45 protein-coding genes (2 of these 45 running past the window's edge) are annotated in these 57,671 nt (G+C 64.1%); 11 read left to right on the plus strand and 34 right to left on the minus strand.

Annotated elements, in window-relative coordinates; all coding sequences use genetic code 11:
• From gltB to OUZ30_RS17400, 4 genes are all read left to right on the plus strand, one after another.
• On the plus strand, window positions 1–148 hold the final stretch of the coding sequence (gltB, locus tag OUZ30_RS17385; protein WP_266183902.1) for a glutamate synthase large subunit. Its footprint begins 4,298 nt before the window's first position; 148 of the gene's 4,446 nt are visible here — the last part of the coding sequence; its start codon lies beyond the left edge, outside the window; it ends in the stop codon at window positions 146–148.
• The gene (locus OUZ30_RS17390; protein ID WP_266183702.1) at window positions 145–1,584 is read left to right on the plus strand and encodes an FAD-dependent oxidoreductase; all 1,440 of its coding nucleotides are present in this window, start codon (window positions 145–147) and stop codon (window positions 1,582–1,584) included. Before gltB ends, OUZ30_RS17390 begins: the two co-directional genes overlap by 4 nt.
• A 337-nt stretch (window positions 1,585–1,921) precedes the next feature.
• Window positions 1,922–2,791, plus strand: coding sequence for a methylglyoxal synthase (locus tag OUZ30_RS17395; RefSeq protein ID WP_266183703.1), 870 nt, complete (start codon window positions 1,922–1,924; stop codon window positions 2,789–2,791).
• A 201-nt stretch (window positions 2,792–2,992) separates the two neighbouring features.
• A complete protein-coding gene (locus OUZ30_RS17400) occupies window positions 2,993–3,760 on the plus strand; it encodes an NRDE family protein (protein WP_266183704.1) in 768 nt (255 codons plus the stop codon).
• 62 nt (window positions 3,761–3,822) lie between these two features.
• Here OUZ30_RS17400 and OUZ30_RS17405 read toward each other — a convergent pair whose 3' ends face one another.
• The 21 genes from OUZ30_RS17405 to OUZ30_RS17505 form a co-directional block, all read right to left on the minus strand.
• The gene (locus OUZ30_RS17405) at window positions 3,823–4,251 is read right to left on the minus strand and encodes a YchJ family protein (protein ID WP_266183903.1); all 429 of its coding nucleotides are present in this window, start codon (window positions 4,249–4,251) and stop codon (window positions 3,823–3,825) included.
• A gap of 145 nt (window positions 4,252–4,396) precedes the next feature.
• Complete coding sequence (locus OUZ30_RS17410) at window positions 4,397–5,011, minus strand: DUF938 domain-containing protein (RefSeq protein WP_266183705.1); 615 nt, start codon at window positions 5,009–5,011, stop codon at window positions 4,397–4,399.
• Window positions 5,011–5,211, minus strand: coding sequence for a hypothetical protein (locus tag OUZ30_RS17415; RefSeq protein WP_266183706.1), 201 nt, complete (start codon window positions 5,209–5,211; stop codon window positions 5,011–5,013). Before OUZ30_RS17415 ends, OUZ30_RS17410 begins: the two co-directional genes overlap by 1 nt.
• A 70-nt stretch (window positions 5,212–5,281) precedes the next feature.
• Window positions 5,282–5,860 carry an NnrU family protein gene (locus tag OUZ30_RS17420; protein ID WP_266183707.1) on the minus strand — a complete coding sequence of 193 codons (579 nt, stop codon included), beginning with the start codon at window positions 5,858–5,860 and terminating at the stop codon, window positions 5,282–5,284.
• A 71-nt stretch (window positions 5,861–5,931) separates the two neighbouring features.
• Window positions 5,932–6,492, minus strand: a complete 561-nt coding sequence (locus tag OUZ30_RS17425; protein WP_266183708.1) for a HutD/Ves family protein — start codon at window positions 6,490–6,492, stop codon at window positions 5,932–5,934.
• Window positions 6,489–8,591, minus strand: a complete 2,103-nt coding sequence (gene dinG / locus OUZ30_RS17430) for an ATP-dependent DNA helicase DinG (RefSeq protein WP_266183709.1) — start codon at window positions 8,589–8,591, stop codon at window positions 6,489–6,491. Before dinG ends, OUZ30_RS17425 begins: the two co-directional genes overlap by 4 nt.
• An 82-nt stretch (window positions 8,592–8,673) precedes the next feature.
• Complete coding sequence (locus OUZ30_RS17435; protein ID WP_266183710.1) at window positions 8,674–10,323, minus strand: NAD(P)/FAD-dependent oxidoreductase; 1,650 nt, start codon at window positions 10,321–10,323, stop codon at window positions 8,674–8,676.
• 111 nt (window positions 10,324–10,434) lie between these two features.
• Complete coding sequence (locus OUZ30_RS17440) at window positions 10,435–11,082, minus strand: DsbA family oxidoreductase (RefSeq protein WP_266183711.1); 648 nt, start codon at window positions 11,080–11,082, stop codon at window positions 10,435–10,437.
• A gap of 117 nt (window positions 11,083–11,199) precedes the next feature.
• Window positions 11,200–11,706: a DUF1993 domain-containing protein gene (locus tag OUZ30_RS17445; RefSeq protein WP_266183712.1), complete on the minus strand. Its 507-nt coding sequence runs from the start codon at window positions 11,704–11,706 to the stop codon at window positions 11,200–11,202.
• Window positions 11,703–13,043, minus strand: a complete 1,341-nt coding sequence (locus OUZ30_RS17450) for a TCR/Tet family MFS transporter (protein ID WP_266183713.1) — start codon at window positions 13,041–13,043, stop codon at window positions 11,703–11,705. Before OUZ30_RS17450 ends, OUZ30_RS17445 begins: the two co-directional genes overlap by 4 nt.
• Window positions 13,044–13,273: 230 nt before the next feature.
• A complete protein-coding gene (locus OUZ30_RS17455) occupies window positions 13,274–13,612 on the minus strand; it encodes an EF-hand domain-containing protein (RefSeq protein ID WP_266183714.1) in 339 nt (112 codons plus the stop codon).
• Entirely contained in the window at window positions 13,612–16,404 is a 2,793-nt protein-coding gene (locus OUZ30_RS17460; RefSeq protein ID WP_266183715.1) for an AAA family ATPase, read from the minus strand. The genes OUZ30_RS17455 and OUZ30_RS17460 overlap by 1 nt, the downstream gene beginning before the upstream one ends.
• Window positions 16,397–17,113, minus strand: coding sequence for a hypothetical protein (locus OUZ30_RS17465; protein WP_266183716.1), 717 nt, complete (start codon window positions 17,111–17,113; stop codon window positions 16,397–16,399). Before OUZ30_RS17465 ends, OUZ30_RS17460 begins: the two co-directional genes overlap by 8 nt.
• A complete protein-coding gene (locus tag OUZ30_RS17470; protein WP_266183717.1) occupies window positions 17,106–18,419 on the minus strand; it encodes a hypothetical protein in 1,314 nt (437 codons plus the stop codon). Before OUZ30_RS17470 ends, OUZ30_RS17465 begins: the two co-directional genes overlap by 8 nt.
• Window positions 18,420–18,438: 19 nt before the next feature.
• Complete coding sequence (folE, locus tag OUZ30_RS17475; RefSeq protein ID WP_266183718.1) at window positions 18,439–19,038, minus strand: GTP cyclohydrolase I FolE; 600 nt, start codon at window positions 19,036–19,038, stop codon at window positions 18,439–18,441.
• Between the two features lie 78 nt (window positions 19,039–19,116).
• Window positions 19,117–19,926: a hypothetical protein gene (locus OUZ30_RS17480; protein ID WP_266183719.1), complete on the minus strand. Its 810-nt coding sequence runs from the start codon at window positions 19,924–19,926 to the stop codon at window positions 19,117–19,119.
• Window positions 19,927–20,071: 145 nt separating this feature from the next.
• The gene (locus tag OUZ30_RS17485) at window positions 20,072–20,320 is read right to left on the minus strand and encodes a hypothetical protein (RefSeq protein ID WP_266183720.1); all 249 of its coding nucleotides are present in this window, start codon (window positions 20,318–20,320) and stop codon (window positions 20,072–20,074) included.
• Window positions 20,321–20,599: 279 nt separating this feature from the next.
• Window positions 20,600–21,451: an aldose 1-epimerase gene (locus OUZ30_RS17490; protein WP_266183721.1), complete on the minus strand. Its 852-nt coding sequence runs from the start codon at window positions 21,449–21,451 to the stop codon at window positions 20,600–20,602.
• Window positions 21,441–22,457: a glycoside hydrolase family 43 protein gene (locus tag OUZ30_RS17495; RefSeq protein ID WP_266183722.1), complete on the minus strand. Its 1,017-nt coding sequence runs from the start codon at window positions 22,455–22,457 to the stop codon at window positions 21,441–21,443. Before OUZ30_RS17495 ends, OUZ30_RS17490 begins: the two co-directional genes overlap by 11 nt.
• 30 nt (window positions 22,458–22,487) lie before the next feature.
• Entirely contained in the window at window positions 22,488–23,972 is a 1,485-nt protein-coding gene (locus tag OUZ30_RS17500; RefSeq protein ID WP_266183723.1) for an MFS transporter, read from the minus strand.
• A 132-nt stretch (window positions 23,973–24,104) separates the two neighbouring features.
• On the minus strand, window positions 24,105–27,023 hold the full coding sequence (locus OUZ30_RS17505; protein WP_266183724.1) for a TonB-dependent receptor: 2,919 nt from the start codon (window positions 27,021–27,023) through the stop codon (window positions 24,105–24,107).
• 157 nt (window positions 27,024–27,180) lie between these two features.
• Here OUZ30_RS17505 and OUZ30_RS17510 point away from each other — a divergent pair, with 157 nt between their 5' ends.
• The 4 genes from OUZ30_RS17510 to uxaC all read left to right on the plus strand — a co-directional run bounded on the left by OUZ30_RS17510 (window position 27,181) and on the right by uxaC (window position 31,329).
• Entirely contained in the window at window positions 27,181–27,309 is a 129-nt protein-coding gene (locus OUZ30_RS17510) for a hypothetical protein (protein WP_266183725.1), read from the plus strand.
• A gap of 152 nt (window positions 27,310–27,461) precedes the next feature.
• Window positions 27,462–28,799 (plus strand): MFS transporter, encoded by a 1,338-nt coding sequence (locus OUZ30_RS17515; protein WP_266183726.1) that lies wholly within the window; start codon window positions 27,462–27,464, stop codon window positions 28,797–28,799.
• 7 nt (window positions 28,800–28,806) lie between these two features.
• Window positions 28,807–29,820: an endo-1,4-beta-xylanase gene (locus tag OUZ30_RS17520; protein ID WP_266183727.1), complete on the plus strand. Its 1,014-nt coding sequence runs from the start codon at window positions 28,807–28,809 to the stop codon at window positions 29,818–29,820.
• Between the two features lie 84 nt (window positions 29,821–29,904).
• Entirely contained in the window at window positions 29,905–31,329 is a 1,425-nt protein-coding gene (gene uxaC, locus OUZ30_RS17525) for a glucuronate isomerase (RefSeq protein WP_266183728.1), read from the plus strand.
• 249 nt (window positions 31,330–31,578) lie between these two features.
• Here the strand turns inward: uxaC and OUZ30_RS17530 are convergent, their stop codons facing one another.
• From OUZ30_RS17530 to OUZ30_RS17565, 8 genes are all read right to left on the minus strand, one after another.
• Window positions 31,579–33,270, minus strand: a complete 1,692-nt coding sequence (locus tag OUZ30_RS17530; RefSeq protein ID WP_266183729.1) for a GH35 family beta-galactosidase — start codon at window positions 33,268–33,270, stop codon at window positions 31,579–31,581.
• A gap of 32 nt (window positions 33,271–33,302) precedes the next feature.
• Window positions 33,303–34,796: a mannitol dehydrogenase family protein gene (locus OUZ30_RS17535; RefSeq protein ID WP_266183730.1), complete on the minus strand. Its 1,494-nt coding sequence runs from the start codon at window positions 34,794–34,796 to the stop codon at window positions 33,303–33,305.
• On the minus strand, window positions 34,796–35,839 hold the full coding sequence (locus tag OUZ30_RS17540; RefSeq protein ID WP_266183731.1) for a sugar kinase: 1,044 nt from the start codon (window positions 35,837–35,839) through the stop codon (window positions 34,796–34,798). Before OUZ30_RS17540 ends, OUZ30_RS17535 begins: the two co-directional genes overlap by 1 nt.
• An 11-nt stretch (window positions 35,840–35,850) precedes the next feature.
• Window positions 35,851–38,547, minus strand: a complete 2,697-nt coding sequence (locus tag OUZ30_RS17545) for a beta-glucosidase (protein ID WP_425601535.1) — start codon at window positions 38,545–38,547, stop codon at window positions 35,851–35,853.
• Window positions 38,548–38,586: 39 nt separating this feature from the next.
• Window positions 38,587–40,233, minus strand: coding sequence for a glycoside hydrolase family 43 protein (locus OUZ30_RS17550; RefSeq protein ID WP_266183904.1), 1,647 nt, complete (start codon window positions 40,231–40,233; stop codon window positions 38,587–38,589).
• An 86-nt stretch (window positions 40,234–40,319) separates the two neighbouring features.
• On the minus strand, window positions 40,320–41,579 hold the full coding sequence (gene manD / locus OUZ30_RS17555; RefSeq protein WP_266183733.1) for a D-mannonate dehydratase ManD: 1,260 nt from the start codon (window positions 41,577–41,579) through the stop codon (window positions 40,320–40,322).
• Window positions 41,576–43,591 (minus strand): sialate O-acetylesterase, encoded by a 2,016-nt coding sequence (locus OUZ30_RS17560; protein ID WP_266183734.1) that lies wholly within the window; start codon window positions 43,589–43,591, stop codon window positions 41,576–41,578. Before OUZ30_RS17560 ends, manD begins: the two co-directional genes overlap by 4 nt.
• Before the next feature lie 17 nt (window positions 43,592–43,608).
• Window positions 43,609–45,738, minus strand: a complete 2,130-nt coding sequence (locus OUZ30_RS17565) for an alpha-glucuronidase family glycosyl hydrolase (RefSeq protein WP_425601536.1) — start codon at window positions 45,736–45,738, stop codon at window positions 43,609–43,611.
• A gap of 301 nt (window positions 45,739–46,039) precedes the next feature.
• Here OUZ30_RS17565 and OUZ30_RS17570 point away from each other — a divergent pair, with 301 nt between their 5' ends.
• The gene (locus OUZ30_RS17570) at window positions 46,040–47,032 is read left to right on the plus strand and encodes a LacI family DNA-binding transcriptional regulator (protein WP_425601537.1); all 993 of its coding nucleotides are present in this window, start codon (window positions 46,040–46,042) and stop codon (window positions 47,030–47,032) included.
• A 110-nt stretch (window positions 47,033–47,142) separates the two neighbouring features.
• On the opposite strand, the gene OUZ30_RS17575 is transcribed toward OUZ30_RS17570, so the two are convergent.
• The 5 genes from OUZ30_RS17575 to OUZ30_RS17595 form a co-directional block, all read right to left on the minus strand.
• Window positions 47,143–48,576: a sugar porter family MFS transporter gene (locus OUZ30_RS17575; RefSeq protein WP_266183737.1), complete on the minus strand. Its 1,434-nt coding sequence runs from the start codon at window positions 48,574–48,576 to the stop codon at window positions 47,143–47,145.
• Between the two features lie 110 nt (window positions 48,577–48,686).
• Window positions 48,687–50,024 (minus strand): xylose isomerase, encoded by a 1,338-nt coding sequence (xylA, locus tag OUZ30_RS17580; RefSeq protein WP_266183738.1) that lies wholly within the window; start codon window positions 50,022–50,024, stop codon window positions 48,687–48,689.
• Window positions 50,025–50,091: 67 nt separating this feature from the next.
• Window positions 50,092–51,588: a xylulokinase gene (gene xylB, locus OUZ30_RS17585; RefSeq protein WP_266183739.1), complete on the minus strand. Its 1,497-nt coding sequence runs from the start codon at window positions 51,586–51,588 to the stop codon at window positions 50,092–50,094.
• Window positions 51,589–52,263: 675 nt separating this feature from the next.
• Window positions 52,264–53,148: a DoxX family protein gene (locus OUZ30_RS17590; RefSeq protein ID WP_266183740.1), complete on the minus strand. Its 885-nt coding sequence runs from the start codon at window positions 53,146–53,148 to the stop codon at window positions 52,264–52,266.
• Window positions 53,149–53,251: 103 nt separating this feature from the next.
• On the minus strand, window positions 53,252–54,292 hold the full coding sequence (locus OUZ30_RS17595; RefSeq protein WP_266183741.1) for an alpha/beta hydrolase family protein: 1,041 nt from the start codon (window positions 54,290–54,292) through the stop codon (window positions 53,252–53,254).
• Window positions 54,293–55,729: 1,437 nt separating this feature from the next.
• Here OUZ30_RS17595 and OUZ30_RS17600 point away from each other — a divergent pair.
• Entirely contained in the window at window positions 55,730–56,797 is a 1,068-nt protein-coding gene (locus tag OUZ30_RS17600; RefSeq protein ID WP_266183905.1) for a glycerophosphodiester phosphodiesterase, read from the plus strand.
• A gap of 62 nt (window positions 56,798–56,859) precedes the next feature.
• Window positions 56,860–57,671: the 5' portion of an alkaline phosphatase family protein gene (locus OUZ30_RS17605; RefSeq protein ID WP_266183742.1), read on the plus strand. The gene runs 505 nt beyond the window's last position; only the first 812 of its 1,317 coding nucleotides appear in the window; the start codon lies at window positions 56,860–56,862; the stop codon falls past the right edge of the window.

Consider the following 57,671-nt stretch of genomic DNA (forward strand, 5'->3'; position numbering starts at 1 on the left):
GGTGGCGCGTCACGTCGAGCTCACCGGCAGCGATTGGGGCCGCCACATCCTGCAGGATTTCCGTGGCCTCCAATACAAGTTCTGGCTGGTGAAGCCGAAGGCCGCGAGCCTGTCGGCCCTGGCTGAAGAGCTGAGGAGCGCGGCATGAGCGACAAGGACTTCCAGTTCCTCAATGTGCCACGACAGACGCCGCGTACGGTGCCTGTATCGATTCGCGTGCTCGGCTATGGCGAGATCTCGGGTGATTTTGGCGCGTCGCAGGCGGGTACCCAGGCCGAGCGCTGCATCGACTGCGGCAATCCGTATTGCGAGCACGCCTGCCCGGTACACAACTACATTCCGAACTGGCTCAAGCTGGTGGAAGAAGGCCGCCTGATGGAGGCGGCGACGCTGATGCACGAGACCAATCCGCTGCCGGAAATCTGTGGGCGCGTCTGCCCGCAGGATCGCCTGTGCGAGGGTGCCTGTACGCTGGAACAAACGGCGTTTGGTGCGGTGACCATTGGCAGCATCGAACGTTGGGTTACGGACGAAGCGTTACGCCAGGGATGGCGCCCTGATCTTTCCGCCGTGCGCGAGACCGGCAAGCGGGTCGCCATGGTCGGTGCGGGCCCGGCCGGGTTGGCTTGCGCCGATCGCCTGCGTCGTGCCGGCATCGCCGCCGATGTCTACGACAGCCAGCGGGAAATCGGCGGCCTGCTCACCTTCGGCATTCCGCCGTTCAAGCTGGACAAGGCCGTGGTGCGCACGCGCCGCGAGTTGCTCGAAGGCATGGGCGTGAACTTCCTGCTTGGCCGCGAAGTGGGGCGTGATATCGAATTCGGCCAGTTGTTGGACGAATACGATGCGGTGTTCGTCGGCACCGGTGCCTATACCTATGTCGATGCCCAGCTGCCGGGACGTGAGCTGCACGGCGTGCACGACGCGCTGCCGTTCCTCATTGCCAATACCGAGCGACTGCTGCGCGACGAATCGCCTCCGCCGGCGTTCGACTTCCGCGGCAAACACGTTGTCGTGCTTGGCGGCGGCGACACCGGTATGGACTGCAATCGCACGGCGATCCGCCTGGGCGCGGCGAGCGTCACCTGCGTGTATCGCCGCGACGAGGCGAACATGCCGGGCTCCGCACGCGAGGTGAATTACAGCCGCGAGGAAGGCGTCACCTTCCTGTTCCAGCGCCAGCCGCTGGAGATACTCGGTGGCGCGCGCGGCAACGTGCGCGGCGTGCGGGTGATCGAAACGGCCCTGGTCGATGACGGTTCCGGCCGCATGCGTCCGCAGAACGTGGCGGGCACCGAATACGTCATCGACGCCGACGTGGTGATCCAGTCGTTCGGCTTCCTGCCCAGTCCGCCTGATTGGCTGCGCACGCATGGCGTATCGCTGGACCGCACGGGACGCATCGTCACCGGCGCCAACGGCAACCTGCCGCACCAGACCAGCCACCCGCGCATTTTCGCCGGCGGCGACAACGTGCGCGGCGCCGACCTGGTGGTGCGCGCGGTCTACGACGGTCGCGAGGCGGCTGGATCGATCGTGCAGATGCTGCAGGAAGTCGATGCACCCGCGCTCGCGCATGCCTGAGGCCAGTCAGGCACCGTGAGTGACCAGGGTGACGGTGTCGTGCACGAAGCGGCCATCGTCCGCGATGGCGAAGTGCTCGCGCACCGTGCTGGGCGCAACCAATGGCAGGCTGCGTATGGCTGCGATGTGCTCGGCACAGGTTCGGGTGCGCGCCGCCCACTCGTCGAATCGCGTTGCCTGCAGGCGCGCGAGGGTGTCGCCGGCGTTTTTATCACCCGCATGGAGGGCGCGTCGAGCTCACTCAGGTTACGCTGCGGCCCTCCGGTCTTCCGGGTTACAAGCTGGTGTTGCTGTTGCCGGAAGCCGGTGGCCGCTGACGCTTTAAGGAGCAAATGATATGCGTCTTGGCCTCGCCGCCAATCAACTTCATCACACCCATGCGGATGCGGCGCTGTTCCGCTGGCTGCGTGCCAGCGAAGCCGGCATCCGCGAACTGGGGCTCGGCCTGCACACGGTGGGGCGAACCTATGATGCGATCTTGCGTGCAGGGCATCTGGAGAGTTATGCGGCCCTGCGTCGCTATCCTTATGGACGCGAGGGCGGCTTGATGAAGCTGGTTGCCGAGGTGGTCGGCCTCGGTGACGACCGCGTGTTGGATGGTGCGATCTACCTGATCGATCCGGTCGATCCCTCGTCAGTCTTTCCGGAAGCGGTGGCGTTGAAGCGGCAGTGCGTGATCCACGGCAAGCCGTTTATCTCGACGGTGGCATCGGCACGCGATTGGATCGAGTTCGAGCGTATCCATGCCGGCTGCGCGGCCGATCCGGGCGCCGACAGGTTCTATGCGCTGGAAACGCAGACGGCGGCCTTGATTGCGCACGATGCGATGAAGCCGCAGATGCTTGCCTATGCCGACGAGCATTTCGACGTGCTCTCGCGTTTTGCCCGCCGCGTCGGCACTGGAACGACCGGCCAGCGGCTGAATGAACTGGCCTGGAGCCGCGGCTGGCCCAAGGACTCGCCGTGGGTGGAACGTTACGAGAGTGGTCCCATGGGCGGTGATGCGCAGATCGCCGACTTGGTGCTGGAAGGCCACTGCCAGCGCGCGATCTTCTTCGAGGACCCGCATGTGGCGCGCCAGCACGAGGCCGACATCCAGCTGCTCGAACGCGCTGTGACCACCCGTACCGACGAGGCGGTGTGCATGACTTCGCCCAAGGTGGCTGCGCGCTGGGCGGCGGCCGTGCGGCGGCGCGCGGCTGCGTGAACCGGCACAGGCGCACGGGCTTTCGCCAGTTCTATACTCCCGGCAGTGCCCAGTACGTCGCTAGGCCAGGGGCCAGTGTCGACGGGGGAAACCGGGACGGCGCGCCGAGCGATCGGCGCGCCGTTTTTTTTAAGGTTCGGCGCTGGTGCGGGCGCAACTGCTCACCCACAATGCCTGAATGAAGCCGGGAGCCCTTTCGATATGTGCCTGATCGCGTTGGCATGGGAAGCCCATCCGCGCTGGCGCCTTCTGCTGGCAGGAAATCGCGACGAGTTCCATGCGCGCCCCAGCCTGCCGCTGGCGCGCTGGGGGCAAGCGCCGATCATTGCCGGCAAGGATCTGGAGGCCGGCGGCACCTGGCTAGGCGTGACCGACGCCGGTTGCTGCAGCGTCGTCACCAACGTGCGTGATCCGCGCGATCCGCAACACGGGCGTTCACGTGGCCTGCTGGCGCTGGACTATCTCAACGGCAGCGCCGATGCCGTGACGCACGCCAACGGTCTGCTGGCAACGGCAGCGGATTACCGTCCGTTCAACCTGCTGACCTTCGATACGCGGCAGGCGTTCTATCTGGGCAACCGGCCCGACGCACGTGCCCAGGCCATCACGCCTGGCGTACACGGGCTGTCCAATGCCGACTTCAATACTCCGTGGCCGAAGACTCGCACGCTGATGCAACGTCTGCAGGCGTGGCTTGATGCTCGCGAGGATGATGAGTTCGCGCCGCTATTCAGTGCCCTCGCCGATCCGCATGGGTATCCGGATGACGAGCTGCCGGACACAGGCGTGGGACTGGAGCGCGAGCGCCGGCTGTCTTCCGCCTTCATTAGCGGGGAGCATTACGGTACCCGTGCCAGCACGGTGGTGGCGATCGGCTATGACGGTCGCGGTGTGGTGGTCGAACGCCGTTTCGGGCCTTTCGGTCGCCCTGAGGGTGAGACGGCGATACCGCTGGTGGCGGCGGGCTGAAGCATCGGCGATCGGCTCGCTCGGGGCACCCTTGGCCCTCGTCCCGCCGGCAGCGGGCGCACTCAATCTTCGCCGGAGCGGGCTTCGGGGAATTCGCCGTCGACGTAGAACCACTGGCCGTGTTCGCGCACGAAGCGACTGACCTCATGCATGCGCTGTGCCTTGCCGCCGCCATAGCGCAGACGTGCGATGAACTCCACCGTGGCTTCATCGTTGGCGCTTTCGTGGCGCCTCACCGTAAGCCCAAGCCAGGTCGGCGCAGGCTGTTGCGCGCCGAGTTTCAACGTGGCGGGGCGAGTGCTGGCGTGCCAGGTGGCCAGCAGGTAGTCCTCGCGCTTGAGCACATAGGCACTGTAACGCGAACGCATCAGTTGCTCGGCGGTGGTTGCGTGGCCGCCCTCATGCAGCGGCCCACAGCAATGGGCGTAGCCGGCAGCGTTGCCACAAGGGCAGGGGGTGAGCGTGTCGATCGCTTGCACGTAAGGTCGCATGGTCGCTGGAGGTGTGGCGGGCAACGCGCCATTGGGCGCATCGTGGCGCGAACGCCGTCCGAAATCCATTGATTCGCGCGGGCACCTTCCGCCGGGCGGCGCGGATCGCCCCGGCCCTGCTGCCGGGGGTAAAGGTCTGGTCGGGCTATCCCTCCCCGACAGATGCCTGCCGCTGCCAAACACGGCAGCGGTTGTTGGCTGGCATGGTGATGTCGTCCACCAGCTTGAAACCGGCCGCGTCGGCGAGCGCGTCCACTGCTTCGGCATCGCGGATGCGCATGTGCGCGCCACGCGCCTGCAGCCACTGGTCGAACGCGGCATTGCTGTCGCTGGTGTAGTGCCCGTCGTAGTTGAACGGTCCGTAGACGATCAGCTTCGCATCATCCGTGGTCGCATCGGCCAGATGATCGAATAGCTGCTCCACTTCATCCCAGCCCATGATGTGCAGCGTGTTGGCGCTGAATACCGCGTCATGACGCTGTGTCGGCCACCTGCCACTGACATCCAGTTCGATGGGCGCGGGTGTGTTTGGCAGCCTGGCTTCGTTTAGCCAAAGCTGGATGCCGGGCAAGTTCTCTACCCGATCCGTACATTGCCAAACCAGCTGCGGCAACGCTGCGGCGAAATGCACGGCGTGCTGGCCGGTGCCGCTGCCGATCTCCAGCACGTTCTGGCGATCGGCGAAATGAACACGCAACACGTCGAGTATCGGATCCCGGTTGCGCTCGCAGGATGGCGCGTTCGGTTTATCTGCACCCATCAGGCGACGCGTCGACCACTCAGCACGCGCGCGGGCAGCATCAGCAGCGCGCCGAGAAAGGCGAATACCGCACTCACCGTGATACCCACCAGACGCAACGGCAAGCTCAGCAGCCACACGATCGGGTACAGCACGATGGCCAGCAGCGCCAGCGGCCAGCAGAACACCAGCAGCAACAGCCACAGCAGGAAACCAACCATGGGACGATCCTCGTGTCAGAACCGGCGCCACTCTAGCGCAGCGGATGGGCTCGCGAGTAGATGACTCCCGTCACCCCATCGGCTTGACGCCGATCAGCCACGCATGCAGCGCGAAGGCGAACACCGCCCAGCCCACGATGCCTGCCACCACCGTGATGACGTCACTCTTCGCCGTGCCGGCGGGATAGACCACCCCGGCCAGTCGATCGCGGCGGCGGGCGCTGACGAAATCGACGACGGCCCATAGCAGAAAGGCACCGAACAACACGACATCGTGCAACATGCCGGTGGCCAGCAGATGGCCGAAAGCCCAGGTCTTTACGCCAGCCAGCATCGGGTGGCCGAGCCTGGCCTTGAAATGATTGTTCGGCACATAGGCGGCCGCGACGAGGATGAAGGCGAGCAGGGTGAACAGTGCGTTGAGATGCCGCAGCCATATCGGCGGCACATAGAGGAGTACCGGTTGATGTCTCGCCAGTCCAAAGCCCCAGCAGATCATCACGAAGCCGACGATGGATGCCAGCGCGTAAAGCCCTTTCCAGCGCTTCTCGCCGATACGGGCGATCTGTCGACTGCGCCAATCGTTGGCCAAGATGCGAATCGAGTGCGCACCGAGGAAGATCACCAAACCGAGGATCAGCAGCGCCATGAGCTCACCTTGGGTGTGTTGGGCTGCGGCGATTATAGGCACGGGACCACCCATGCCGTGACGGCTCGAAGCTAGTCGGCGCGAGGGATAACCCGGACGACGAAAGCCAGTGAGTCCTTGTACAGCACGAAGGCACCACCGTTTGGCCGCCAGGCGTCACCCGCCTGCAACAGCCCCGCGGCTGTCCCGGCGGTGCCTCGCAGTACGTAGAGCAGCGCGCAGGTGGTGTCGGTCGCGTGACTGCCGGGCTCCTGGCAAACGGCCACCGAACCCTGCGCTTGTGCGCGTCGCACCATCAGGTTGAAGTCGCGTGTCGGGCCGCCGACAAGGGCCGCATCGACGTGCGCTTCGCCCGCGAACGCGAACGGTTCGTAAGGTGTGTGCAAAGGGTGCTCGAGCGTGCCATCAAGCGTCATGGTGAAGCCGGCGCCGTCGAGCAGGGCGATATGACGGTCGATGCCAGGAAACGCAGAGAACGGCGCTGCGCTGTTCACTTCGGCCACGCTCACGCGCCACAGGAAATGCTCGTTGTCGGCATCGACCGGAAAGCGTGCGATCTCGCGCGTCACGCCCATGCCATTCTTCCAAGGCTGGGGCAGGCAATCCGCGGCGCGAATGATGCCGGATGTCATGCCACTTTCTCGATCACGCGGGTGAACGGAGGCAGCGATTTCAGCATGCGTTCGCCGTAACGCTTGAGCACCACGCGACGATCCAGCAGCACGATGCGGCCATGATCGGTTTCGGTGCGGATCAAGCGCCCGCAATACTGCGTCAGCAGACGCGTTGCTTCCGGCACGGTCACTTCGATAAAGGGGTTGCGCCCACGCGATTCCAGCCATTCCGCATAGGTCGCGCCGACCGGATCGGTGGGCACGGCAAATGGCAGCTGGGTAATCACCACGGTTTCGCAAAGCTTGCCGGGAAGGTCCAGGCCTTCACCGAACGATGCGAGCCCGAACAAGGTGCTGCCCTTGCCGGCTTCGATATCGGCGATGTGCTCGGCCACCAACTGTGCCTTGCCCAACGAGCCTTGCGCGCGCACCTTGCGCACGTGTTCGATCGGCAGCTTCTGCAAGACGCGGTCGAGCTTGATGCGCGAAGTGAACAGCACCAGGTTGCCGGCATCCCAGTCGAGATGTTCGGCCAGCCAGTCGCAAATTTCCTGCGTGTGGTCTTCGCGTGCATCGGGCAACGAACGCATCGCGGGCACTTCCAGTCGCGCTTGTGCTGCAAGGTCGAATGGCGACGGCAGGCTTAGCGTGACTGCATCGTTCGGCAGGCCCACGGCATCGGCGAAACCGCGGAAATTGCCGCCTGCGCTCAGCGTGGCCGAGGTCATCACTACGCCGCTCGCATTCCCCCAAAGCACGCTGCGTAGCAGCCCACCGGCCGACACCGAAGAAGCATGGCAAACCAGCTGCTGGTCGACGCTCAGCGTGACCCAGCGCGCCAGCGGCGGTGCATTTTCGCCATCGCTGGCCGACCATGCACGCCAGGTGCGGGTTTGCCGGTCGATGCGTTCCAGCGCCATGCCCAGCTCGCGCGAAAGCGCTTCATGGGTGGGGCCGCTCTCGGTCATCTCGAGTACGGCGCGGCGCACCGCACCGATCCAGCGTTCCACTTCGCTGGTGAACACGTAGAGCACGCGCGCATGTTCCACCCAGGCTTCGGGCAGTTGGCCGAGCGAGCCGCGATACATGGGCTCGTCATCGTCCGGCGAGGGCAGCCAGGCGAGACGGATCTCCTTCTCCAGCTCCTCCAGCGCGTCGCTGAGTTCCTGCAGCTTTTCGTCGCCGGCATCGAGTGAAAGCTTGCCGATCACTTCCTTGTCGGTGAGCGAATAGGCGGCATGGATCTGTCGGCCGAGGCGGCTGAGCTGGCGCACGGCGATACTCATGTACACATCGGAGGCACCGCGATCGATCGCCTTGGACGGTACGTGGTGGCCTTCGTCGAAGATGTATAGCGTCTCGTCCGGCTTGGGCAGGATCACGCCGCCGAAGCCTTCTTCCTCGCGCGGCATGGTGAGATCGGCAAGCACCAGATCCTGGTTTGCCACCACAATGTCCGCGTCACCCACCGCGCGACGTGCAGCGAAGAACGGACAGCTCATGAACTGGCCACATTTGCGGCTGGTGCAACCGCCTGCGCTGGTGGTGATCATCGGGCGCAGCACGTCGCTGATCGGCTCGGGCGACGCATCGATGTCGCCATCCCATTCACCACGGTCGAACAGGCCGGCGAGCTTGGACAGCGCCTTCTTGTCGCGCTCCTGCGGCGGCTTTGTCCACAGCGCGAGGTCGGCATCGAAGCCCAGCCCCAGCTGAGCCGTCTCGTTGAGGCTGTTGCCGGCCATATTGAGGTTGCGCGGACACAGGTAACGCCCGCGCCCCTTGGCCAGGGCCACCTTCGCCTCGGTGCCGTTGAGCTTGAGATACAGCGGGATATCGCGCTGTACCAGCTGTTCCTGCAGCGCGACGGTTGCGGTGGCGATCAACAGCTTTTTCTTCTGCGCCCGCGCCACTTCGACGCCAGCGATCAGATAGGCCATCGACTTGCCGGTACCCGTGGGCGCCTCGATCACCGCGACACCGCCTTCCTGCGCCAGCGCCTTGGCCACCTCGGCGATCATCTTTCCCTGCGACGCACGCGCACGAAAGCCTGGCAGGCCGTCTTTCAGGCGCGTATAGGAGGCGCGGATGGCGTCTTTGGTTTCGTCGGTGAGCATGGGGTGGGTCAGGCGAGCGCTGTCGCGGCAGGCGAGCATTCTCGCATGGCCGGCCCCTACCTGCCGGGGGAGCAGGGCCGCGTCAGTGCGATGTGTTAATGGCCAATGCCACGGCTTCCGCCACCCGAATGCCGTCAACGGCGGCAGAAAGAATGCCGCCGGCGTAGCCAGCGCCTTCGCCGGCTGGATACAGGCCGCGTGTATTGAGGCTCTGGTAGTCGTCGCCGCGGCGGAGGCGTACTGGCGACGAGGTGCGTGTTTCCACGCCGGTCAGCAAAGCGTCGTGCATGGCGAAGCCCTTGATCTGGCGATCGAAGGCCGGCAGTGCTTCGCGAATGGCTTCGATGGCGTAGGCGGGCAGGGCGGGCGCCAGATCGGTGAGATGCACGCCGGGTTTGTACGAAGGCTGCACACTGCCGAGTTCGCGGGACGGCTTGCCGGCGATGAAGTCGCCCACCAGCTGTGCCGGCGCGTCGTAGGTGCCGCCGCCCAGTTCGAATGCCCGCGATTCCAGTGCGCGCTGCAGCGCAAGGCCGGCCAACACGCTGCCGCTGTCGTCGAACGCGGCGAAATCGCTGGGCTCAATGCCGACCACGATGGCCGCATTGGCATTGCGCTCGTTGCGCGAGTACTGGCTCATGCCGTTGGTGACCACGCGACCCGGTTCGGAGGTGGCGGCTACCACGGTGCCGCCAGGACACATGCAGAAGCTGTAGACCGAGCGGCCCCGGCCTTGATGAGCACCGCTTGCGTGATGCACGAGCTTGTAGTCGGCCGCGCCAAGAATCGGGTGGCCGGCATGGTTGCCGAAGCGTGCACGATCGATGATCGATTGCGGATGTTCGATGCGAAAGCCGATGGAGAACGGCTTGGCCTCCATGTACACGCCACGCTCGTGCAGCATGCTGAACGTGTCGCGGGCGCTATGGCCGATGGCCATGACGACATGATCGCTGCGCAGCTGCTCGCCGCTGGCCAAAACCACGCCGCGCACGTGGCGTACGCCGTCGGTATCCGTTTCCACCAGCACATCGTCCACGCGCTGCTTGAAGCGGATTTCCCCGCCCAGCGACTCGATCGTCGCGCGCATGTTTTCCACCATCGTCACCAGACGAAAGGTGCCGATATGTGGCTTGCTGACGTAGAGGATTTCCTCCGGCGCGCCCGCCTTGACGAATTCGGCGAGCACCTTGCGACCGTGATGCTTGGGGTCGGAGATTTGGCTGTACAGCTTGCCGTCGGAAAACGTGCCGGCGCCGCCCTCACCGAACTGCACGTTCGATTCCGGTTCCAGCTGGCGCTTGCGCCAGAGACCCCAGGTATCGACGGTGCGTTCGCGCACCGCCTTGCCACGGTCGAGGATGATCGGTCGGTACCCCATCTGCGCCAGCAGCAAGCCGACGAACAGGCCACACGGGCCGGTGCCAACCACGACGGGGCGGTGGCTCAACGCGGCCGGTGCCTGCGCCACGAAGTGGTAGCTGGTGTCCGGCGTGGGCTGCACGTGCTTGTCGTCGGCGTGGCGCTTGAGGATCGCCGCTTCATCGGCCACATCCACGTCCAGGGTGTAGATCAGCTGGATCGCACTGCGCTTGCGCGCGTCATAGCCGCGGCGGAACACCGTATAGCCGCGCAGCGCGTCCTTGCCGAGACCGAGCTTGGCGCGGATGGCGGCCTCGATGGCGCCTTCAGCGTGATCCAGCGGTAGCTTGATATCGGTGAGTCGCAACATACGGAGTTCCGGGCGTGGGGTCAGCGGTAACCCGGCATTTTCGCACGCCCGGGCCGTTGCTTCCCGTCACTTGCGCAGGCCCTGGTGGCGCAAGGGCCTGCGGCTACCGGATCAGCCCTCGCTGGCGATCCTGCGCAAGGTCTGTTCAAACGCTTCCGGCGGCTGGCCGCCCTGGATCAGGTAACGGTCGTTGACGATCACCGAAGGCACCGCCTGGATGCCTTGCGACTGGTAGAACTGCTCCTGCGCGCGCACGTCCTGGGCATAGCGGTCCTGCGCCAGGACTTCGCGGGCGGTAACCGGGTTCAGGCCGACCTTGCCCGCCACGTCCACCAGCACATCGTGCGAGCTCACGTCACGGCCATCGGTGAAATAGGCGGTGAGCAAGGCTTGCTTCAGCTCAGGCTGGCGACCTTCCAGTGCAGCCCAGTGCAGCAGCCGGTGCGCATCGAACGTATTCACTATGCGGCTGCGCTTGGCCAGGTTGAAGGTGAAGCCCACGGCTTCGCCGCGCTGGCGGATAGCCTCGCCGTTCTTGGCGATCTGTTCGGGCGTGCTGCCGTACTTGCGCGCTATGTGCTCGACGACGTCTTCACCTTCCGGCGCCATCTGCGGGTTCAGCTCGAACGGCTGGAAATGCATCTCAACGGTGACCGAGTCACCCAGGCGGTGCAGCGCCTGTTCCAGCGACTTCAGCCCGATGGCGCACCAGGGACATACCACGTCGGAGACGAAGTCGATCTTGAGCGGTTTGGTCATGACGATTCCTGAAAGGCGGGGCGCGAAAAGCGCAATGCCTCCAAGGTGGGGGCATAGTCAGCCCCGATCAATCCGCGTCAAGGGGCCGGCGACACCGGCCCCTTGCTGTCGCTGGCTTCAGGGCTTGCCGATAAAGTCCATCTTGCCCAGCTCCACGCCGCCCTGGCGCAGGATGGCGTAGGCGGTGGTGGTGTGGAAGAACAGGTTCGGGATCACGAAGTGCAGCAGGTAGCCTTCGCCTTCGAACTGCTGCTCGCCAGTGCGGGTCTTGATGGTCACGGTGCGCGTTTCGCTGCCGTCGATCTGCTCAGGCTTGAAGGTCTTGATGTACTCGATGGCACGGTCGATGCGCGCGTAAAGTTCGGCGAAATTCGCTTCGTTGTCCTCGAACTTCAGCGGCTCCACACCGGCAAGACGGGCGCAGCCGTTCTTGGCCATATCGGTGGCGATCTGCACCTGGCGGGCCAGCGGCAGCATGTCGGGCGTCAGCCGAGCCTGAATCAACAACGCGGGATCGAACTTGCGGGCTTCGGCATGCGCCTCGCCCTTACGCAGCACGTGCTGCAGGTTGCTCAGTGCGCGCAGGAAAACAGGGACAGCAGCCTGGTACATCGACAATGTCATGGGGAGTGCTCCGAGGGTTCGGTGGGAGTAACAGAAGATGGAATGGGGACGACCGAAGATAGTTCAGCGGGCAACGTTACCGCGTCTGCCTTCGCCAGGTCGACCGTGTGGCGCGTGATACGCCAGGCGAGGACGCTGCCGACGGCCAACAGCACCGCGGACAGCACAAAGGCCAGTCCGGGCAGATGAATGGGCGAGCTCGGTGAGATCGAGAACGAAAACACCTGGGCGAACAGGAACGGTCCGAAGATGCCGGCAAAACTTGCCAGGCTGCTGATCGCGCCCTGCAGCCGACCCTGTTCATGGGGATCGACCTGATGCGTCATGATCGACTGGATCGGCGGCTGCGACAGGCCCCACAAGGCCATCAACGGAATGCCCAGCAGGAAGACGAAGCCGGTACTGGCCAGGCCCATGACCAGGAAGGCACCGATGCCGCACAACATGCCGCCAAGCAACAGGCGGCGTTCGCCAAACTTCGGCGCCAGGCGACGGGTCAGCACGGCCTGCACCAGGCCGTCGCAGGCACCTACCAGCATCAACACATAGCCCACGGCTTGCGGACCCCAACCGTAGCGGTAATCCGCATACAGCACGAAGGTCGTTTGCAGCACGTAGTGCGCGAGATAAACCAGGAACATCACCACCGCCAGACCAAGTACCAGCGGGTAGCGGCGCAGCAACTTCAGTGAGCCCAGCGGATGCGCGCTATGGAACTCGAAGTGCGCGGTGCGGCGTTCCTTGGGTAGCGATTCGGGCAGCACGAACAAGCCATACATGAAATTGCAGGCCGCCAGACCCGCCGCTACCCAGAACGGCAGGCGCAAGTCGAAATGGCCGAGGAAGCCCCCCAGGCCCGGGCCGATGATGAAGCCCAGCCCGAACGCACTGCCGAGGATGCCGAAGGCCGCGGCGCGCTTTTCCTTCGGCGTGATGTCCGCGATATACGCGTTCGCCGTGGTGAAGCTTGCCGCGGTCATGCCCAGGATCACGCGCGCCACGAACAGCAGCCACAGCGTGGGCGCCAGCGCCAACACCACAAAGTCGATGGCCAACCCGGCGTTGGAAATCAGGATCACCGGCCGCCGCCCGAAGCGATCCGACAGCGCGCCCTGTACCGGCGAGAAGGCAAACTGGATGATGGCGAACACCGTGCCGAACACGCCCACCCACCAGGCCGCATTGGCGATACCGCCACCGGCCAGTTGCTGAATCAGATGAGGCAGCACCGGGATGACGATGCCGAACGCCAGCATGTCCAGCACCACCGTGATGAAGATGAACACCACCGCCGCGCGACGGCGCGGATGGAGTTCGTCAATGGCAGGCTGGTCCATGAGACGTAGCTGACGGGGGAGGCGTGCACGATAGCGGATTGTGTGTGTCGCGGTGTGTGCGGTGCAGTAAAGACTGGCGGCCGTGCGCGTGCTTCCTCTCCCCTCCGGGGAGAGGATTGAGGTGAGGGGCGGGTGCTCGCGGGAAGGCCGCAAAAAGACCGTATTAACCAACAACGAGGCTAGATTGGCCCCTCACCCCAACCCTCTCCCCAAAGGGGAGAGGGAGCAGGTCAGGGTTGCGGTGGCTGGGTCAGTTCGCGCGCGTCCAGATACCCGTCGTGGTTCCGGTCCAGCTTGTGGAACTGCCGCCGCAGATTGTCCTGGAATTGCTTGAGCGTAATCGGCCGGCCGTGGCCGCCAGGCAGTTCGTCGCCTTCCAGCACGCCGTTGCCGTCGCGGTCCATGCGGCGAAAGCCTTCGCTCATGTGTTCCACATACTCGGCTTCACTGACGCGGCCATCGCCGTCGGTGTCGAACTCGCGCAGATACTCAGCCGGGGTGCTCTGCGACCAGGCCGCCAGTGGCCGCAGGATCAAGCCGGTCAGCACGATGGCGCGCGCAAAGCGCATCAGGCGGCCTCGGTCCGGCGGCGTAGCACGGCGAGCGGCTGCGCCCAGGTGGCACCAGGCCGGCGCTTGCTGGTGACCAGGGTGAGGTCGCTGGGCTGGAACACGTTGATATTGTGCGTGGCCGGGGTGGTGAGAATGTACTGGGCGCGGGTGGACTTGAGGAAGGCACCCACCTTGTCGATGTTGAAAATGTCCAGGTGCGCGAACGGCTCGTCGATAAAGACGAAGCCGCCCGGGCGATCCTCATCGCGCATCAACGCCACCAGCAACAGCAGTGACTTCATCACCTGCTGGCCGCCGGAAGCCTCGCCGTCGTCCATGCCGATCCAGCCCTTCTTGTCGAACTCGAAGCGTACGTTGAGGCCGGCCGAGGCCAGCGCCAGGTCTTCGTTGGACAGCTCGGGCAGTTCCACTTCCACGCCGATGCCGGCCAGTTCGGCCAGGATCTTCAGGTTCCGCGCATAGCGCTTGACGGTATTGCGCAGCACGTTGAGATAGGCCGCGCGCGCTTCGCTGGTGATGCGTGCAGCGCGTTCCAGATGCTGGCGCCGGCGCACGAGGTCCTGCTTGAGGCCTTCGTGATCGCCGGCCAGCTTGTCGCGCAGTGGCACGCAGCCGGCATCCGACTCCCAGTGGCCTTCGTTGAGGCGGCGTTCGATACGCTCGATCTCGCGCCTCGCCGCGGCGGGCGATTCATAGCGCTCGCGCAGTTCGGTCATGGCCTGGCGGTTGCGCTTGCCCGGTCGTACGTGGCTGCGTTTGTGGCGGAAGGCCTTGAGGCGCTCGATCTGCTCGTTGCGGAACTGGCTGAACTGGCGCGTGCCGTCGGCCAGCTGCTGCTGGGTCTGCTTGTGCTCGCGCGCCTCGTTGTCGCGCTGGCGCGAGTTGTGCTGGCGTTTTTCGCGCACGGCTTCGTAGTGCATGTCGGCGGCGGCGTAACTGTCGGCACAGCGCTGCACGTCATCCTGCAAGCTTGCCTGCGCCTCGTGGGCCGCGGCGAATTCGTCGGCACGATCGGCCAATTGGCCACTGGCATTGGCGCCGCGCAGCAGGTTCTCCGCATCGCTGGCATGCTGCTGCCACTGCTTGCGCTGATCGGTGAGCGCATGCAGCTGTTCCTCGATGCGCTGCAGGCGCGCTTCGCCTTCGCGCAGCTGGCGTTCGCGCGCGGCGCTGCCGAAGTAAACATCGTCGACACCAAGATGACGGCCGCCACGGCGTTCGCGGAAATAGCCTTGCGGGGTGATCCAGTCCTGCTCCTTGCCCAGCTTGGTGCCATCGGACACATCGTCGACGCGGCGGATGCGGTCGAGCTGGCGCAACAGCCATTCCGGCGCCGCCGCCTTGAAGTCGACCACTTCCAGTAGCGAACCACGCGTGGGCGCGGTAGTCGGCGCACGATCGGCCACCACGAAATGCTTGTAGCGATGCTGTTCGCCGAGACGCCATGCGGCCTCGCGATCGCGCGGATGGTCCAGCAGCACCACATGGCGATAGCCGGCGAGTACCGCTTCCACCGCGGCCTGCCAGCGCGGCTCGCTGATCTCCACGATCTCGCTGAGCATGCTGTGGCCGATGCCGGCGTCGTCCAGTGCGCGGCGAAAGGTCTGCTCGAATTCCGGTGTGTAGCGCTGGCCGCGGCGCCAGGCGCCGAGCTGCGCGGTGAGCGTGCTGAGCTCCTCGCGCAGACGGCCTTCCTCGCCCTGCAGTCGAGTCAGCTGGCTGCGCGCATCGATCAGCACGCGGCCTTGCGCGTCATGGTCGGCGCCATCCTGCGCGGCGACCTGTTCGCGCAGGCGCAACTCCTGCTTCAGCAGCACTTCGTTTTCGGTATACGCGCGGCGCGCTTCATCCAATTGGCGCTGTGCCTGCTGGCGCGTGCCATCAGCCAGCTTCTGTTCGCCGCGCAGGTGTTCTTCGTTGGCATCGAGCGCGATCAGGCGCTGGTCCAGCTCGACATCGCGCTGCGACAGTTCACGACATTTGCGCTTGAGCCCGAGCAGCTGCGGGCGCGCGCCTCGGATGGCGGCGTGCAGTTCGGCCAGCTCGGTACGCGGAAGCACGTCGGCGACCAGCTCGGTACGTTCACGACCCAGCGCATCCCATTCCTGCCACGAACGCACGCGCCCTTCGGTTTCCTGCAGGCTTACGCCGATCAGCGAAAGCTGATGTTCCAGTCCGTGCTGTTCACGGTCGGCCTCGGCTTGTTCGTTGCGGGCGCGCTGGTAGTCGTCCAGCACGGTCTTGTCGCCAAATACATCGAACACCAGTTCCAGCAGTGACTTGGGCGGCAACTGGCAGAGCTTGTCGGTCGCGCCCTGTTCCAACGTGAGCACACGGCGGATCGCCTGCGACAGACCGGCGCCTTCCAGGCGCACGCGGTATTCGCGCAGGCCCAGCCAGTCGCCGCGCGCTTCGATTTCGTCCACGCTCACATTACCGCCCATCACGGCGTACTGGCGCTGCCATTCGCCACCCTTCTTCTGGATGCGCACGGCGAGGGTGACTTCGTTGTCCATCAACGGGAAGAACGGGCGCTCGCCGCGCGGCCCCGGGATGTTGCCCACGCGCGCGCGCAGCCACGCGAACGGCTTGCCGTTGTGGCGCAGGTAGCTCTTGTAGTCGCGGTTACCGGCACAGTCGATGGTGAGCAGGGTGCGCAACGCGTCGAGCAAGGTGGTCTTGCCGGAACCGTTGGGCCCCACCACGGTGACGATATTGGTATCCAGCGGCAGGCTGAAGCGCTGCCAGTAATCCCAGTGGATGACTTCGAGGCTGCGGAAATCAAACATCGCTGGTCACTTCGCTGTCTTCGAGATCTTCCGCTTCGTCATAGAGCGGTTCATCGTTGTCGTCATCACGGCGGGCCGGTACCAGGCCGGCCAGCAGGTCGCCCAGGGCGCCATCGAGAATGCGTCGCGCCGTGCGTTCGTAATCGAAGACCAGATCGAGTATCGGCCCCTCGGCCAGCTCACCCTTGCGGCGCACGATGAAACCGTGGCGTGCCAGCAGGCCCAGGTTGAAGTTCACTCGTGTCTTGCCGCCGAGCCGGTCGCCGAAGTCAGCCAGCAAGGTGCGCTCGGCCACCACCGGCGACAGCGAGGGGTCGCGAGAAATGGGTTTCGCTTCCGCAAACATCAGCGTCTGCGAGGCATCGGCCTCGGCCTGCTGGCGCTCGAGCTGGCGCTGGCGCTTGGGTAGCACGATCAAGGCCCAGAGCACCACGAGCAGTGCAATCGCATCGCGATCGAGCTGCAAGGTATTGGAGATCCAGCTGTCGCTGCCGCCGAAGACATGGCGCTCGCTACTGCGCGCTACCGCGACGCTGATATAAGCCGAGTAGGGATGCTCACGCAGTTCCAGGCCAACGCTGGCCAGCCGGCGATCGAGCTCCTCGCGGAAGCCTTCGTCCAGCAGCGCCTTACGTGCCTGCACGTCGTCGCGCGGCAACCAGCGCTGGGCCAGCAGGCGGGCGACCAGCGACGCGGTTTCGTCATGCATCGGGTTGTTCCCTGGGTGAAGGTGGGCTGGGTGGATGCAGGCGGCCCGCACTGACCAGCGCGATCGCAGCCAGGCCCGGGTCGATCAGGCGTGGTTCGATTTCCAAAGCCAGCGGAAGCCGTGCGAGATCGGCGGTTGGCCCCTGTAGTGCTGACGACTCGGGGTCACCAAGCAGGCCGAGCAGGGAGAGCCGATAGGCGCTCAGTGCGTAGTCTTCGCCACGCAGGGCATCGCTGAGTTCCAGCGGCTGGGTGAGTGCGGCGAGTTCGCCGTGCCAGGCCAGCAGCGGCGCGAGATCGTCCTCGTCCATCGGCAGGTCGGCCGTGGTGGGCGTGCTCTCGGCAGCGGGAATATCGGTGTTTTCCGCCGCCGCGCGTTCGCGTTCGAGCAATTCGAACTCGGCCACGTCGAGCGCGATCTGGTCCTGCAGGAGCGGCGGTTGCAGCGGCAGCAACGCGGCATCGTCGGCGTGTTGGGCCAATGCGTCGGGACTGAGCGAACGCAGCCATGCTACGAGATCGGACGACGACAATCCGGTTCGGCCCAGATGCACGCGATGCTGGTCGATCTTGTTGAGCTCGCGCTGGAAGGTGCCGGCCTGCCGCAGCAGCGCGCTTTGCGCCCGACCCACCGCTTGTGCGAGACGGTGCGTGGCGGGATCAAGGTCGGCGCTATCCGCAATGCGGCTTACGACCTCGGTGCCTTTCTCCACCCAGTCCCATACCGATTCCAACCGCGTGGCGGCATGACGGATGCGATGTTCGGAACCCGACAGTACGGCGCGATCGAAGTCTTCCTTCAACTCCGATAGGCGCGACAGTAGATGGCTCAGTTCGTCGGCGGAGAGTCGGCCCACCGCCTGGCCTGCAGCCAACTGCGCGGTGAGATAGCCGAGGCCGTCCTCATCGTCTCGCTCGAACTCCAGCAAGGTGGCCACGGCGGCCAGTGCCTTGCGGCCGAGCGGGCTGATTCGGTAGCGCTGGGTTTCGGCATCCCAGGTCAACAGCTCGTGGTCCTTCAAACGCTGCACCACGGTTTCCAGCTTCACTGGATCGACGAAGGCGAGCTGGTCGCGAATCTCCGCCGGTGTCCACTCGGGTGCATGCGCGCGTGCGCCCAGCGTGCGCAGTATCAGCAGGCGCAGCAGCACCTGCGCTTCACTGCCATGGAACAGCGCACTGAACGCGCGCAGCAGCGAGCGGCCGCGTAGAAGTGGGAATACCGCCGGCAGATCCTCGGCGGTAATACCTTCGCGCAGTACATCCTGCAGACGCTCGTCGGCGTCCGCGCTATCGACCAAACTCATCAAACCGTTGCCTGCGCCTTCAGCGTCCGCCGTGGATGCCGATGAATTGCAGGAACTCCGAGCGGGTACGCGCGTCGTCGCGGAAAGCGCCCAGCATCTGGCTGGTGATCATCGACACGCCACGCTTGTGCACACCACGCGTGGTCATGCACTCGTGGCTGGCGTCGATCACCACGGCCACGCCGGCTGGCTGCAGGTTTTCCTGGATGCACTGGGCGATCTGCGCGGTGAGCTTTTCCTGCACCTGGAAGCGGCGCGCATAGGCATCGACCACGCGTGCCAGCTTGCTGATGCCCACCACGCGATTGGTCGGCAGGTAGCCCACGTGGGCACGGCCGATGATCGGCGCCATGTGGTGCTCGCAATGGCTCTCGAATTCGATGTCGCGCAGCACGACCATTTCGTCGTAGCCGTGGACTTCCTTGAAGGTGCGGCGCAGGTATTCGCCCGGATCGGTCTGGTAACCGGAGAACCAGTCGCGGTAGGCCTTGACCACGCGCTTGGGGGTATCCAGCAGACCCTCGCGGCTGGGATCTTCGCCCGACCAGCGCAGCAGAACGCGTACGGCCTCCTCGGCCTGCTCGCGGGTGACGTCAGTCGGTTCAGGGCGGTCGCTCATGCGGGGTCCTTCGGCTACAGCACAGACCTGTCAGTGTAGCGCCCTCGTCAAGTCTTGCGCCCGCCACGCACGCGCAAGTCATTGCGGATCGGGCACGAAATGGCCCGGGAAAGGCTCGGGCAGGCCCGGTTGCGGCACGCCGGGCGACGGGATCACGCCCTGGGCGATCAGGCGCTCGCGCGTGTCGTAGTAAAGCGTGACCACGTCATCCGGCGTGGCCGAGCTGCGCTTGAAGTCGGTGTAGCTCACCGACGATTCCTCCCGCGGGCCGTGACCGGTGCCGAGCGGGCCGGTGGCATCGAGGGTTCGTACCGGCGGTACCACGGCCGTGACGGAAGCTGGCGCAGGCGGCGGCGGGAGAGGGCTCGCGGCCGCGGACTCGGCGGCTTTCTGGGCTCCGCTCGCAGCCTCCGGCGCCATCGGCAGGATCGCGCGCGGTAAAGGCCGGGCGCGGAACACAGCCACGCCGATCACCCCGACATTGTTCGGTCGACCCGTGTGCGTTGCGTAGCTCTGCGCGGCATCCGCAAAGACGAAGTCCGCCACTTGCGAAAGACTCTTGCGCCAACCGCGTATATCGGTCGACGTATAGGCGCCGAGCACATAACCCGTTTGTGACCAGTCGGCCGTGTCGCCCGATATGGCATTCACACCATCGACCGAAATCACGCTCAGGACGCGCTCTCCCTCGATGTTGCGCAGATGAATCTGGTAGCGGTGGCCAGGCTGTCCCGCCACGTAATAGCGCCCCTGATAGCGGTAGACCGGCAGCTCTTGTTCCGCCGTGCGGTCATACACGCCCAGATCCACCAGCCGACCGACCGCGCTGGCCGCGGTGCTCGCAGCCAAAGCGGCTGCCATGCTCAGGGCGATGATTGAGGTTTTCATGCGACGACTCCGGCACGCATCGCCAACCGATGCATCTGATGGAACGTCGCTGTCTGCCCAATGGGGTTTGAGGGAGCGTGGCGTGCTGGGAGTGCAGCCTGTTGCTGCGGATTTCGACGCGGGGTCTAGGGAGGAGACCCGCCGGTTAGCCGTGGGGCTTCGTCATTCGCTCAGCCTTTCTCAGCAGCTGCCGGCGGTGGTTCCGGGTGTCGTGCTGCGCATCGTGTAGATTCCGATCGGCGCGCTCCAGGGCGGCCGTGATCTTTGGCGCACAACCCGCCTCGGCAGCCAGTTGGCGTGCCTGATGCACATGTCGGAGGGCTTCGGCGATGCTGGCGCTGCAACGGCGCGTGGAGGCGGCAGTGCGAGTGATCAGCGCGTTGATGTCCGTCATGTCGTCAACTCCTGCACACCTGAGGGATGTTCACGCCGTGAGCGGTCGTGCTGCTCGCCATCCGTTCAACGAACGGCGCTGGCTGATCATCCCGAAAACGTCGTCGCGCACAGGTCGAGATGCGGCTTACATGATGCTCCCAACGGGGCGCAGGACTCCATCCCCCGGCAAGGGCAACACCTGGCGGCTCGCTGCCGTCGTGGGACCCTGCCCTGATACCAGGAAATCCATCCTTTCATCCAGGATGACGGCGACAGAGAAGCAGGCCTTTGTGCTGCTTCAGGGCTTTTCCCATTCCATCAGAAACCACGCGGAGATCGACGAGCCGGGCGTGAGGTATTGCGCGGGGGCGAGGTTGAAGGCGTCGGGCGGGCCACTCTGCGGTTCGGCGCAGGTGGCGTGGGCGGTTTCGTCATAGACCACCCAGTGCCTGCAATCGGAGCTAAGCCGAACGCTTTGCCCATCGCGATGAAGGCGTACCGGTTTGTCGTTGAGGAAGCAGTCGTCCCAGGGCCCCGGCGGCGGGGCCGCCAAAGGCAGGGAAGCGATGCCCTCTGCATCGCGCGGGTAGATTCGGCTGGGTTCGAAATCGAGTCGCTCCGGTTTCCGGAACCATGGATGCCATCCGATGGTGGCCGGCATGGGGTGCGCACCGGCGGTGATCGTCAGCGTCAACCTCAATCGGCTCTCACCGATTTCGATGCGCTGTTGGGCGGTGCCGCCAAACGGCCAGCGTTCGTCCTCGGGCAGTTGCAGCGAGAGACTTACGTGCGACGCCGCCTGTTCGTCGACCTGCCAGGGCATGCCGAAGCCAACGCCGTGGATCGCGTGGCCGCCAAGATTGAGCGGAAGCCGGTAGCGCTGCCCCAGGAAATGGAACTGGCCGTGGCGAATGCGCCCCGCCCACGGCAGCATCGGATAACTTCCCCACGCGATCATGGCCGGGTTCTGGCTATCGTGGCCGACCAGCCACGGCACCCCTTCAAACGTGATCTGCGCGAGACGACCACCGGCGGTGGGGGCGATGTCGACGGCGAGCGCACCACTGGCGATCCGGACCAGTGGGCCGGGGGCCAGTGGACTCAAGGCGTCGTCGTGTGGTTGCACGTGCCCAGGGACATCACTTGCCATAGGGATGGAGCGTGATGATCTTGCCCTGCTCGTCATAGCGCAGCTCGGTCATCTTGATCGAACGCAGGTGGGTGACGCCGCCCGACAAAATCGAGTCGTGATAGAACAGATACCACTTGCCGTCGACTTCGCAAATCGAGTGATGCGTGGTCCAGCCGACGACCTCGGTGAGGATCTGTCCCTGGTAAGTGAACGGGCCATACGGGTTGTCGCTGGTTGCATAGCAGAGGAAGTGCGTATTGCCGGTGGAATAGGACAAGTAATACTTGCCCTGGTACCGGTGCATCCATGGCCCTTCGAAATAACGACGAGCGTGATCGCTGGCCAGCAACGCCTGTCCGTTCTCATCCAGAATGCGGATTTCGCGCGGCGCTTCGGCAAACTGCTTCATGTCGTCGCTGAGCCTCGCGACACGCGGTCCCAACGCGGGCTCGTCGTCACGGGGTTCTTCGTGCGCTTCGGCGTAGTTATTGTCGCGATATTTCTGCAGCTGGCCGCCCCAGATACCGCCGAAATACATATAGAACGCACCATCGTCATCGGCATGCACCGCCGGATCGATGGAGTAGCTGCCGTGAATTGCCGCTGGCTCGGCAACGAAGGGACCTTCCGGGCGGTTGGCCACGGCTACCCCGATCTGGAAGATGCCGTCAGCGCGCTTGGCCGGGAAATACAGGTAGTACTGGCCATCCTTGCACGCCGCATCGGGCGCCCACATCTGCCGCTCCGCCCATGGCACGTCCTTGACGTGCAAGGCGACGCCGCAGTCGACCGCTTCGCTATCGGGCGAGGCCATGCGGAAGACGTGGTAGTCCTCCATGCAGAAATGGTCGCCGTTGTCGTTGAACGGAACGCCGCCCTCGATATCGTGCGACGGGTAGATATAGATGGCGCCGTCGAATACATGCGCAGAAGGGTCTGCGGTGTAGATATGCGTAACCAGCGGCTGCGAAATGGCCTGGTCTGCCAAGGACGTTAGTTGGATCTGTGCGGATTCATCGGACATGGTTGATACCGAACTGGGATTGCGCCGGGTTCACGCATTCGCGCCGGCGGGGAGTCGTCGTTCACCAAGCTCGTGCTCGATGCGCAGCTCCAGGGATTTGTCGATCTTGTAAAAAAACATCAGCGCCGCGCCGAGCAAGAACGGGATGGAGCAGAACAGGCTGACGGTCAGGCGTATGCCGTTGACGACGTCCGCTGACTGGGTGTCCGCACCCGCCTGATAGCCGTGATAGGCGAGGATGCCGGCCACCAGCGCACCACCCATGCTGAGTCCAAACTTCAGGCCGCACAGCATGGCCGAAAAGATGATGGCGGTAGCGCGTCGACGGTTTTTCCATTCGGAATAATCCGCGACGTCGGCAATCATTGCCCACAACAGCGGAATGGTGATGCCGTAGAAGAAGCCATGAAAGATGTACGAGACAACGACCAGACCGATGGCATCGGGTGGATAGAAATAGAAGGCCAGCAGGAACAGGGTCGAGGCGAACAATGCGCCGCCGAACACATCGCGTTTGCCGAAGCGGTCAGCGAGCCGCTTGGAGAAGCCGATGCCGACAATCATGAAGATGATGCCCAGACCGTTGAACAAGCTGAAGGCCGAGGTTGGCGCATCCTTCGGCCAGCTGAATTCGGTCAGTCCCATGCCGGCCAGCAGGTGGTTCAAGCCCGCGATAAAACTGTTGAAGCCAATGCGGTCGAGGAAGGCGGTCAGTGACGCGTCGTCCAGGTAATACTTGAAATAGTAGATATACGTGCCGCCCTTGAGCGCGAGATTGACGAACAGCAGGATGGTGACGGCCAGCATGATCTGCCAGGGCTTGTTCCTGGCCAGGTCGGCCAGGTCGTCACGCACGCTGGCGCTCTGCTCTGCCGTGGGCGTGATGCGTTCCTTGGTGGTAAAGAACGTGATCAGGAAAAACACCGTTCCGACGATGGCGAACAGCGTCATCGTGTTGTGGAAGCCGCGTGCCTTGTCGCCGCCGCCAAGCATCAGCACCAGCGGCAGCAACAGCACCTGGACAATGAACTGCGCCACCATCACCGCCACGAAGCGGTAGGACGAAAGGCTGTTGCGCTGCGCCATGCTGCCGGTGAGCACGCCGCTCAACGCGGAATAGGGGAGATTGTTGGCGATATAGACCAGCACGAGCAGCGAGTAGGTGGCCATCGCATAGGTCACCTTGCCTTGTTCGCCCAGCGACGGTGTGCTGAAGGCCAGCAGGGAAAGTGCGCCGAACGGCAACGCAGTCCACAGCACCCACGGGCGGAACTTGCCCCAGCGCGTGTGGGTGCGATCGGCGATCAGGCCCATGACGGGCGTGAACACGAAAGCGCCCAGGGTGCCGACAACAAACATGATGGTCGCCGCCGTGCCCGCAGGAATGCGGAACACGTCGGTATAGAAGAACGCCAGGAAGGTGACCAGCGTCTGGAAAATCAGGTTGGCAGCCAGATCGCCAAGGCTGTAGCCGACCTTTTCCGTCACCGAGAGTGTTTGGGATGTGTTGTTCATGCGCGCTGATTCATCGCTTCGTCGGGCCGTGGTGAGTGTGACGTACAAACGGCAAGCAGGGTCATGAGACGGTGCGGCCCGCCTGGCTTGGAGAAGCCGGGCGGGCCGCCGATACATCAAGTGAATCCGCTATCAGAAGCTGCCACGGATGCCGAGCATGATCGTATAGCCCGGGGTGTAGTAGGTATACGCGGCATTCTCGTAGGTGAACGTCGTGCGCAGGGCCGCCTTGGTCATGTTGATGACATTCAAGGTGAGCATCGGCTTCGACTTCCACTGGGCGAACTGGTAGCTGGCCGACATGTCGAGCTGGCCACGCGCATCCGTCTTGATCTGGCCGTAGGGCAGACCATTCTGGTTCGGCGAGGAGCTGATCTGCGCGGCGTTCCAGACATAGGACAGGCGGACCATCGCGCCGAAGTTTTCCCAATAGGTCGTCACGTTATAGGTATGCGGCGAAATGCCGATGGCCTGTGCCGGTACGCCGCTGCCGATGTTGTTCTGCGAGACGACGGTCCAGTTCGCCGTGATGCCGAGTCCCTTGGTGATGAAGTCCAGTGGCTGCACCCAGTTCGCTTCGGCGCCCTTGATGAAGAGCGTGCCGTCGGCATTCACCTGCTGCGTGACCTGCACTTGCGCCGCCGCAGGGCCGCCGCGCAGGTTGATCGCCTGCTGCTGCGTATCGGTCAGGCTCGCGAACGGAATGCCCAGCCGGCTGAACGGAATCAGGTTGGTACCATTGACCGTGAAACCGGTGATGCGCTTGCCGAACAGGTTGAGGCCCACGTAGCCCTCGCCGCCCGTATACCACTCGCCACCGAAGTCCAGGTTGGTGGACAGGTACGGCTTCAGGTTGGGATTGCCCTGGGTGGCAATGGCCGCCGCAGGATCACTGAAGTTGGTGTTGGGCACCATGGAGCTGGGGTCGGGGCGGGTCATCGAGCGCGAGGCTGCCAGGCGCACAATGATGTCGTCAGCCGCGCTATAGGCCAGGTTGAACGACGGCAGGTAGTAGCCGTAATTGCTCTTCAGGGTGACGAACTGCAGCTGGCCTCCGATCGACGAAGGACCCTCGATGGACTGATCGGTATAGGCATGGCGCACGCCGCCGTTGACACGCAGGTCGCGTCCCCAAAGGTCGTACTTGCCATTGCCTTCCAGGAACCACGCCCACGTTCTTTCTTGAATGTTGGCGCTATTGGCACCCGTGGCAGCTGACGTCGCGATCGGTGCGGTGGCGTTGAGATAGTTGTAGTTACTCAGGGCCTGGAGCGCGGCGAAATTGGTCTGGATGAAGCCGCCCGGGCCGGGCGACAGATACTGGGAAAGCGCTGAGTTCGGAACGGCGGCCTCGAGCGTCCTCTGCCACGCGGCGCTGTTGTCGTAGGCATTGATCGCGCGCGAGATGTCGTCGTACGCGATGCCGACCTTGAGGTTGTTGCTGTCGTCGCCGAATTGCAGGCTCTGGCTGGCGCCCTTGTTATCGGTGACACGCCGCTCTTTCTGGAGGTTGACGCGATACCACTGCCAGCCCAGGTTCGGGTTATTCAGGTCGACGTTCGGCGTGATGCTCGGGAAGTTGCCGCCGATGTTGCTGTAAGACGTCGTGATGCCCTGGCCCGTCGGGGTCTGGACCAAGAGCGAGGGCTGCTCGTTGAGATACCAACTGCGCTGTGTATAGCCCTGGAAGTCGAGCTTGAATTCATCATTCGTGCCGAACAGCAACTCACCGCCCGGATTGATGTTGTAGAACTTGACGTGCTCGTTGTATTCGCGCTGCTCCAGGAAATACTGGGAGTTGCCGAACGTGGCCTGGGTCACTACGTTGTTCGCATCCACCTGCATATTGGTCGGGATGCCCTGACCGTTGCGGCCGACCAGGTTCATATCCTGACGATCGAAGTCCTGTTCCTTTTTGGAGAACAAGGTGTCGAGGTAGAAATGCGCCTGTTCGTTGGGGCGGAATTCGAACGACATCAAGGCCGACTGGTGGTCGTTGGTGCCATTGATGAAAGTGGGGCGGCCCAGGCGCGGAATCAGCGCGTTGGCGATCTGCCCCGTGGTCAGGCCCGGGTTGTTGGCCAACAGCCACGCGTTGTTGATCGTCTGGCCCGCCACCAGGCCAGCACCGGCGCCGACCGGCACCGTCCCCGGAATGACCCAGCCGCCGCCAGCGGGGCTGCATGAACCCGAGGCGATGCCGCACTGGGCCGCGGTCAGGTGCGGTGTGGTCCAGCCGACCGATTCGAAACCGCGTACGTCGTAATCGGACTTCGCTCCGGTGAGGCCGATCAGCGCGCCGAAGGTGTTGTCGGCACTGGTCCAGCTACCAATCAGGGAGCCACGCGGTTTTACGTCGCTGCCGATCGAGTTATAGCTGCCCTGCGCCGAATAGGTCAGGTGCGTGCCGGGGTTGTCGAACGGACGCGTTGTGCGCATGTCCACCACGCCGGCCACGCCGCCTTCGGTCTGGCTGGCTTCCGACGTCTTGTTCACCGTCAGCTGCGTGAAGAACTCGGTGGGCAGCAGGTTCAGATCGACTTCGCGGTTCTGGTTCTGCGAGTCGAGCGTACCGGAGGAGGCGATGGCCGCCTGGTTGCCGTTGAGTAGGATCTTGGTGAAGTTCGTGCCCAGGCCGCGGATCTGAATGTTCACGCCTTCGCCGGTGACGTCTCGCGAAATCTGCACACCGGGAACGCGAGCCAGCGCTTCGGCGATATTCGTCGCCGGGAACTTGCCGATGTCCTCGGCAAACACCGTGTCGATGACATTGGTCGAGTCGCGCTTGGCGTCGGTCGAAAACTGCAGGCTGCTGCGATAGCTGCCACTGACGTTGACGGCGCCGAGCTGCTTGACCGGAGCTGGCTGATCGTTAGGTCCCTGCGCCGCGCCGGGTGCGGCGGGCGTGGTGGCGGTGCCCTGCGCATCAGCCTGAGCTTGCGACGACGTCTGAGCCTGCGACTGGTCGTCTGCCTGGGCGGTTCCCACCATACCCAGCAAAGCAAGACTCAAAGCATGGGCCAACACTGTTTTTGCACACTGGATCTTCACCGTACTCCCTCCCTCATTTCTTGTACCTTTTTGTGTCCCCTTGGAGCGCCCCCTGCGTGCTCGCCAACTGGACGATTGGATGCGACGACTTACTGGGGCGATCTGCCTAGATGGCCTAGCCGAACGGTAGCGCTAACATTTTGAACTCGCACGCTGCATGGCAGCATTGGCCGATGTAACCCAAGAAAACAGCAAAAAGGCCGGAAAATACGCCGCCGAATGGAAATTGAAGGGGCGCTTTTCTTCGAGCCAAAACGCGGTCTGGCGTGGGCAATTGTCGCTGTAGTAGTGTTAGCGCTACCACGACGCTTGGGCTGCGCGGCACGTGTCGATGCTGCAGCGCAGAAAAAGGCACGCTGGATCTGGCCCTGTTTTGGTTGCCTCGACTTCCATTTGAACCAGGGGATGGCCACAAGGGCCGGCAAGTTTGGATGTGATATGGACGATGTCAGTCAGATGATGGCCGCCTCGAGGCCGGGCACGAAGATCGGCCGCTTTCGCTGGCGCGTCTGCGCCATGCTGCTGGCGGCAACCACCATCAATTACATCGACCGCCAGGTCTTTGGGGTACTGGCGCCGTTTCTGCAGGACAAGATCGGCTGGAACGAGATCGAATACGGCCACATCGTCACAGCGTTCCAGGCCGCCTATGCGATTGGCCTGCTCTGTGCCGGCGCCGTCATCGACAAGTTCGGCACGCGTATCGGCTACGCCCTCGCCATCGGTATCTGGAGTCTGGCCGCGATGGGCCACTCGCTCGCCACCGGCGTCGTCAGTTTCGCGGTGGCGCGCTTTGCCTTGGGCCTGGGCGAGTCGGGTAACTTCCCGGCTGCGATCAAGGCGGTGGCCGAATGGTTTCCACAACGGGAACGCGCGCTGGCCGCGGGCATCTTCAACTCGGGCTCGAATATCGGCGCGATCGCGGCGCCCTTGCTGGTGCCGATCGCCGCGGCCAAGTGGGGCTGGCAGGCCGCCTTTCTTTTCACCGGTGCGCTGAGCGCCACCTGGCTGCTGGTATGGCTGCTGACCTACCGCACTCCGGATCAGCAGCCGCGCCTGTCGGCCGCCGAGCGGGCCTATATTGGCCATGAACCGCCCGCGCCACGCGCTCGCGTCCCCTGGTCGAAACTGCTGCGTTATCGGCAGTCCTGGGCGATGGTTGCCGCGAAATTCATCACCGATCCGATCTGGTGGTTCTTTATCTTCTGGCTGCCGAAATTTCTGCATGCCACCTATGGCCTTTCCCTGTTGGGGCTCGGGCCGCCGTTGATCGTGATCTTCGTGCTTGCCGACCTCGGCAGCATCAGTGGTGGCTGGCTGGCCGGCCGCCTGATCCGGTCGGGTTGGAGCGTCAACCGTGCGCGCAAGGGCGCGATGCTGATCTGTGCGTTGATGATCGTGCCGGTTATTTTCGCGGCGAAGGCGAACAACTTGTGGCTGGCCGTCGCGCTGGTCGGGCTGGCAACGGCCGGGCACCAAGGCTGGTCGGCCAATGTCTATACGCTGGCGTCAGACATGTTTCCGCGCCATGCGGTCGCTTCGGTGGTCGGCATCGGCGGCTTCGCCGGCGCGGTGGGAGGCATGCTGATATCCACCGTGATTGGCCTGTTGCTGCAGGCCACCGGAAGCTATGTACCCGTCTTCATGATGGCCGGCTTCGCCTATCTTCTGGCCCTGGTCGTGGTCCAGTGGCTGGTGCCCCGACTGGAACCGGCGCGACTGGATGAGCCTCCGTCAGCCACCTCACCTCCTTCACCCATCGTCGCAGCGGAGTAGTGTCACCATGAAAAACGCGTTCGTCCTGTGGCTCGCGCTGGCGCTTGCGGTGCCCGCCCTGCATGCGCAAGACACCGCCTTGGCCGCTGGCCAGCAAAAGTTCCTTGGCAGTGCCTATGGCAAGAAGCAGGCGCCGGACTTTGCCAGCTACTGGAACAAGGTCACACCGGAAAACGCGGGCAAATGGGGCAGCGTAGAGGCGGTGCGTGGCGAGATGAACTGGACCGCGCTCGACGAGGCATACCACTTCGCCAAGTCGCATGGCATGCCATTCCACATGCACGTGCTGGTCTGGGGCCAACAGCAGCCCGCGTGGATCAGCAAGCTGCCACCTGACGAACAACGCCGGGAAATCGAGCAGTGGTTTTCCTCCGTCGCGGAACGCTATCCGGACGCGGATTTCGTGGAAGTGGTCAACGAGCCTCTGCAGCACCCACCCACCGGGGGCCATAAGGACAGCGGCAACTACATGCAGGCGCTGGGCGGCAGCGGCGCCACGGGCTGGGGCTGGATCATCAACGCGTTCCGCATGGCACGTCAGCACTTTCCCCACGCCAAGTTGTTGATCAACGACTACAGCATCACGCGTAGCAACAGAGATACCCAGCGCTACCGCCAGATCATCGAGCTGTTGCAGAAGGAGCATCTGATCGACGGCATCGGCTTGCAGGAGCACGCGTTCGAGACCACGCCCGACGTACCGCTGTCGGTGCATCGCGCGAACCTGGATGTGCTGGCGGCGACGGGCTTGCCGATCTATATCACCGAGCTCGATATCGATGGCCGCGACGACAGCCAACAGCTCAAGAACTACCAGCGCGTGTTCCCGCTGTTCTGGGAGCATCCGGACGTCAAGGGCATCACGCTATGGGGTTTCCGACCGGGCCTGTGGCGCGACAAGCAGGGTGCCTACCTGGTCCGCAAGGATGGCAGCGAGCGCCCGGCACTGGTCTGGTTGCGTAACTACGTGCATGGCGAAAACGCACCCGTTACCGGAGAATCACGTCCGCAAGCGCATTGATGTCCAGAGAGGTCCCATAGCGCCGATCCGTCCATTCGCCACTTTCATCTCGCCGCATCACTTGAAGAGAAACGTACTCCCGCCATGAATACCGGAACGCATCCCCTGGCCTTGCATGAAGATCGCCTGTTCTCGTCCGATGCCGTGCAGCGTGCGATCGCACGCCGCTTGTATGCGCTGGTCGCCAAACTGCCGATCATCAGCCCGCATGGCCATACCGATCCGTCGTGGTTCGCCGACAACCAGGCCTTCGCCAACGCGACCGAGCTGCTGCTGCTGCCGGATCATTACGTGTTCCGCATGCTTTACAGCCAGGGCATTTCGCTGGACGCGCTTGGCATCCCGCGTGGCGATGGTTCCCGTGCCAGCGTCGATCCGCGGGAAGCATGGCGCCTGCTCGCGAAGAATTTCCACTTGTTCCGTGGTACGCCGTCATCGATGTGGCTCAACCATGTCTTCCATGACGTGTTCGGCCTGCGCGTGCGGCTGGATGCGAGCACGTCCGATCAGTACTACGACCACATCACCGAGGCGCTGCAACAGCCCGCCTTCCGTCCGCGTGCCTTGTTCGAGCGCTTCAATATCGAATTGATCGCCACGACGGAATCGCCGCTCGATCCTTTGCTGCACCACGCCGCCATTCGCGAGAGCGGATGGGGTGGCCGCGTCATCACGGCATACCGGCCGGATCCCGTGGTCGATCCCGAGCACGAGCAGTTCCCGTTCGCCCTGAAAGCCTTCGGCGAGATCACCGGAGAGGACGTCTATAGCTGGAGCGGCTACCTGCGCGCGCATCGCCAGCGACGCGATTACTTCGCCAGGGCAGGCGCGACCTCGACCGATCATGGGCATCCGAGTGCGGCGACCGCCAATCTATCGCCAGCCGAAGCGAGCAAGCTGTTCGACAAGGTCGTCAGCGGCAAGGCCACGGCGGCGGACGCGGAACTGTTCCGCGCGCAGATCCTCACCGAGATGGCCGCCATGAGTCTCGACGACGGCCTGGTGATGCAGCTGCACCCCGGTTGCTTCCGCAATCACAATCACCAGCTGTTCGAGCGCTACGGCCGCGACAAGGGCGCCGACATGCCGCTGCGCACCGAATACATCCAGGCGCTCAAGCCGCTGCTGGATCGCTTCGGCAACGAGCCGGGCTTCAAACTGATCCTGTTCACCCTGGACGAAAGCACCTATAGCCGCGAGCTGGCCCCGTTGGCTGGCCACTATCCCGCGCTCTTCCTGGGACCGGCGTGGTGGTTCCACGATGCGCCGGAAGGCATGTGGCGTTTCCGCGAACAGACGCTAAGCAGCGGCGGCTTCTACAACACCGTCGGTTTCAACGATGACACGCGCGCCTTCCTGTCGATTCCGGCGCGTCATGACGTGGCGCGCAGGGTCGATTGCGCGTTCCTCGCCAAGCTGGTGGCTGAGCACCGCATGGATGAGGACGAGGCGGCGGAGTTGGTGGTTGATCTCGCCTATAACTTGCCGAAAAAGGCCTACAAACTTTAAGGACATCGCTCGTCGTCCCTTCACCGTCATCCCAGCGGAAGCTGGGATCCAGCGCCTTTCGCTCTGCTGTGGCGTGGACGCGACCCGGCCCGCCGCAGGCGAGCCCGGTCGCTGAGCCCCTCATACAGGGCGACAAAACCACGACATAATCAGCGTCATCGCGAGCACCCGCCCCTCACCCCAACCCTCTCCCCGCAGGGGAGAGGGAGCTGAAGGCAAAGAGCGCAGTCGCCGTCATGTCGACATGACTCAGTGATAGCGATAAAGCCGGACCCGAAACACACCGAACTTCCCCGAGGGAAGGCGAAGCTCGCGTCCCTGGTTGCTGTCGTCGCCGTTAATCGTCCGACCCGCCTTCCAAACACCGCCTTCGTATTGGCCTTCCTGGATGGATTCGATCCCGGCGATGGGGTTGGCCGGATCCTTCGACACAAACGTCAGGATCATGCCCGTGCCGGCCACGATGAACTCGTCTGCACCCAGTCGCACGATCAGGCCGCCGTGGGCGCCAGGCAATTCGGCTTCTTCCTTGGCGCCAACCGAGATGCCGGGAAGCTGTTTGAAATGGACGTCGAACCGGTAGGGGTCGAAAGCCACCTGCTGCGGAGAAAGATCGACGGTGCCGTCGAACGCGGTGGGTGTGCGAATGCCGACCAGCTTGCCGGTGCCCTGGTTGGCAAGCACCAGCGGGGACAGCTGTTCGATGACGCCATAGGCCTCGCCCAGCGTGGCGGTATCCTCGGCTGAAAGAAACTCAGGTGCGTAAGGCGAGAAGCCCATCGCCCGCAGGCTGCCGAACGCATAGAACGCATTCGCCGCGATGTCCGCCGCGCTGACCCGGCCGGTTTCGGGAATAAAGAATGCCTGCCCGGGCCGTGCGTATTTGTTCGCCCATTCGACAAAGTTCGGGAAGTAGAGATCGGGTGCGAGAAAATCGAGGGCGGGCGCGGCGGCCTTCCAGACGTCGAACACCTGCGGCAGGGGGCCGCCGCTCGGGTACTGGCCGGGCAGTCGGCCAGGTCGCATCAGAGCAGCATTGACGAACATCGGCAGCGCATACACCGCCTTGCCGCTCGCCGCGACCTTGCCGGTGTAGCTTGCCTCGGTCCACGCGTTGAACAGCTCGTCGGTCTGGGGGCTTTCGCCGAAGGTCGCGGCCCAGCTGGCCCCGGTCTTGTAGCCATGGGCTTGCCACGCCTGGCGCAGTGGCGGCGCCAGCGCGTCCTTGTGCGCGGCGAGATAGTCGGTCAACCGAGCCGGCACCGACGCGGCGAAAGCGGCATTCGCCGCCGCGCTGTGGTCGCGTGCCTCCGGCAGCATGCCGACTTCGTTTTCGACCTGCACCATCAGCACGGTGTGCTCGTGTGCATCGGTGTCTTTGAGGTGCTGCATCAGCGCAGTAAAAGCGCGGGTATCGGCGTCGAGATTGGCCTGGCTCAACGCCGAGAGTATTTCGAGGCCGCTGCCGTCCGTGCGCGCGGCGCGAGGAAAGCGTGCCTGGTCGCGCTTGACCCAGGCCGGCGCGTAACTGGACATGCTGTTCTTCCAGCTGCCGAACCAGAGCAGCGCGAGCTTCATCCGGTGCTGCCGAGCGGTTGCGACCAGGTGGTCGATGCTGGAGAAATCGAAGTGCCCCTCCTGTGGTTCGATCAGCTCCCAGTAGGCGGGAGCGAGCACCGTGTTGAGATGCATGGCCTGGAGCCTGGGCCACAGCTCTTGCAGGTAGTCCGGACTGGAAGCCGATGAATTTTCCAGCTCGCCACCGCGTAGCAGAAAAGGCGCGCCGTCGACGATCAGCTGGGTCGTACCATGCTCAAGGCTCAAGTGTGGCGTGGCCGCGGTGGCTGGCTTGTCCGCCGCAAAAACGGCCGGGCCGGAGAGGCTCAGCGCACACAGCAGCAGTCCTGCTTGCTTGAACACCGGCTTGATCTTATTCAACACGGTATGTCTCCCCGCCGGCATAGTGGCCTCAGTCAGTCGGCCCAGTGGACCGCTACCAGCGCGCTCGTCACGGCCGCTGGCGTGGCATTGCCGAGCACGGCGTAGGCATCACTCAGGGCCGTCATAAAGCGCTTGTCGGCCGAGAGCGGGGCGAAGACCGTGTCGAGCTGGAGGAAGGCCGCGACGTCGCCGCCTGGATCGCCAGTGGTGGCAGCGGCAAGGCTGGAAAGCACATCGTTCAGCGGGTCGACCAGGGCCACGCCGTTGCGTGCCTGTCTGCGCACGAAATGCATCCACGCGGCGATGGGCAGGCATAGCGGCGCTATCGGTCGGCCCAGCGCGAGCGCATCGCCAATGGTGCTGAGCAAACGTACCGGCAACTTCTGCGAGCCGTCCCAGGCGATCTGCGAGAGGCGATGGCGGATCGACGGATTGCGGAAGCGTTCGAGGATCGCATCGATATAGGCGCCGGCATCCATACCCTCGGGCAGGGCGATGGCCGGCGCGATGGAGTCGCGCATCAGTCGCGCCACGAAACCCGCGAGCCTTGGCTCGCTCATGGCATCGCCGACGGTCTCGAGGTCCATCAAGGAGCCCAGGTAGGCCAGCGACGAATGCGCGCCATTGAGCAGGCGAAGCTTGGCGCGGTCATAACCGGCGATGTCATGGCTCATGGTGACGCCGACGCACTCGAACGGTGGGCGCTCGTTGCAGAAGCGGTCCTCGATCACCCACTGCGTATACGTCTCGCGCTGGATCGGCCAGGCGTCCACGCAGCCGAGCTCGCCCTGGACGCGCTCGCGCAGCGCATCGTCGGAAGCCGGCGTAATGCTGTCCACCATCGAGCAGGGAAAGGCCACCTCGGCCTCGATCCAGTCGGCCAGGTCGGCATCGATGCGCCGCGCATACTGCAGGACGGCGCGGCGCAGACGATGGCCGTTGTCGGCAAGATTGTCGCAACTGAGCACGGTGTACGGGGCCAGTCCAAGCTTCTGGCGCGCGCGCAGGCCGGCGACGAGATAGCCGATGGCGCTATGCGGCGATGCGGGCGAGGCGAGGTCATGCACGATGTCGGCATGGCTCACGTCGAGGTCCTGGCCAGCTAGGCAATAACCCTTTTCGGTAATCGTCAGCGTCACCAGTCGAACCGCGGGATCGGCGAGTCGGGCCAGTACGGCGGCTGGTTCCTCGCGCGCGCACAGCAACTCTCGGATCGAGCCGATCACGCGCAGCTGGCTTTGTTCGCCCAGCAGGGCGAGCGTGTACAGGCCGTCTTGCGGTTGCAGCGCGTTGCGTACGTCGGCGCTGTGCAGGGACACGCCGCAGATCGCCCAGTCCGGATGATCGGTCAGCAGGTCGTCGAGATATACCGCCTGGTGCGCGCGGTGGAACGCGCCGGGGCCGATATGGACGATGCCGATGCGGGTATCGCCTGGCCTATAGGCCGGTTTGAGTACCGATGACGGCAAGCCGGCCAGCGTTTTCAAGGACAGTCGCGTGGCCTGCTGCGATGGGATCTCGGCCATCAGCGCTTCACCTCGAAACCGCCCTGGGCGAGGAAAGCGCGCATATCGGCCTCACGCAACAAGTTGACGTCGCCGGGTACGGAATGTTTGAGGCAGGCGGCTGCGATGGCGAAGTCGAGCGCGTCCTTGTCACTCATATGGCGCAGCAAGCCATGCAGAAGGCCGGCCGCAAACGCATCGCCGCCGCCAATGCGGTCAACGATGCCGCTCAGCGCATACGCCTTCGTGCTCAGCACGCGTTCGCGCACGGCCAGCATGCCTGCCAGTTCCTGGTGGTCGACACTGCGGTGCTTGCGTTCGGTCGCCGCCATATGGCGCAGGCGCGGCCACGCGGCGAACGCGGCGGCTGCCGCCGCTGCAAAGCGCTCCGCCGCGGTCTTGTGTGGAAAGTCTGTGCCGAGGATCAGGGCCACGTCGCGGTCGTTGCCAAAGATCAGGTCGGCCTCGGCCACGATCTCGCGCAGCAGGGCCGGTGCTTCCATCACCCGCGCACCCCACAGCTTGCTGCGGAAATTGCAGTCGAACGAAATTGCCACGCCGGCCTCGCGCGCCGCCCGCGCCGCGGCCAGGGCTGCTTGCGCGGTGGGTTTGCCCAGGGCCAGGTTGATCCCCGACAGGTGCAGCCACTGTGCGCCGGCAAGCAGGCGTGGCCAGTCGTAAGCCTTGGCCGGGGTACGCGCGAATACCGAATCCGCGCGATCGTAAAGCACCTCGGAAGGACGCTGCATCGCACCCGGCGAAAGGAAATACAGCCCCATGCGACCGTCGGCATAACGCAGGCCGGCGGTATCCACGCCATGGCGCCGCAACTCGCCGGCGCAGGCATGACCGAGCGTGTTGTCCGGCAGCGCGCTGACCATCGCACTGTCATGGCCAAGAATGGCCAGCGACGCCGCTACATTCGCTTCGGCGCCACCGAAGTGTGCATCGAAGCGCGGTGACTGCAGCGGCAATTCATGCCCCGGTGGCGACAGCCGCATCATCAGTTCGCCGAAGAAGATGATCCGGTTTTTGCCGTTGTTGTTCTTGGTTTCGTTACGCATTGCGTTTTCCATTAGTGCTGGACGACGACGTCCTTGACCAGGCGGATATCGGCGCTGGATGCGCCGATCTGCACCTGGTAGTTGCCCGGATCGACGGCATACGCATGCCGCACGTCGTCGTAATACTTGAGATCGTTGGCGGGCGAGATATCGAAGCTGACGCTACGCTCCTCGCCCGGTTGCAGGTTGATGCGCTGGAAGCTGCGAAGTTCCTTGGTCGCCCGCACATGTGGCGTATTCAGCGGGCGCAGGTATAGCTGGACGACTTCGTCTCCGGCGCGCTGGCCCGAGTTCTTCACTTTCAGCGTGACCTTGAGGTGATCCTTCGCCGCGACTTGGTTGCGATCGAGCTGCAGGTCCGAGTAAGTGAAGTGCGTATACGACAGACCATGGCCGAACGCATACAGCGGCTCGCCCTTGAAGTAGCGATAGGTGCGTCCGTTCATGCTGTAGTCATCGAAGGCCGGCAGCTTTTCGTCGCCCTTGTAGAAGGTCACCGGCAAACGCCCGGCGGGATTGACGTCGCCGAACAACACATCGGCGACGGCATTGCCGCCGCGCTGACCCGGATACCAGGCGAACAGGATTGCCGGCACATGCTGCTTGGCCCAGTCGACGGCCAACGCTGAGCCCGCGGTCAACACCAGCACCACGGGCTTGCCTGTCGCCTGCAAGGCTTCGAGCAACTTTTCCTGCGTCTGCGGCAGGCGCAGATCGGTGCGATCGCCGCCCGCAAAGCCAGGATAATTGACCTTCATCTCCTCGCCCTCGACGTCGCCGGTCAGGCCGCCCACGAAGACGACCACGTCGGCATGGCGCGCCGCCTCGAGCGCTTCCTCGAACGGCGGCTTGGCACCCGGCAGGCGCCAGGCCAGCTGCACGTCGGCATTCTTGGCACCCTTCGCGTATTCCAGGCGCAGATCGTAGGTCTTGCCTGCGACCAGATCGACGAAGGCACTTTGCCTGGGCGGATGAACGCCGGTGTCCCAGGCGTCAATCAGCGGATGGCCGTCGAGGACCAGGCGGAAACCGTCGCTGGCAGCGGCGCTCAATTCGTAGCGGCCCGATACCGGCGGCAGCAGCTGACCGCTCCAGCGCACGCTGAAGTGATTGCTTTCCAGAGCCTGCGAGGCGGGCAATTCGCCACGGCTGATCAGGTCGTCCACCGGGGTGCTGTGATCCCAGCGAAAACTGACCTTGGCATCGGTGCGCGTCAGTACCGGCGAAGACACAAAGTCGTTGCCGCGGAAATACTCACCCTTGAGGCCGTGCTCGGTGGCGTTGGCCGAGGGGCGCAAATAGACGGGCTCGATCAAGGTCGCCGCGCCCGGCCCGTTGAGGCCTTCGACCAGGGCGGCGCCGTGGGCATAGGTCACTTGCGCGTTCGGCACGGCCTGGCGGATACCTTGCAGGATCGTCACCGGCGCAGCCGGCGTGCCGTAGTAATTGCCCAGCAGTGGCGCGACCTCGTCTGCGTTCGGGCCGATTACCGCGATGTGGCGTAGGTCGTGCGAAAGCGGCAACACGCCATCGTTCTTCAGCAGCACGATCGATTCTTGCGCGGCGCGTCGCGCCAGCTGGTCATGCGCCGGCGACTGATTGACGGAGTAGGGAATCTGCGCATAGCGCACCCGTTCAGGTGGGTCGAACATGCCAAGACGGAAGCGCGTCAGCATCAGTCGCTTGAGCGCGGCGTCAATCTCGCCCTCGCTGATCAAGCCCTGTTGCACGGCCTGGGTCAGCGCCGCATAGGTTTTGCCGCAGTTGAGATCGTCGCCGTTCTTCACCGCCAGCGCCGCCGCCTGTTCGGCGGTAGGCACGATCTTGTGCTGGAGATAGATATCCTCGACCGAGTCGCAGTCGGAGACGACGTAGCCGTTGAAGCCCCAGCGCTTGCGCAGGATGTCCTGCAGCAAGCGGGGACTGGCCGAGGCCGATTCGCCGTTGACGCGGTTGTACGCGCCCATCACCGCATCGACCTTGGCCTCCTGTACCAGGGCCTGGAAAGCCGGCAGGTAGGTTTCGAACAAATCGCGTTCGCTGGGATGCACATCGAAATGATGGCGGTCCGCTTCGGGGCCGCTATGCACGGCGAAGTGCTTGGCGGTCGCGTCGAGTTTCCGATAGGTCGGATCGTCGCCTTGCAGGCCACGCACGAAGTTCACGCCCATGCGCGAGGTAAGGAACGGGTCTTCGCCGTAGGTTTCCTGTCCCCGACCCCAGCGCGGGTCGCGGAAGATATTGATGTTCGGCGACCAGAAGGTCAGGCCCTCATAGCGGGCGTGCATGTCGTGCCGTTCGAACTCGTTGTACTTGGCGCGCGCTTCGTCGCTGATCGTGGTGGCCACCTGGCCCATCAACGCCGTATCGAACGTCGCCGAAAGTCCAATCGCCTGGGGGAAGACCGTGGCCTGGCCGGCACGAGCAACGCCGTGCAAACCCTCATTCCACCAGTCATAGGCGGGTACGCCCAGACGCGGAATCGCAGGGGCACTGTTCTGCATCTGCGCCACCTTTTCCTCCAGCGTCATACGCGCGACGAGATCGGCGGCGCGCTCCGCGAAGCTGCGGTTGAGGTCGAGGTAGGTGGGTGTCGGTGCAGGCGCGGCCGTAGCGGGCACGCAGAAGGCCTGTGCGCTTACCGTGAGCAAGGCGGCGGCCATAATCGCGCGCCAGGTCGGCAACGACGAACCGGGGAGCCGAGCCATCGACACATTCTTCAAGCTGTTGTGCATGTTCATTGCTTCTTATTCGTTCCCAAGCTGGCGCGCATAAGGCCCCACGACGGCGCCGACGAAACCGCCGGCGACGTCGGTGCTGAGCAGGGTTCCGTCTTCGTCGCGACGTAGCCACTTCCAACCGGAGCCGTCGTCATACGCGAATGAATAGGCGCCGCCGTCCGCAGCGATCTTCAGTTTCAGTTGCTTGGTTTCCTTCGGCAGTACCGTCGTAGCGACGAGTGCCTGGTCGTCACCACGGTGACGAAGAAGCGACACCACCACCTGGTCGCCGACGCGCTTCGCACCAAAGGCGTACCAGTAATGCTCGTTCTGGAAGCTCGCGATGCCCGCCTCGGTTCCCGCCTGCGCCGGCAGAGTCAGCGAGGTACTGGCCTCAAACACCAGATGCTGCTGTCGCCGCGCGAGGAAGGACGGATTGCGCAGCGTGTCCAGGCCTTCCGGCAGCGGATGGATCGCCAGTTTGCCGGGATGGCTGTGCAGGTCGGCCCATTCCTGTTTCGGCACGCGCACGTACATCCAGACCGGATCGAGCGTGGTGCTGGCAAACCCATCGCGCCAGCTGAAGTTGCCGCTCAATGACGTCTGAGTTGCATCGCGCTGCATGGACGTCGGGCCCGCTACGATCTGCGGAATCGCGCGGCCATGCGGCAGGATGATGGGCCAGCCGTCCTTCCAGGTCACCGGCAGCAGGAAGGTCTCGCGCCCGGTGTTGTAGTGCACGCGATCGTATGCGCGGCTGGCCAGGAATACGGCCCACCAGCTGCCATCGGGTGTTTCGACCAGGTTGGCGTGGCCGGCATTGGTGATTGCGTCGGCACGATCCTCTGGAAGATCGCGCTGGGTCAGGATCGGATTGTCCGCATAAGGAACGTACGGTCCCCATACGGAGCGGCTGCGCAGCACCACCTGCGAGTGCTGAGGTCCGGTGCCGCCTTCGGCGCAGACGAGGTAGTACCAGCCCTCGCGCTTGTACACGCGCGGTCCCTCGATCCAGATCGGCTTCTTCGACAGGTCGACGCCGCCGTTGATCACCACTCGACGCGGACCGACTGGCTTGTAATGGGCCAGATCGAGTTCCTGCATCCAGATCGCGCGATGCCCCTCGTACAGCGGCTTCCCTTCGGGCGCGTCGTTGTTGAGCAGGTAGACCTTGCCATCGTCGTCGAAGAACAGCGACGGATCGATGCCACCGATGCTTGGCAACCAGATCGGGTCGGACCACGGGCCGGCTGGATTCTTGGCGGTGGCGATGAAGTTGCCGCCGCTGTCGACGGCGGTATTGGCCACGTAGAACGTGCCGTCGTGGTAGGCGATGTTCGGCGCGAACACGCCCCGCGACAGGCTCAAGCCGTCGAAATTCAGCTGGGACGGACGATCGATGACGTGGCCGATCGGCGTCCAATGCACCAGATCGCGGCTCTCGTACACCGGAATGCCGGGAAAGTAGCCGAAGCTTGAGGTGACCAGGTAGTAGCGGTCGCCGACCCGGACCACGCTGGGGTCCGGATTGAAGCCGGCGAGTATGGGATTGCGATACTGGTCCGGCGATACCGGCTGCTCGAATGCCGTGTCGTGGCCGCGATACTCGAACCAGTCAAACAGCACCGGTTCCTGCGCGCGCGCAGACATGCCGGCCATGCCGATGAGCAGCATGAGGCCGGCGCGAAGGGAAGCACGCTTGCTTCCCCTTGGCGAAAATACTTTGCGTTCGGCGAGGCCGAGTAGCCGGGACAGTGCCATCACCAGTCCCACATCGAGCCGTCTTCCAGGCGCGCGATCGGCAGCTGCTTCGGCGCGTAGGGATAACGCGCCGCCAGCTTCTCGTCGATGGTGACGCCGTGTCCCGCCGATTCGCCGCAATGCAGCCGGCCTTCGCGGAAGAAGTAGTTGTGTGGGAATACTTCGTTCGTTTCGTCCGAATGGAACATGTATTCCTGGATGCCGAAGTTCGGCACCCAGGTATCGAAGTGCAGCGCGGCGCCCATGCATACCGGCGACAGGTCGGTGGCGCCATGGAAGCCGGTGCGCACCTGATGCAGCGCGGCGAAATCGGCCAGACGGCGCAGATGGGTGATGCCACCGCCGTGCACGATGGTGGTGCGAATATAGTCGATCAGCTGGTTCTCGATCAGGTGCTTGCAGTCCCAGATCGAGTTGAACACTTCGCCTACTGCCAATGGCGTGACCGAATGCTGGCGGATGATTTCGAAGGACTTCTGGTTCTCCGCCGGGGTGGCGTCTTCCAGCCAGAACATCCGATACGGTTCCAGGCTGCGCGCAAGCCGTGCCGCTTCGATGGGCGTCAGGCGATGGTGCGCGTCGTGCAGCAGCTCAACACCGGTGCCGTGATCGGCGCGTAGGCGTTCGAACAGCTGCGGCACGATCTCCAGGTATTTCGGCGTCGACCACACCGTTTCGGCTGGCAATTCGCTTTCGGCAGGCTCGTAGGGCTTGCCGCCGCTGGAAATGCCATAGGCCTTCTTCACGCCCGGCACGCCGCATTGCGCGCGCACCGCGAGGAAGCCCTGCTCGATATAGCTGGCGACCTGTTCGCTGGTTTCGCTGATGTCCCGGCCATTGGCGTGGCAGTACACCAGCGCGCCTTCGCGCGAACGCCCGCCGAGCAGCTGGTACACCGGCATGCCAGCCAGCTTGCCCAGGATGTCCCACAGCGCCATATCGACCGCGGCAATCGCCGTCATGGTCACCGGACCGCGCCGCCAATAGGCACCGCGATAAAGGAACTGCCAGATGTCTTCGATGCGGCCCGCATCGCGCCCGATCAGGTTCGGTACGACGTGTTCCTGCAGGTAGGCGGCCACGGCCAATTCGCGGCCATTGAGGGTGGCATCGCCGATGCCGCTGATGCCCGAGCGGGTTTCGATCTTCAGCGTGACGAAGTTGCGCCCCGGGCAGGTCACGATGACGCGCGCGGCGATGATTTCGCGGTCGCGCACCGAACCGTTGGCGGTGACTTCAGGGGAGGGGGTGGTGCTCATGGCCGGGTTCCTTGCTTGGCTTCTTGTGTTGGCGTGATGGGCAGCTCGAACGGCCCGGCCGGCAGGCCGGAGCCGTCGTAAAGGGTGCAGATCGGGCTATCGGCCCAGCAGTAGCGCACGCGCTTGATCTCGCTGGCGGGAAGGGCCGCGCGCAATACGACCTGATTGCCGTGGATATCGGCGCTGGCGTAGTGGCAGGAGTCCGCCTGGGCTCCGCATAGTTCGAAGCCGACCGGGTTGTCCGCGCCATAGACGACCAGCTTGTCGGTGACATCGCCGAACGTGAGCGTTACCGCATCGCCGTTGTGCTGTGCCGACGTGGGCACCGGACCGGACGGCGGCAGGGTCTCGCCATAGATCACATGGCGCGCTGCGCGGGCGAGGCGCCGCCCCAGTTCCTGCTTGTTGGCCGGATGGATGTCCGAGCGCTCGCCGATATCGACTGCCACGGCGAGACCCGAGTGCGGGTCCTGCGCGGCAGCGAGGCGCTGCGCCTCGCGCACCTGGGCCGATCCGCTTTCTACCGGGTGGGTCGGCGCCGCACCATAACCGGCGAGCTGCACGATCAGCATCGGCAGGTTCGCACCGAAGCGCGCGCGCAGATCGCTACGCAGGCCGTCGAGCAGAGCAAGGTAGTTCGACGCGTGACTCGTGTTCGATTCGCCCTGGTACCACAGGATGCCGCGCAGGCCGTAGTTGCCCAAGGGCGCGATCATGCCGTTGTGGATCGTGGTCAGGCCGGAGGTCGACAGCCATGGCGGGCTCGGCGGCGGTCCGTAGGACGAAGGCACCATCTGGTACTGCCAGGCGTCGCCCAAGGCAACCGTCGAGCCGTCGGCTAGGCGCAGTGCGCGCTTGGCCGTGGGGCCATAAAGGCCGTCGTCGCGATAGGTGCCGAGTACATTGATGACGACAAGGTTGTCGCCCTCATGCAGTACGCCGGGCGGCAGCGTGTAGGAGCGATCGTCGCCGCCATAACCGGTGCCCACCCAATGACCATTGACCCAGGTCTGGTCGGCCTCGTTGACCGTGCCCAGCGACAGCACCGCGCCCTGCGCCGCTTGTTCTGCGGTCAGCTTTACCGTGGTGCGATACCACAGCATGCCGGTGAAGTTCGCCAGCTCAGGCATCTCCCAGCGCTGCCAGGCGCCACGATCGAGCGGGGCCGGGCGCCAGCCGTCATTGACGAGGTGCGCGGGGTTCCACGGTTCGTTGGTCGCGCTGACGCCGGGGCGCGAACGCCACCAGTCCTGCCACAGGCGCGCCCACTGCTCGCCAGCGCGTGCGCGGTCCTTCGCGTACAGATCGAGCAGGTCCAGCGAGGCGTCGTAGCCGCCGACCTTGCGCAAGGCCTGCGCGCTCATCCACGGCTCGATGCGCGAACCGCCCCAGGCCGAGACGATCAGGCCCATCGGCACCTGCACGGTCTTCTGCAGCTCGCGTGCGTAGTAGTAGCAGGCGGCGGAAAACTCAGGAATGTTTTCCGGCGTGGTCTTCAGCCAATGATTGGCGGCAGGGATGCTGTCCTGTGGCGTGACGCTGCTGATGTTGTCGACCGTCAGCATGCGGATGCGGTCGTTCGATGCGTTCTGGATTTCAGAGCGCGAGTCCAGCGTGCGCTTGACCTGCAACACCATGTTGGATTGGCCGGTACACAGAAACACATCGCCGACCAGCACGTCATCGAGCGTCTGCGAGCTGCCGTCCGCCGCCGTCACCTTGAGGGTATAGGGGCCACCCGCCGGCAACGCAGGCAGCGAGGCCTGCCAGCGGCCACTTGCATCGGCTCGGGCGCTTGCGCGCTTGCCGGCGAAGGCGATCTCCAGCTTCTCGCCCGCTTGGGCATTGCCCCAGACAGGATTGACGCGGTCGCGTTGCAGCACTGCGTGATCCTGGAAGAGCGTGTTCAACAGAGGCGCATCGTCGCTCTTGGCCTGCGCGTTGAGCGCGCTGAAGCCAAGCAATGCGGCAAGCACGGCTGCGCTGCGGCGAGCCTTGAATGGAATGGGCATAGCGTGGGTCACCATGGTCAATGGCCAGGAACGTACGGAAAGGAAAGCGACTGGTAATACTCAAGCGGATGCTGTGGAGGCGCGAAGCCTGGTGGCAACGGCAGGCCGGAGACACTCTGGAAGTAGGCGATGCTGGCATCGCGCCACCATTGCGCCTCCTTCTCCTGGATGGCCAGGAAGGCGGCGACCTGACGGTAACGCTCAGGATCGATATGGCCATCCAGATGACTCCAGGTCGCGCGCATCTGCTTCACTTCGTCGACGCCGCGGGTGTAATGCGCCACCAGCTCGTACCAGAGCGTCTGGCCCGAATGCATGCGGTAGTCCCACGGCAGGTGGTGGAACCAGAGCAGGTCTTGCTCCGGCGTCTGCGCCGCATCATTGAACTGCGCCGCGAGCGGCCCCGCGTACTGGGCAACCGCGTTGCTGCCGCTGCTGTCGCGGTCGAAGCCGATGCCGTGGCTGTCCGCGCGGTGGTAGTAGACCGGGGTCCAATCGGCTCGCGGACCGCCGGCAAACCATGGCTGCGGGCCGTAATGATGGCCATTCCCCATCAGGTGATGCAGGCCCAGTGGCGTCATGTAGTCGACCACCGCCTCGCGCGACACCATCATCATGTCGACGACGGGTTTGACGAAGGCCTCGTCATTGCTGAAGGTCATGCGCACCCATTCCTCGGCGATGGCGCGCGAGGACAGCGACGGGTTCCAGGCCAGGCGACCGAACGCGAACCAGTTGGCCTGATTGAATTCCGAACCGGACCAGTCGCGGTCGGTGCCGATATTGGCGACACCGGCCATGCCGGTCAGCGCGTAGCCATGCAGCGAACCGTCGATCACTTTGGCCACGGTGGAACCTTTGCCGTGCACCATGGTGTCGGCCTGCAAGGCCTCTTCGAACAGCGGGCCCAGATAGGCCAGATGCGTGGCGAAGCCCAGGTATTCCTTGGTGATCTGGAATTCCATCATCAGCGGCGTCTTCGGCATCGCGCCGAACAGCGGGCTGAAGGGCTCCCTGGGCTGGAAATCGATCGGCCCGTTCTTCACCTGCAGCAGCACGTTGGCGCGGAATTGGCCATCGAGCGGCTTGAACTCGGTATAGGCCTGCTTGGCGCGGTCGTCGGGCTGCTCGTGCGAATAGACGAAGGCGCGCCAGATCACGATGCCGTCATGCGGCGCCAGCGCATCGGCCAGCATGTTCGCGCCATCCGCGTGATTGCGGCCGTAGTCTTGGGGTCCCGGCTGGCCTTCGGAGTTGGCCTTGACCAGGAAGCCGCCGAAATCCGGCACGTACTTGTAGATTTCGTCGGCTTTCGCGCGCCACCAGCGCTGCACCTGCGGATCGAGCGGATCGGCGGTCTTCAGTCCGCCAAGTTCGATCGGCGAGCTGAAGCGAACGCTGAGGTAGACGCGAATGCCATAAGGGCGCAGCACGCCGGCCAGCGCCTTCACCTTCTCCAGATACAGCGGAGTCAGGATCTGGGCGTCGGCGTTGACGTTGTTGAGCACGCTGCCATTGATGCCGATGGAGGCATTGGCGCGCGCATAGTCGGTATAGCGCGGGTCGAGCCAGTCGGGCAGTTTTTGCCAGTCCCAGATCGAGTTGCCGGCATAGCCACGTTCCACGTGGCCGTCGAGATTGTCCCAGTGGTCGAGAACGCGCAGCTGGATATGCGGCGATTCGCGCAGATCGAGATGAGCGATCGATTGCGCTGTTTGCAGCAGGCGCAGGAAATGGAACGCGCCATACATGACGCCGACATCGTCATTGCCGACGATGACCGTCGCCGCATGGCCATTCACCACGACACTGCGGATCAGATAGCCCTCGTGGCCGAGATCCTTGGTATTCAAGCGCAGACCCGCGATCAGCGCTGATGATGCCGGCGTAGCGGCGATGATCGCGCCATCGCTGGTGACGCTATCCGACAGCGGCGGCGCATGGCCGAGCAGCCCACCCAGCCCGCGCAACAATTCCTGGCGGGTGACCGCTTGGGTGGGTGTCGCGGCGCCCGCGATCAATTGCGAGGCATGGATGCGATTTGCCTCGGCCTGCGCGGAAGCGAGCGGGCGGTAGCGTAACCACAGGTCGTAGCCATCCTCGGCGAATGCGTGGGTCGTGCATAGCGCCGCCGCCAGCATCAGCATGGCCAACGCGACGCTGCGGCAAAACGAGCGCTTGCGCGAATGGCCCGCGGGCATCGACGATGTCCCACGGATTGTCTTGCTGGCAGCAGATCCTGGTACCGCTAACATATGTAAGAATTTCCCCGTATCCGGTCCCATATCACGACTGATATCGATTTCGGTGGCCACCGCGACGCGACTTGTGCGGTTTCGAATCCGCTAGAAGGAAACGGCATTGAAGAAGACAAGCAAGAAATCGGTTCGTCGCAAGGGATTCGCCGTCACCATCGATGAGGTGGCGGCGCTGGCCAAGGTGTCGCCGATGACGGTGTCGCGCGTTATCAATGGTCACAGCACGGTGCGCGAATCGACCCGCGAGCGGGTCATGCAGGCCGTGAGTCAGCTGGGCTATATCCCGAACCAGGCGGCGAGTTCGCTGGCTGCCGCCCAGGATGCGCGTATCGCCCTGATCTACACCAACCCCAGTGCCGGCTACTTGCGCGAACTGTTGCTCGGCGCCTTGCACGGTACGGCGCGCACGGCAGCGCAGTTGGTGATCGATGACTGGGACGGGCTCGACCCCAGCGCCGAGCGCAAGGCGGCGCGCGCGCTCGCCAAAGGCGTGGCTGGCGTGATCCTGCCGCCGCCGTTGTGCGAGTCCAAGGTGGTGATCGAGGAGTTGGTCAATGCGGGCGTGCCGGCCGTGGCGATCGCCTCGGGACGCTTCAATCACGATATTTCCAGCGTCCGCGTCGATGACTTCCTCGCCAGCAAGGAGCTCACCGAATACCTGATCCAGATGGGGCACACGCGCATCGGATGCATCAAGGGCCATCCCAACCAAACCGCCAGCACGCGCCGCTTCGAGGGCTACCAGGCGGCGCTCAAGGAAGCCGGCATTCCGTTCGATACGGCGCTGGTCCAGCAGGGCTATTTCACTTATCGCTCCGCATTGCCCGCCGTGGAGACCTTGCTGGCCCTGCGCAAGCCGCCGAGCGCCATCTTCGCCGGCAACGACGATATGGCGGCCGCGGCGATCTCGGTGGCGCATCGACGTGGCTTGGATGTGCCGCGCGATCTCTCCATCGTGGGTTTCGATGACACGTCGGCCGCGACTACCGTCTGGCCCGAGCTCACCACCATCCGCCAACCGATCGCGACCATGGCGGACTCGGCCATCGACATCCTGCTGCGGACGATTCGCCGCAAGGAAAACGACACCCGGGTGGTGGTCGATCATGTGGTTGCGCATCAGCTGATCAAGCGCGATTCGGTCGCACCTTGCGCGGCGCCCGCCGGTAAGTTGCGGGGCTGACGAGCAGCCCCGCTTCTTATCAAGAGCCTCGGTGGGGCGAGGCTCGAACTCGGTGGGGCGAGGCTCGACCTCGGTGGGGCGAGGCCATGGGGCGGGGGCGAGCACGCGCTTCAGCCTTCCATCTGTTCCAGTTCCTTGCCGCGGGTCTCGTGCACATAGCGCTGCACGAAGAACACCGACACCACGGCAGCAGCGGCATAAAGGCCGTAGGCGCCGGCCAGGCCGATGCCGGCCAGCAGGATGGGAAAACTCACGGTGATGACGAAGTTCGAGGTCCATTGCGCGGCGCCTGCCACGGCCAGGCCCGAGCCGCGAATCTGGTTGGGGAACATTTCACCCAGCATCACCCACATCACCGGCCCCCACGACATATTGAAAAAGGCCACGTAGACGTTGGCGGCGACCAGGGCCAGCGTACCCATCGGATGGGACAGCGCGAGCTTGCCGCTGGCGTCCAGCCCGGCATGGGCGAACGCGAAGGTGACCAGGATCAGGCTGATGGCCATGCCCAGCGAGCCGACCCACAGCAGCGGCTTGCGGCCCACCTTGTCGATCAGCATGACGGCAACCAGGCAGGCGCCGATGCTTAAGGCGCCGGAAAGCACATTGATCAGCAGCGCATCGCTCTCGGAAAAGCCGACGGCTTGCCACAACACCGCGCCGTAATAGAACACCACGTTGATGCCGACCAATTGCTGGAACGTAGCCAGGCCGACGCCGACCCAGACGATGGGGCGGATCTTGCCGCTGACCTTGTCCTTCAGGTCGGACAAGCGCGGGCGATGGCGGTCGTGCGCCAGCGAGGCGCCGATCTCGGCCAGCATGGTTCGCGCCTTGCTTTCGCCATACAGCTGGGTCAGCACCGCGGAGGCTTCCGCGTCGCGCTTCCTCACCACCAGGTAGCGCGGGCTTTCGGGAATAAACAGTAGCGAGACGAAGAACAGCGAGGAGGGCAGTGCCTGCATCCAGAACATCCAGCGCCAGGCGGCCTGATTCAGCCATAGCGCCTCGGTCGATGCGCCAGCCGCCTTTGCCAGCAGGTAATTGCTGAGGAAGGCGCAGAACAATCCACCGATGATCGCGATCTGTTGCACGGTGGCCAATCGGCCCCGATAGCGCGCCGGTGCGACCTCGGCGATATACGCCGGAGCGATCACGCTGGCGGCGCCGACGGCAAAACCGCCCATCACGCGCGCGGCGACAAACCACAACGCCGATCCCGCCGCACCCGCGCCAAGCGCCGAAAGCAGGAACAGCACGGCCGAGATGATCAGGACCGCGCGTCGGCCCCAAAGGTCGGACACGCGCCCGGCGAAAAACGCGCCGAGTGCGCAGCCCAGCAGCATCGAGGCGACGACCAGGCCGACTACGGTCGAACTGGCGTGGAACGCCGTGCTGAGTCCTTCGACCGTGCCGTTGATGACGCCGCTGTCGAAGCCAAACAAAAAGCCGCCAAGCGTGGCGACGCAACTGATCTGAACGATGAGCCGGGTGTTTTCCTCAGCCCTTGCGGGGAGGGCATTTTCGAACAGGACGTTTTCCATACTTTAGGTGTCTCTTGGCCATAGTCTGGGTTCCGTCCACCGAAGAGTTGTGGCCCGGCTCACCGTTGATGGCGTCTCTCCACGGGAGGGAGGAGAGACGCCATCCCGCTTTAACGCGACAGGTACTGGTTGAGCAGGTTCTCGTAGCGCTCCTGCTTGCCGCTACGCTGGGTCGGCTCACCGTTCTTCACGGCCAGGGCGCGCAGGTCGTCCAGGCTGAGCTTGGCCAGTTCGAAGTCGCGGCCGGGGCCGTTGTCGAAGCTGGCATAGCGATCGGCGCGCCACTGTTCCCACGGCGATGCCGTCAACAATCCATGGGCGACTTCCAGGCCACGGGCGAACGAATCCATGCCACCGATATGGGCCAGGAACAAATCGTCGGCATCGGTCGACTCGCGGCGCACTTTGGCGTCGAAGTTCAGGCCGCCCGGTGCCAGTCCACCCTGACGCAGGACCACCAGCATGGCCCCGACGGTGTCGTACAGGTCGCTCGGGAACTGGTCGGTATCCCAGCCGTTCTGCGCATTGCCACGATTGGCGTCGATGCTGCCGAGCAGGCCGTGATTGGAAGCCACCTGCAGATCGTGCTCAAACGTATGGCCAGCCAGCGTGGCGTGGTTCGCTTCGATGTTGAGCTTGAAATCCTTGTCCAGGCCGTGCTGTTGCAGGAAACCGGCGACGGTGGCGGAGTCGAAGTCGTACTGATGGTTCATCGGCTCCATCGGCTTGGGCTCGATCAGGAAGTTGCCCTTGAAGCCGATGCTGCGCCCATAGTCGCGTGCCATGGTCAGGAAGCGCCCGAAGTGCTCCAGCTCACGCTTCATATTGGTGTTGTGCAGCGAGGCGTAACCTTCACGGCCACCCCAGAACACATAGTTGCTGCCGCCGAGTTCGACGGTGGCATCCAGGGCCGCCTTGATCTGCACGGCCGCGCGCGACACCACCGCGAAATCGGGGTTGGTCGCCGCACCATTCATATAGCGAGGATGGCTGAACAGGTTCGCCGTACCCCACAGCAGCTTGACGCCGGTGGCGTTCTGGCGCTCCTTGGCCAGCGCGACCATATGCTTCAGGTTCTTCTCGTACTCGCCGATGTCATCGGCATCCGGTGCCATGTCGATGTCGTGGAAGCAGTAATACGGCACGCCGAGCTTGGTGAAGAATTCGAATGCGGCATCGATCTTCGCTTCGGCGCGGCCGAGCGGCGCGGACTCCACGTCCCACGGATAGTGGCGCGTGCCCGGACCAAACGGATCGTGGCCCATGTTGCAGAAGCTGTGCCAGTAGCAGACTGCGAAGCGCAGATGCTCGGCCATGGTCTTGTCGCCGATCTTCTTGTTGGCGTCGTAGTGCTTGAACGCCAGCGGGTTATCCGACTGGCGACCTTCGAACGGAATGCTGCCGATACCGGGGAAGTATTCGCGTTTGCCGATAAAAGGAGTGCTCATGAGGTTCAAATCCTTGTCGAGGAGTGCGGGCGTCGGAGTCGGCGACGCATCAAACGGTGTGCGTGGATTAACGATTCGCGTAGAACGAGACGGCTGCGCCAAGATGGCGCAGGAATTGGCGATAGGGGTTTCGGTAAGCGGCGGCGGCTTTGGCGTCCGGGCGCGTCGAAAGCGCGGGCTCGATCAGGACATGCTCGCGCGTGAGGTCGGCAAGCTCCGTGCTTCCTCCAGTCGCGTGGTCATGGGCCCATAGGGCTTGCAACGCCGCACCAAAGGCGGCGCCTTCGGCCTGGGTGGGTACATCCACCGGGAGCTCGAATACGTCGGCGACCATCTGCCGCCACGCGGCACTATGGCTGCCACCGCCGGTCAGGCGGATCGCGTCGAAGTGCAGGCCGGCCTTCAGCCATGCGTCGTAGCCGTTGCGCAACGCGTAGGTCGCGCCTTCCATGGCAGCGCGATACGCGTTGCCGCGCGTCAGGTTGGCCATATCCACGCCATGCAGGCTGGCGCGTGCGTTCGGCATATCCGGCGTGCGCTCGCCGTTGAAGAACGGCAGCATCACCAGGCCGTCGGCGCCAGGTGCGGTATCGGCCATCACCGTGTCGCCGTCACGGCTGCTGAAGCCGAACGCGCGCGCCACGCTTTCGGTGGCGACGGTGCAATTCATCGTGCAGATCAGCGGCAACCAACCACCCGTGGATGAGCAGAAGGCAGCCCATTCGGCCGTGTCGCTCACCACCGGATGATCGGCGTAGGCGAATAGCGTGCCGGACGTGCCCAGGCTCATGCTCAAGACGCCGGGCACAACGTTGCCGGTGCCGATCGCCGCCATCATGTTGTCGCCGCCGCCGGCGGATACGCGCACGTTGCGCGGCAAGCCGAGTTCATCGGCGATGGCCGGCGCGATGGTAAAGCTCGCGTCAGCCTCGACCAGCGGCGGCAGGCACGCGGCGAGGTCACGTTGCTGATCCGTCGCCGCCAGCATGGACGAGGACCACTGACGCGTACGCACATCCAGCCAACCGGTACCCGACGCGTCGCCGTATTCCATCCAGCGTTCGCCGGTGAGCCAGAAGTTCACGTAGTCGTGCGGCAGCATGATCGTCGCCAGCTGCTGATAGACCGTTGGCCGGTGCTTGCGTGTCCACGGCAGTTTCGATGCGGTATAGCCGGCCAGGATGGTATTGCCGGCCAATGCCACACTCCGCTGGACGCCGCCAGCGTTCGCGGTGATCTCGTCGCATTCAATCTGGGTACTGGTATCGCACCACAACTTGGCGGGTGCCAAGACCTTGCCGGCAGCGTCGACCGGCACGAAACCATGTTGCTGCCCCGATACGCCAACAGCGATCACGCGCGCGCGCAGGCTCGTATCGAGTTTTGCGAAACAGGCGCGGATCGCATCGATCCACCACTCGGCGTGTTGCTCGCGACTTCCATCGTCACCAGCGATCAATTCCAGCGCGTGACCATGCGTGGCGACGACGCGACGTAGCGAAGGATCGTAAGCGACAAGCTTGACGCTCTGGGTACCAACATCAAGTCCAACAACAAGGCTCATCTGCGTTCCACGACGATAAATGTTAGCGCTACCACTTAAGCTAACGGAGAAGTATGAGGCTGGCAAGAACAGCTATAGGGTCATTTGCAGTGAGCGAAAAACGAAGGGCCGCCGGGGCGACGAGGTCGCGAGTGAAATGCCGTGCGGCACTGCAAAAATTACGTCGGACAGACGTTCGAAGTGGCAGCATTGGGAGCGTTAGTCGCGCCCGCCCGGGATGACGAGGCTTGCGCGCCGCGCCACCCTAGACAGGCCTGGCCGCCGATGTAGTGGTGTTCGCAAGCCGCGTCGTTATGCCAATTCAGGTCGCGCGTTCGCGATGGAGCACGCATGAGGAACGAGGGTGAGCGCGTCGAACGCGAGCGTCGCTTTCTCTCGCTCTGGTAGGTTTGTGGAAATGCTGTGCTGCATCAGAGGTCGCACTCTCAAAGCGGCGTGACACGAGCTGGCGGCGTCCGATCCCCGGAACCGGGAGGGCGGGCTCGACGATGCTTCATTGAGCCGAGCCGCTCATGGGGGGGGCAGGGGGGACCTGCTGGTCCGGCGTGCCGGTGTCCTGCCAGGTACCCGCGCGATCCTGACGGCCGGGGCATCGGTGGCAAAAGCAGGGCCGCTCGGCTGGCAGCCAGTGGAGCGGGTTCGCACGCAAAACCGCGCGCCGTCTCACATGAGCGGTTAACCCGTGGACGGATTCGTGATGTAAGCACCGACCCCAAATCGCGCCGTTGCGCGATACGAGCTTGCGACCAGCCATGCGCCACCGGCAATCGCAAACGAGATGGTCAGTGCCGTCCACTGGGTTCGATCGGTCGGTGTGGCGATCACCCCCGGACCCCAGACGAGCAGCGTGATGATGCTCAGCATGGTCGCTTCCAGCGTGGCGGCCAGGCGCGGAACGACGCCGAGAAGGATGGCCATGCTGGCGGCAATGCTTCCGGCACCGGTCAGGTAGACCCAGGCCAGGCGAAACGGCAGCCAGGCCGGGACGAAGGCGACGGTCTGTTCGCTATAGAAGAAATGGGAGAGCCCGATCATGGGCAGCGAAAGGGCAAACACCACTCTCGCGCAGCGGATGCCCGTCTTGCCGGTGATGCAGCCGAGGCCCTTCCGCCTGCCGCTATCGGCCAGTGATGCGTGGAGAGTCCATCCGCCAGCGAAGATCACGGCAATCTCGCCGAAGCCCAGCCAGGTAGCCTCCAACTGCGGCATGACCACCACGGCCGGCACTTTCAGCAACAGCCAAAACAGCAAATAGACGGCCAATACGGCGGCAGTGATTCTGGCCGTGCCTCGAAAGAGCAAACCCATACCGGTGATCAATTCGATGACGGCGCAGGCATAGGCAAGCAGCTGTCGGCCTGGCAAATGCTCGATCGGGATGCGTTGCCAGACCAGGGCGACGTCGCCATAGATCAGCCCCAGGACACCCAGGCCGATCATGGTCAGCGCGAAGAACACGCGCGCCAGGCCGGGGCTTGCCGCGGAGCTCTTGCGGCGGTCGTCGGTACTCAGCACCGGCGATCCGAATCGCGTGTGGCCCGGTCGAGCTGATCTTTCCATACCCCGTCTCCTTCACTGTGTGAGTAACACGCGGACATCGGTGCTGGCACGGTTCCAGCTGGCGTTGGTACGAACGTGAGCAGGCTTGCTTAAGGCTGGTTGATCAAGGAACGCCCGATAGGCGCTGCGCCAGTTCGACGCTGCGTGGTGCGGCGAGTCCCCCGTAACGCGTGTCGATCTGGTCGAGCAGTTGTCTTGCCGGCCCGGTGGCGCCGTTGGCGATCAGGCCTTGGGCTTGGTCGAGCTGTTGGCTGAGCAGGCTGTCCATGGTGGCACGGCAGCTGGCGAGTTTGCCCGGTTCCGCCGGCCGATGCACGGCGAGCGACTTCAGTGCACGTTCCAGCGACGCGCCATCGGCCAGCTCGTGGCCCGCCCAGGGCCTGGGTTCGTTGTCGACATCGAATACGCAGCACGCCTGCAGTGATCGCCGGCTCTGCTTGTCGGCATCCTCATGGAAGGCATCGCGCTGGCCGGTGAGGTAGACCACGCGCGTCGCTTCCTGGAACCTGTAAAGCAGGTCTCGGGGCGGAACGGGGACCTGCTCGCCGATGACATCGCTGCCCGCTTCGAGCAGGGCGCCGTGGAACAGGTCGGGATAACCGAGGGCCAGCCGAAGGGCCACGCGGGAGCCGCCGGAGAAGCCGCCGACGTAAACCCTGGAAGGGTCGACGTGATAGCGCGATATGACATTGTGTGCCGCCAACAGCGCGAGTGGGTCGCGCCGGTCGAGCACGTTGGCATCGTTGCCGGACTGGGCCGCGCTTACCAGGATGACGCCGAGTCGATCCAGCGCAGGTATCCAGCGTGGCGGGACTTCGGCTTGCGACCAGGGCGGCACGAACACCAGCAACGCATAGCCGTCGGGAGGTTCGTGCGCCGGGACATAAAGTGCGAAGCGCTCCCGTGCCAGATCGATCGGCTGCTCGCTGACGCTTACATGCGATGCTTCGGCCTGTTGCTGCAGGCGCAGCGCGTTCAACGGACTGACCAGGCGGCGCGCGAGTTCCGCGCTACTCGCGTAGGTCGAGTACTGCGTAAACGTCACATCGCTCAGCAGGCCCGTCCTCCCGGCGGCAGGGTCCCCTGCTGCTGCCGTCAGCGGCATCAGTAACATGCTCAGCGGAAGCAGATAACGCCAGATCATCGGTGCAGGCTAACATCGGCACCGTGGCGCGGCATTGGCCACAACCGGTAGTCGAGCCGCTCGATGCCTGATTTTTGAGCGAACCCGCCCTCCCGCCAGGCAAGTCTCCGGACTTGATCTCCCCGCTCATCCATGTGACGCGCGGCTGCCTGCGGGCCGGTCGCGACGAGGGTAGCGATGCGGGAGCGCATCGGGCACATGATCGGTCGCACCCGTGTGGTGAAGCCAGCATGCGGCTTGCGGCCGTATGAAGTCTCAGTGGGACGCAGCGGGTGTTTCGACCTCCTGCTCGAGCGCCGAACTTCTCGCTCCTGCTCCTTCTCCCCTTCGGGCGACCCGAAGGTAGTCCTTGTGGGGGAGAAGGTCGGGATGAGGACGGGTGCTTGCGATAGCGCGACAAACGCGCCTATTCGCCAGCGTGCCGCTTACGCAGCGGGCGTTTCGACTGCCTGCCGGCAGCCGAGTTACTTTTCTTTTGCTGGCCCAAAAGAAAAGTAACCCAAAGAAAATGGCCTCTAGAGCTGGTAGCACTCCGTGGGATAGAAGCGTTGGACGGTTTACGCGAGCAGACAGTTGGCTGCCCAAGGCGAGACACAGCGGCTACACCGCAACGCGCCAAGGCGGTGAAGACTTAAAGCAGGTCCGGCCGACGGTCGAAACGGTTGCCGTAGCCGCGTGCCCTGATCGCTGCCACACCCTCCACGCCTTAAGCCCTCTGCGCTTCGGCGCGTTGCGGTGTAGCCGCGGTGTGTCGGCCGTGGGCCGCCACTCATTCGGCTGGCCACGCCCGTCAGGCTCGTATCCCGCGCCATGCTATGAGCTCTCAAGGCCATTTTCTTTGGGTTACTTTTCTTTTGGGCCAGCAAAAGAAAAGTGACCCGGACCGCGGCAGCGGTTCGGAACGCCCGCTGCGTAAGCGGCCATCTGGCGATATCGCTCGGTCAACGCGTGACCGCAAGCCCCAACCCCTCGTTGCGGCGTGATCGCGAGCACCCGACCCTCATCCCAAGCTTCTCTCCCACAGGGACTACCTTCGGGTCGCCCGGAGGGGAGAAGGAGCGAGAAGCTCGGCGCTCAAACGGGAGCGGCGTCCCACAAGGACATCCTTTGGTCGCAAGCCGCGCACTGGCCCCAGCGCCGGGTACCGTTGATCATGCCCAAGCGGCGTTCCAGCGCAACCTAAGGATGAGATTCGATCGCTGATCAGCACTCCCGATAAATTCCCAGGGCATGGAAAGGGGGGGCGAGAGCCGGTGCGAAAACCAGTGCACAGAGAGCTTCACTGGGGTACTTCGATGCCGCGACGTCATATTCAAGGAATGGACATGCGGCGAGATCATGATGGACGAATAGCTTGCGCCACTCAGGTGTCATGAAACCAATCACAAAGGTTTTGTCATGGTTCGTCTAAGCTGCGTTCTCGTATTTGCTGCAGGCATGTTGCTCATGGCCCCTGATGGGCAGGCGAAAGAAGCGCCTATCGCTACGAAGGTTTTGGTGATCGGGCATCGAGGCGCGAGTGCATTGCGGCCGGAACACACGCTGGCTTCCTATGGCAAGGCGATGGCCGATGGCGCCGATTTCATCGAGCCGGACCTGGTGATGACGCGCGACGGCGTGCCGGTGGCGCGCCACGAGAACGAAATCGGCGGCACCACCGACGTCGCGCAGCATCCCGAGTTCGCCGCACGCAAGGTCACCAAGACGATCGACGGCCGCGCGGTCACCGGTTGGTTCACCGAGGACTTCACCCTGGATGAGCTGAAGACGCTACGCGCACGCGAACGCCTGCCTGCGTTTCGCAGCACGGCTTATGACGGCCAGTTCCAGATTCCTACCCTGGACGAAATCATCGACTTCGTTGCCACCGAGTCGGCCACCAGCGGTCGCGTGGTCGGCATCATTCCCGAGATCAAGCACAGTACGTATTTCCAGAAAGCCGGCTTGCCGATGGAAGATCGCGTGCTGGCGATTCTCGCTGCGCACGCCTACACCCGCACCGCGCCGGTGGAAATCCAGTCATTCGAGGTCGCCAACCTGCGCTATCTGCGCGGCAAGCTGGGTAAGACCCATCCGAATATCCGCTTGCTGCAACTGATCGATGACGCGGCGACGCATCCGTACGATGTCGTTGCTGCGGGCGGCAAGCTGAGCTACGGCGACATGCTGACGCCGGCAGGGTTGCGCGAGATCGCCAGCTATGCCGGTGCGATTGGCCCGAACATCCGCGCCATCATTCCGCTCGCCGCCGATGGCAGCCTGGGCCAGCCGACGCCGCTGGTGCGGAACGCGCATGCAGCGAAGCTGGAGGTCCACCCCTATACCTTCCGTCCGGAAAACCACTTCCAGGCCAGGAACTTCTGGCAGGGCAGTGATCCGACGACCTTCAATGAGGCCGGCTCCGTGGCCGAGATGCGCGCTTACCTCGATGCGGGCATCGATGCCTTCTTCACCGATGATCCGGCCTTGGGCCGCCGCGCCGTCGACGGCCGCCAGGCGCTATAAGATGGCTGCTGCGACGGGTCACGACACCACCTCACTGCTGGGATCCTCTTATGCGTAGCGCCATGCGTCGTATTGTCGGCATCCTAGTGGCACTCGGCTTGGCCGTGCCCGCGGCGGCGGCGCCGGTTGTGCTCATTTCCATCGACGGCCTGCGACCGGCCGACGTACTGGACGCGCAACATCGCGGCCTGAAGATTCCGAACCTGCAGGCCTTCATTACGCAGGGCGCCTTTGCCGAAAGCGTGCGTGGCGTGCTGCCCACGACGACCTACCCAAGCCACGCCACGCTGATGACCGGCGTATCGCCGGGCAAGCATGGCATCGGTGGCAACCTCACCTTCGATCCGTACGACAAGAATCAGCGGGGTTGGGACTGGTACGCCACCGATATCAAGGTGCCTACCCTGTGGGATGCCGCTCACGACGCAGGCCTGAGCACGGCCAGCGTGCACTGGCCGGTGAGCGTGGGTGCGCAGGTGGACTGGAACCTGCCGCAAATATGGCGCACCGGTACGGCCGATGACCGCAAGCTGCTGGCTGCGCTGGCTACGCCAGGTCTGCTGTCATCGCTGGAAAATCAACTCGGTGCCTACGCTGACGGTATCGATGAAAGCCTTGCCGCCGATCAGACGCGTGCGCGCTTCGCCATCGCGCTGCTGGAATCACGCAAGCCTTATTTCATGACCACCTACCTCACGGCGCTGGATCATGAGCAGCACGCGAGCGGGCCAGATACACCGCAAGCGCGCGCGGTACTGGAACAAATCGATGTCCTGGTCGGCGATCTGATCAAGGCATCCCGGCGCGTGCATCCCGACGGCGTGATTGCGGTGGTGTCCGATCACGGCTTTGCGCCCGTGCAGAGCGACGTGAA

This window comes from Dyella humicola (genome assembly GCF_026283945.1).
GTDB classification, from domain to species: Bacteria; Pseudomonadota; Gammaproteobacteria; order Xanthomonadales; family Rhodanobacteraceae; genus Dyella; species Dyella humicola.

Excerpts from the sequence above, each read along its gene's own strand:
- OUZ30_RS17600 (WP_266183905.1), top strand. The coding sequence starts at position 55,730 with ATGTTGCTCATGGCCCCTGATGGGCAGGCGAAAGAAGCGCCTATCGCT.
- OUZ30_RS17575 (WP_266183737.1), bottom strand. The coding sequence starts at position 48,576 with ATGGAAAACGTCCTGTTCGAAAATGCCCTCCCCGCAAGGGCTGAGGAA.
- OUZ30_RS17425 (WP_266183708.1), bottom strand. The coding sequence starts at position 6,492 with ATGACATCCGGCATCATTCGCGCCGCGGATTGCCTGCCCCAGCCTTGG.
- OUZ30_RS17390 (WP_266183702.1), top strand. The coding sequence starts at position 145 with ATGAGCGACAAGGACTTCCAGTTCCTCAATGTGCCACGACAGACGCCG.
- OUZ30_RS17485 (WP_266183720.1), bottom strand. The coding sequence starts at position 20,320 with ATGACGGACATCAACGCGCTGATCACTCGCACTGCCGCCTCCACGCGC.
- OUZ30_RS17450 (WP_266183713.1), bottom strand. The coding sequence starts at position 13,043 with ATGGACCAGCCTGCCATTGACGAACTCCATCCGCGCCGTCGCGCGGCG.
- dinG (WP_266183709.1), bottom strand. The coding sequence starts at position 8,591 with ATGCTCACCGACGAAACCAAAGACGCCATCCGCGCCTCCTATACGCGC.
- OUZ30_RS17455 (WP_266183714.1), bottom strand. The coding sequence starts at position 13,612 with ATGCGCTTTGCGCGCGCCATCGTGCTGACCGGCTTGATCCTGCGGCCA.
- OUZ30_RS17470 (WP_266183717.1), bottom strand. The coding sequence starts at position 18,419 with ATGAGTTTGGTCGATAGCGCGGACGCCGACGAGCGTCTGCAGGATGTA.
- OUZ30_RS17535 (WP_266183730.1), bottom strand. The coding sequence starts at position 34,796 with ATGGCCGAGATCCCATCGCAGCAGGCCACGCGACTGTCCTTGAAAACG.
- OUZ30_RS17520 (WP_266183727.1), top strand. The coding sequence starts at position 28,807 with ATGAAAAACGCGTTCGTCCTGTGGCTCGCGCTGGCGCTTGCGGTGCCC.
- OUZ30_RS17510 (WP_266183725.1), top strand. The coding sequence starts at position 27,181 with ATGGCAGCATTGGCCGATGTAACCCAAGAAAACAGCAAAAAGGCCGGA.
- OUZ30_RS17590 (WP_266183740.1), bottom strand. The coding sequence starts at position 53,148 with ATGGAAAGATCAGCTCGACCGGGCCACACGCGATTCGGATCGCCGGTG.
- OUZ30_RS17560 (WP_266183734.1), bottom strand. The coding sequence starts at position 43,591 with ATGCCCATTCCATTCAAGGCTCGCCGCAGCGCAGCCGTGCTTGCCGCA.
- manD (WP_266183733.1), bottom strand. The coding sequence starts at position 41,579 with ATGAGCACCACCCCCTCCCCTGAAGTCACCGCCAACGGTTCGGTGCGC.
- OUZ30_RS17405 (WP_266183903.1), bottom strand. The coding sequence starts at position 4,251 with ATGCGACCTTACGTGCAAGCGATCGACACGCTCACCCCCTGCCCTTGT.
- OUZ30_RS17495 (WP_266183722.1), bottom strand. The coding sequence starts at position 22,457 with ATGTCCGATGAATCCGCACAGATCCAACTAACGTCCTTGGCAGACCAG.
- OUZ30_RS17490 (WP_266183721.1), bottom strand. The coding sequence starts at position 21,451 with ATGGCAAGTGATGTCCCTGGGCACGTGCAACCACACGACGACGCCTTG.
- OUZ30_RS17545 (WP_425601535.1), bottom strand. The coding sequence starts at position 38,547 with ATGGCTCGGCTCCCCGGTTCGTCGTTGCCGACCTGGCGCGCGATTATG.
- OUZ30_RS17570 (WP_425601537.1), top strand. The coding sequence starts at position 46,040 with ATGACGGTGTCGCGCGTTATCAATGGTCACAGCACGGTGCGCGAATCG.
- uxaC (WP_266183728.1), top strand. The coding sequence starts at position 29,905 with ATGAATACCGGAACGCATCCCCTGGCCTTGCATGAAGATCGCCTGTTC.
- OUZ30_RS17435 (WP_266183710.1), bottom strand. The coding sequence starts at position 10,323 with ATGTTGCGACTCACCGATATCAAGCTACCGCTGGATCACGCTGAAGGC.
- OUZ30_RS17460 (WP_266183715.1), bottom strand. The coding sequence starts at position 16,404 with ATGTTTGATTTCCGCAGCCTCGAAGTCATCCACTGGGATTACTGGCAG.
- OUZ30_RS17500 (WP_266183723.1), bottom strand. The coding sequence starts at position 23,972 with ATGAACAACACATCCCAAACACTCTCGGTGACGGAAAAGGTCGGCTAC.
- OUZ30_RS17595 (WP_266183741.1), bottom strand. The coding sequence starts at position 54,292 with ATGATCTGGCGTTATCTGCTTCCGCTGAGCATGTTACTGATGCCGCTG.
- OUZ30_RS17515 (WP_266183726.1), top strand. The coding sequence starts at position 27,462 with ATGGACGATGTCAGTCAGATGATGGCCGCCTCGAGGCCGGGCACGAAG.
- OUZ30_RS17550 (WP_266183904.1), bottom strand. The coding sequence starts at position 40,233 with ATGCTGCTCATCGGCATGGCCGGCATGTCTGCGCGCGCGCAGGAACCG.
- OUZ30_RS17415 (WP_266183706.1), bottom strand. The coding sequence starts at position 5,211 with ATGGTTGGTTTCCTGCTGTGGCTGTTGCTGCTGGTGTTCTGCTGGCCG.
- OUZ30_RS17420 (WP_266183707.1), bottom strand. The coding sequence starts at position 5,860 with ATGGCGCTGCTGATCCTCGGTTTGGTGATCTTCCTCGGTGCGCACTCG.
- OUZ30_RS17410 (WP_266183705.1), bottom strand. The coding sequence starts at position 5,011 with ATGGGTGCAGATAAACCGAACGCGCCATCCTGCGAGCGCAACCGGGAT.
- OUZ30_RS17400 (WP_266183704.1), top strand. The coding sequence starts at position 2,993 with ATGTGCCTGATCGCGTTGGCATGGGAAGCCCATCCGCGCTGGCGCCTT.
- OUZ30_RS17540 (WP_266183731.1), bottom strand. The coding sequence starts at position 35,839 with ATGCGTAACGAAACCAAGAACAACAACGGCAAAAACCGGATCATCTTC.
- OUZ30_RS17395 (WP_266183703.1), top strand. The coding sequence starts at position 1,922 with ATGCGTCTTGGCCTCGCCGCCAATCAACTTCATCACACCCATGCGGAT.
- xylA (WP_266183738.1), bottom strand. The coding sequence starts at position 50,024 with ATGAGCACTCCTTTTATCGGCAAACGCGAATACTTCCCCGGTATCGGC.
- xylB (WP_266183739.1), bottom strand. The coding sequence starts at position 51,588 with ATGAGCCTTGTTGTTGGACTTGATGTTGGTACCCAGAGCGTCAAGCTT.
- OUZ30_RS17565 (WP_425601536.1), bottom strand. The coding sequence starts at position 45,738 with ATGCTGATGCTGGCGGCGGCGCTATGCACGACCCACGCATTCGCCGAG.
- folE (WP_266183718.1), bottom strand. The coding sequence starts at position 19,038 with ATGAGCGACCGCCCTGAACCGACTGACGTCACCCGCGAGCAGGCCGAG.
- OUZ30_RS17445 (WP_266183712.1), bottom strand. The coding sequence starts at position 11,706 with ATGACATTGTCGATGTACCAGGCTGCTGTCCCTGTTTTCCTGCGCGCA.
- OUZ30_RS17440 (WP_266183711.1), bottom strand. The coding sequence starts at position 11,082 with ATGACCAAACCGCTCAAGATCGACTTCGTCTCCGACGTGGTATGTCCC.
- OUZ30_RS17480 (WP_266183719.1), bottom strand. The coding sequence starts at position 19,926 with ATGAAAACCTCAATCATCGCCCTGAGCATGGCAGCCGCTTTGGCTGCG.
- OUZ30_RS17465 (WP_266183716.1), bottom strand. The coding sequence starts at position 17,113 with ATGCATGACGAAACCGCGTCGCTGGTCGCCCGCCTGCTGGCCCAGCGC.